The sequence below is a fragment of the Bacillus sp. IS1 genome, assembly GCF_032461585.1.
GTDB classification, from domain to species: domain Bacteria; phylum Bacillota; class Bacilli; order Bacillales; family Bacillaceae; genus Bacillus; species Bacillus velezensis.
In genome coordinates this window covers 1,195,748-1,252,523 of record NZ_JAWCWR010000001.1, presented here as the reverse complement: position 1 = coordinate 1,252,523, position 56,776 = coordinate 1,195,748, and the positions used below count along the sequence as shown (strand labels likewise).

The following is a 56,776-nucleotide window of genomic DNA, read 5'->3' as shown; positions in this document are numbered from 1 at the left end:
TCTTTTGCCTTATCGAGCTGGCTGCCGACTTGGCCCCAATCAATCTTGGCGTTTTTCATTTTATTAAACAATGAAACGAGCTGGTCTTTTTGAGCGTCAGTCAGTGTAATGTTAAGGTTTGAAGCCGCATCATCGACCTTTTTCTCGATTCCTTCTTTTGTATCGGGCACACCGTTTTTCGCGAAATCATCTTTAATGTTTGCGATGAGCGCGGAGGCGTTTTTATCGCCGATTTTATCCCCGAGATTTGAAGTGGTGACAAGCTCTTGGTTGGCAACCTGTTTTACATCTTCTGAAATCGCTTTGTCTGATGAGACTTCATATGCCTTGATGATTCCCGTTAATGCTGCGGTGCCTGATACCTCAAACGGCGCCGTCACGTATACTTTCGCATCTTTCACTCCTGCTGTCATCAGGGCGTTTAAGTACATTTCATCCGTGATGGAATCGATATTATGGGTCTTAACGTCAAGCCCGGACCCTTTCTTTGCCACCGTGATGGATGATGAAGAGATGGCTCTTGTGCCGATTTGGGCATTCGATATATATTTTCCCAGATATTCATGTTCTTCTTTATTCGTGACCGTCACTTTTGTCGCGTTATCAGGGACATTTAATTCGTCAAGCACTTTCTGACGGTTTTCGTTTGACAGATCCGCCCCCAGTGTGACGATGACATCTCCGACTGCGGCATCGGCCAGGCTGATTTTCGGTATTGTGCACAATACAACGGCCGCCGCCAGCAATCCAATCCACATTTTTTTCAAAGCGGTTAACCTCCTTCTTTTCACAAATGCCGTTTTGAAGCGGTTTGTGAGGGCCTGCGTGAAGCAGTTCCGATACATAGACGGCTGTGAAGCTGTTCTGGTTTCATTTTCTTTCTGCGGAAGCGGGGAGATTCGTTTTCCGGCTGAAGGTGTGGTATAATAGCCGCGAAAAGAAGAGCAGAGGCCTCTTCCTTCAAAAGAATATCAAAAAGAAAGCCGGCTTACAATTGAAATTCATATTGAAGAAGGCTTTGACAAAAAACAATACGGAAGTAGGAATGAGAATGAAAACTGGTTACATCGAAATGGAAAACGGCAGCAGAATCGAATTTGAACTTTATCCGAATGAAGCGCCTAATACAGTCGCTAACTTTGAAAACCTGGCGAATACGGGCTTTTATGACGGCGTTATTTTCCACCGCGTGATTCCGGGCTTTGTCAGCCAAGGCGGAGATCCGACTGGGACAGGCATGGGCGGAAGCGGAAAAACGATCAAATGTGAAACAGAAGGCAATCCGCATAAGCACGAAGCCGGTTCTTTATCAATGGCGCATGCCGGTAAAGACACGGGTTCAAGCCAATTCTTCATCGTACATGAGCCGCAGCCGCATTTAAATGGCGTTCATACTGTATTCGGAAAAGTGACAAGCGGTTTAGAGCATGCGAAAAACATGTCTAACGGAGACAAAATGAAAGAAATCCGTGTAGAAGGATAATGACGTAAAACCCGCCTTTTTCAGGCGGGTTTTTTTATGTATATGAAAATTCTCATGTGTAAATCATGAAAAAATACATATATGAACATCGGCGATCATTCTGGTATAGTGAAAAAGACCGATTACAACAATGAAAAGAGGTAGAAACGTTGGTTCAATTGGCAACCGTTTTATTTGTCATTATCATTCTCGCACTTATGATTTGGTTCAGGGTGAAAAAGGGAAACAGGCCGATTAAAGGCGGCGGCTTCGGCATCATTCTCCCGCTTTTGATTATCGCCGTCATTTTTACATTCAGCATCAGCCAGCTCATGAATATCCCAGGAAAGCCGTTTCATTTTCCCGCTCTTTGGGAGCTCGCCATCGCCGGACTGTTAGGCGCGGTATTCGGTGTCATCATGCTGTCGCAAACCGCCTATGAAATCCGGGAAGACGGCTTTGTCTACTCCAAGCGGAATAAAAACTTTAAATATGTCATTCTCGCGATTATTGCGATCCGCATCGTGCTCAGCCAATATTTCAAAAACATTGACGCGGCGGAATTCGCCGTTTTAACGATGGAACTTGCTTTTGTGTATTTGTGCATTTGGCGGATCGGAAGCTTTGTGAAATACCGTAAAATCAGCAGATCCGGCTTATAAAATGAAAAAATGGATGGGGTGCGGGGCTTATTTGCCCTCTGTACAGGGATTCATGGTAAAATAAAAACGACCATGGCTAATGGGAGGAAATCACTTGAAATCAGAAAAAGAAAAAACTTCTAAAAAAAGCGCCGTACTTGATTGGGCGAAAGCCATTATCATCGCTGTCGTTCTGGCACTGCTCATCCGAAACTTTTTATTTGCCCCTTATCTCGTTGATGGAAGATCAATGGATCCGACGCTGCATGACCGCGAGAGAATCTTTGTCAATATGACGGTCAAATACATAAGCGACTTCAAACGCGGCCAGATCGTCGTTCTGAACGGAGAAAATGAACACTATGTCAAACGGATTATCGGACTTCCCGGCGACACGGTGCAAATGAAAAACGATCAGCTGTATATCAACGGCAAAAAAGTGTCCGAACCGTATTTAGCGGCAAACAAGAAAAAAGCGAAGCAAGACGGCTATGACCGGCTGACGGAAGACTTCGGCCCGGTGAAAGTGCCGGACGACAAATATTTCGTCATGGGTGATAACCGCAGAGAATCTATGGACAGCCGCAACGGCCTCGGTCTTTTTACGAAAAAACAAATAGCGGGCACATCAAAATTCGTCTTCTTCCCGTTTAACGAAATTCGCAAGACGAAATAAACCGTACAGGCAGTTTTCTTATAAGAAAACTGCTTTTTTATATAAATTTATCTTTCCACCCTCAAAAACAGAACATAAATTCGTATATCTATTTAATAGATAGAAAGTTTTACAGATACATGAAACATCTTCCCTTTATGAAACGTTATATGAATAACTCACGCAGGGAAGAACGGTTTTCTATTCATGAAAAAAAGGAATATGACATTATAATGAATAGATTGATACGGGCTGGAGGTAGAAAAATGGGAAGAATTAAAACAAAAGCAGCCATTTTACTTGTACTGCTGCTGTTATTGGCGGGCGGTTATATGGTCATAAACGATATTGAACTGAAAGACGTGCCGACTGCAATCGGACAAACCCTGTCCCAGGAAAAAGAAGAATATACAGTCAAAACATATAAAATTACGAAAATCGAAGGAACTGAGTACCACGGTACGGCAGCAAACGGCACAAAAATTATTTTTAACGGCGACAAGCTGAAGCAGGATCTCTCCGATGTGAAAAAGGGAGATAAAATTAAAGCGTATTTCAGCAAATCAAACCGGATTGACGGCTTATTGAAGGTCGTCAAAGTGAACGAATAAATAAAGGCGCCTTTTATGGGAAAAGGGCGCTTTTTATTTTTCTGAATAATTAGGTGCAAATTCATTGCGCCTGCCGCAAAGGATGTTATAATAGCGGATAAGGACAAAAAAATATTGATTGTATCCTTCGGGGCTGGGTGAAAATCCCGACCGGCGGTAATAAGGCGCTTTGCGCTTTACAGCCCGTGACCCGTATGCATCTGTATACGGTGGATTCAGTGAAAAGCTGAAGCCGACAGTGAAAGTCTGGATGGGAGAAGGATGAGAGAAGCTATGCAAAAAATAAACTTACTGTATAGTCTTATTTCCTATGGATTAAAACTGGCAAAGCCCCGAACTGTGTAAACATTCGGGGCTTTTTTGACGCCAAATTGCGTGGAAGAAGGGAGGGATAACGATGGAAGAATATTATATGAATACGGCAATAGAACTTGCCAGACGCGGTGAAGGACAGACACAGTCCAATCCTCTTGTCGGCGCTGTCGTCGTCAAAAACGGACAGATCGTCGGAATGGGCGCCCATTTGCAATACGGAGAAGCGCATGCCGAGGTTCACGCGATTCATATGGCCGGCAGACACGCAAAAGGCGCCGATTTGTATGTGACGCTGGAGCCTTGCAGCCATTACGGAAAAACACCGCCATGCGCCGAACTGATAATAAAGTCGGGGATAAAAAGGGTGTTCATCGCTGTGAAAGATCCGAATCCGCTTGTAGCCGGAAAAGGCATCGGAATGCTGGAAGCAGCGGGCATCGAAGTGAAAACCGGACTTCTCAGGCAGCAGGCAGAAGAGCTGAATAAAATGTTTCTTCACTTCATGCGGACCGGACTTCCGTATGTCACCTTGAAAGCGGCCGCGAGCCTTGACGGGAAAACAGCGACTGAAACCGGTGACAGCAAATGGATTACATCAGAGGCGGCAAGGCTTGATGCCCAGCAATACAGGAAATCGCATCAAAGCATTCTTGTCGGAGCAGGCACAGTCAAAGCCGATAATCCGAGCCTGACCTGCAGGCTTCCTGATGCAGTGAAGCAGCCGGTCAGAGTGATTCTCGATACAAAGCTGACCATTCCTGAAACGGCAAATGTGCTCACTGACGGTGCTGCGCCGACATGGATATTTACGGCCAAAGATGCAGACGTGCAAAAGAAAGACCGGCTGACCGCACTCGGAATAAAAGTTATTCCGCTGGAAACAGACCGCATTCACGTCCCTGAGGTGCTCAGCATTCTCGCTGAAAACGGCATAATGTCCGTTTATGTGGAAGGCGGAGCATCCGTACACGGAAGTTTTGTCAAGGAAGGCTGTTTTCAAGAGCTTCATTTCTATTTCGCCCCTAAATTAATCGGAGGAACGCTTGCTCCCAGCTTGATCTCCGGTGAAGGTTTTCAATCAATGAAAGATGTCCCCCATTTACAATTCACACAAATCACCCAAATCGGGCCGGATATAAAACTGACGGCCATACCTAAAGATGGAAAGGATGGTGACGATGTTTACAGGAATCGTTGAAGAAACAGGCACGATCCAAGCAATCAAAAAGACAGGCCTTTCCATGGCATTAACCATCGCCGCTTCAAAAGTGACAAGTGATGTGAAGCTTGGCGACAGCATTGCGGTAAACGGCATCTGCCTGACCGTAACCGGATTTTCTGACAATCAATTTACGGTTGATGTCATGCCGGAAACAGTGAAAGCCACTTCGCTGAACGGCTTGTCAAAAGGCAGTAAAGTAAACCTGGAAAGAGCGATGTCCGCCAACGGACGGTTCGGCGGCCACTTTGTATCAGGGCATGTGGACGGAACGGCGGAAATTACGCGGATCGAGAAAAAAAGCAACGCGGTCTATTACGATTTAAAACTTTCGCCGGAATTGACAAAAACGCTCGTATTGAAAGGTTCAATTACGGTAGACGGCGTGAGTCTGACGATTTTCGGTCTATCAGACGAAAGCGTAACGGTATCCATCATTCCGCATACCATCTCAGAAACGATTTTTCAGACGAAAACAGTCGGATCGACCGTAAATATTGAGTGTGACATGATCGGCAAATACTTATACCGCTTTTTGCACAAAACAGAACAAACGAAAAGCAATCAAACTATCACGGAAGCCTTTTTAAGCGAGAACGGCTTTTAGAAAGGAAGATCGATATGTTTCATCCGATAGAAGAGGCGTTAGAGGCGCTGAAAAAAGGTGAAGTCATCATTGTTGTCGATGATGAAGACAGAGAAAACGAAGGAGATTTCGTAGCGCTGGCTGAGCATGCCACGCCGGAAGTGGTTAATTTTATGGCGACCCATGGGAGAGGCCTGATCTGCACGCCGCTGTCTGAAGACATCGCCGGCCGGCTGGATCTTCACCCGATGGTCGATCATAATACGGACTCACATGAGACCGCGTTTACGGTCAGTATTGACCACAGGCTGACAAAAACGGGCATCAGCGCGCAGGAACGATCCTTTACCATTCAGGCGCTGTTGAACGAAGAATCTGTGTCTGACGATTTTCAGCGTCCGGGCCACATTTTCCCCTTAATCGCAAAAAAAGGAGGCGTCCTGAAGCGGGCCGGCCATACGGAAGCAGCCGTTGACCTTGCAAAAGCCTGCGGATCTCAGGGAGCGGGCGTCATTTGTGAAATTATGAATGAAGACGGCACAATGGCCAGAGTGCCGGAGTTAGCCGAAATCGCCGAACGCCACCATCTGAAAATGATTACGATAAAAGACTTAATAGAGTACCGTTACAACATTACGACACTTGTGAACAGAGAAGTTGATATTACGCTGCCGACTGACTTCGGCACGTTTAGAGTTTACGGATATACAAACGAGGTTGACGGAAAAGAACATCTCGCCTTTGTCATGGGGGATGTCCCGTTTAACAGCGAACCCGTTCTTGTCAGAGTGCACTCAGAATGCCTGACGGGCGATGTGTTTGCATCCCATCGCTGTGATTGCGGACCTCAGCTTCATGCCGCGCTTGCGCAAATTGCTGAAGAAGGCCGCGGCGTTCTATTGTATTTGCGACAGGAAGGCAGAGGAATTGGTTTAATCAATAAGCTGAAGGCGTACCGATTGCAGGAACAAGGGTATGACACGGTTGAAGCGAACGAAGCGCTCGGCTTTCTGCCTGATCTGCGCAACTACGGCATCGGCGCCCAGATTCTCCGCGACTTAGGGGTTCAGCATATGAAACTTTTAACCAACAACCCCCGGAAAATCGCCGGCCTCGAAGGATACGGTCTCAGCATTTCAGAACGGGTGCCGCTTCAAATGGAAGCGAGTGAGCATAACAAGCAATATTTACAGACCAAAATGAAAAAACTTGGACATCTGCTTCATTTCTAAAAACAAATCTCACAAAAAAGGATGGATAACATATGAATATCATACAAGGAAACCTAGTAGGAACAGGACTTAAAATCGGAATCGTCGTCGGCAGATTTAATGAATTTATTACGAGCAAGCTGTTAAGCGGAGCGGAAGACACGTTGCTTCGCCACGGTGTAGAATCAAACGACATTGACGTCGCTTGGGTGCCGGGAGCGTTTGAAATCCCGTTTGCGGCAAAGAAAATGGCGGAAACGAAAAAATACGATGCCGTCATTACGCTCGGCACGGTTATCAGAGGAGCGACAACGCATTATGACTATGTCTGCAATGAAGCGGCAAAAGGCATTGCCCAGGCGGGAACGGCGACGGGCGTCCCGGTTATCTTCGGCATTGTGACGACTGAAACCATTGAGCAGGCCATCGAACGAGCCGGAACAAAAGCCGGAAATAAGGGAGCGGATTGCGCAGTATCTGCCATTGAAATGGCAAATTTAAACCGTTCATTTGAATAATTTGTTGAAAAGCGTTTAAAACAGCAGCGAAAATGATATAATGTGAGGAAACGGATCGCCTTTATGTATCCGTTTGATAGGACATGAATGGACATTTTGGATATAGAGGGGTTTTTATGTTAATTCGTTATAAAAAATCGTTTGAAAAGATTGCGATGGGTCTTCTGTCATTTATGCCGAATGAAAAAGATCTCAAGCAGCTTCAGCAGACAATAAAGGACTATGAAACGGATACTGGCCGCCAGCTCTTTCTTTGGAAAGAGGATGAAGATATCGTCGGAGCGATCGGAGTCGAAAAAAAGGACTCAGAAGTTGAAATCCGGCATATCAGCGTGAATCCTTCTCACCGCCATCAAGGGATCGGAAAGCAAATGATGGACGCCTTAAAACGTCTGTTCAAAACGGAGGCACTCGTTCCGAATGAATTAACGCAAAGCTTTTTTGAACGCTGTCAACATCAAAAAGATCAGGATATCTCATATAATAACTGACAAATGCTCCCGGAATCTTCACGGTTTCGGGAGCTGTTTTGATATAGAAAAAGCAGGGCTGACCGTCAGCCTCTGCTTTTTTTTCTTCTCTCAAATTCCCGTTCGCGTTCCTTAATGACATCCGTCCTGTCCCGCAGGCGGTGTTTATGAATAAGAAAGGTATCTGATACGCCGTCTTGCCCCCATGTATAGCCCTTTCGGCGGCATTCGGCAAGACATGCTTCTTTCAGGGCTTCATCTGTAATCGGCAGCATAACACTTCTGTAAGGCAGGCCCGCTTCTATATCGTCTGACAGCGTTTCTATCAGCTCAATCAGCTTCGGATGGCTGAGACCGAGAGAACAGACCGCCTGCTTTTCAGACCGGAGAATACGTAAGCTGTTGGCAATCAGCCGTTTCGCCCCGGCTTCATTTCCCCTGCGCTGGTGATACAGAGCGACGGCAAGCTGAATCAGGCCGACCCAATGAATGCTCCGCTTTTCAGCCGGGCTTTCTTTCCAATATTCCTCTAACAGTTCATGACACTCAAAATAATCTCTTGATGCGTGAAATTCGGCCAAAAAGCCGATATAAGCTTTAGGATACAAGCCGCTTCCTCCTTTTATGCTAAAACCAGTGTACCACAGCGTTATGAAAAGGAAAAAAGAGCGGCTTGGTGTCCGAAGCCTGAGGAACTAGCAGATGTAAGATGCTCCTACGACAACGAGCAAAATAAACAGAACGACAATTAATGCAAAACCCCCGCCGAAACAAGCTCCGCTCATGTGAAATCAGCCTCCCTTTGTTTCAAGTTTACACGGCTATCATATGTGCATCCGCCTTTAAAGGTATAGGCGTATATCTTCTTTTTCAGTATTTTCTAAATAACGGAGGACGTGTATAAAAGTATTGGACGAGAGCATTTCGGTGGATTATACTAAAGGGTAGCCAGTTTTTCCGGCAATGAGAGTGATATTGAAAATGGTGAGATAATGGTAGAATATCAAGTGAAAATTGATACGTTTGAAGGCCCATTGGACCTGCTGCTTCATCTGATTAACCGTCTTGAAATCGACATATACGACATACCCGTGGCAACCATTACTGAACAATATTTATTATATGTACATACAATGCAAGAGCTTGAACTTGATGTCGCCAGTGAATATCTGGTCATGGCGGCGACGCTTCTCAGCATTAAAAGCAGAATGCTGCTTCCGAAACAAGAAGAAGAGCTGTTTGAAGACGAAATGCTTGAAGAAGAAGACCCTCGGGACGAGCTGATTGAAAAGCTGATTGAGTATAGAAAGTATAAAACCGCTGCGAAGGATTTAAAAGAGCGGGAAGAAGAAAGACAAAAGTCATTTACAAAGCCGCCGAGTGATTTAAGTGAGTATGCAAAAGAAATCAAACAGACCGAGCATAAACTGTCGGTGACCGTTTATGACATGATCGGCGCGTTTCAAAAGGTGCTTCAGCGTAAAAAAATCACGCGGCCGAAAGAAACGACCATTACAAGACAGGAAATACCGATTGAAGACAGAATGAACGAAATCGTAAAAAGCTTAAAAACGGCGGGGAGAAGAATAAACTTCACGGAGCTTTTTCCTTCTCGGCAAAAGGACCATCTCGTCGTGACGTTTTTAGCAGTCCTGGAACTGATGAAAAATCAGCAGATTATCATTGAACAGGAAGAAAACTTTTCAGATATATACATTACGGGGAGTGAATCCATTCATGGCGCTTGATATCGTGAATTGGAAGGCGATTGTGGAAGCCCTGCTGTATGCGGCGGGTGATGAAGGGCTGACCAAAAAGCAATTGGTGACGGTGCTTGAAATAGAAGAAGCGGAACTGGCCGGAATCATGGAAGAAGTGGCCGCTCAGTACAAGGAAGACGACAGGGGCATCGAGCTTACCGAATATGCGGATACGTATATGCTTGGAACGAAAAAAGAATTCGTGCCTTATTTGAAAAAACTAATTGAAGTGCCGTCAAAAGGGCTGTCACAGGCTTCTTTGGAAGTGCTGGCGATCGTTTCGTACAAGCAGCCGATCACACGGGCGGAAATTGAAGATATCCGGGGCGTGAAGTCTGAGCGGATTCTGCACAGCCTCGTGTCAAAAGCGCTGCTGTGTGAGGTGGGCCGCGCCGACGGTCCCGGCCGGGCGATTTTATACGGCACGACACCGGTATTTCTTGAACAATTCGGCTTAAAAACATTGGAGGAGCTCCCGCCGCTTCCTGAAAATGCGGAGGAAGACGTTCTCCAGGAGGAAGCCGATTTATTCTTTGAAAACTTCAACCAAACTTTTGAGGATATTAAATAATAATCGTTTTTCATCATACGATAGTAGGGAAAGGCCATTGATGAATGACGCAAATGACGAAGTAAAAGAGAGGAAGGAAACGGACGGAAATGGGAAATTCGATTGTGAGGGCCCATACTGAAGAAACTGGTGAATTTTTAGCCGAGGTTGTCACGATGGTCAGCAGCTATTTAAATCATACAACATTGCCGGAGATGCGGGCTCAAGGAGAGGCGGATGAGGCATACTGCCGCGACGTGCTCAGTGTGCTGAGGAGGATGACCGTCTTTTGCGAAGGCGCCCAGGAAGCCTGCCGCCGGCTCTTAATGCAGGAGCCGTTTCATGAGGTGAGAGCGGAAAAAACGCTGTATAAAGTGTATCATCAGTGCGTGGAAGAATTTTTCATGCCGAAAAAGGATACATGGTACGAAAACAGCCGCGCCGCTTATACAGGCCAAAGCGCGATTGAATTCTACCAGCAAGTGCCGGATTCGCTGCGGAGCCTTCTGCTTTCGCTCAGCAGTGAATTTCTGCGCATGCGGGAAGAATTGGCGCAATATGAAGCATCAGGCTCAAATATGGCATCAGTCAGATAAAAACTCTTCCTTTTGGAAGAGTTTTTTTATGTGAAAGTGATGCAATTGGTATTCATAAGTCATGGACATGCGCATAAACTTGTACAAACCCACAACAAGGACGTGAGCATTCATGCGCTTTCTCAAAAAAGCTGCCGTATTTCTTTTGACTTTTGTTATTCTTTTTTCCATTACAGACGGCAATACGGCACATGCCCAAATACATGTCAGTGCAAAAAGCGCGATTATAATCGACGGAGCATCTGGCCGGGTGTTATTCGCCAAGGATGAACATCATAAGCGGCGGATTGCAAGCATTACGAAAATCATGACGGCGGTGCTGGCGATTGAATCAGGGAAGATGGAAGAGACCGTGACGGTTTCTCCGAATGCCGTAAAAACGGAAGGCTCAGCCATTTATCTTCAGCCGAGACAAAAAGTAAAGCTGAAAGATCTCGTATACGGGCTTATGCTGAGATCAGGAAATGACGCCGCTGCGGCAATAGCGGAATATGTCGGCGGAAGCCTTGACGGTTTTGTATTTATGATGAACAAAAAAGCCGAGCAAATCGGGATGGAAAATACAAAATTTCAAAATCCGCACGGGCTGGACGACCATGAAAATTTATATTCAACGGCGTATGACATGGCGCTTTTGACTAAATACGCGATGAAAATCAAGGAATACCGGACCGTTTCAGGCACAAAAGTGTATAAGGCGGAAACGATGGACCGGGTATGGAAAAATAAAAACAAGCTTCTGACTGGGCTCTACCGTTACAGCACAGGCGGAAAAACGGGTTACACAAAAATCGCGAAACGGACGCTCGTCTCGACGGCCTCAAAAGACGGTACGGATCTCATCGCGGTCACCATAAATGATCCGGATGACTGGGATGACCATATGAATATGTTTAATTATGTCTTTGATCACTATAAAACCTATGTCGTCGCTAAAAAAGGCGGCATTCCGAAGCTGAAAAAGACGTTTTACGGAAAGCGCGCTTTTATTGCCCGGGATGTCAAATATTTGTTAAAAGAGGATGAAATCGACGATGTAAAAATCAGCACAACCTTAATAAAACCGAAAAAAGCCTGGAAAAAGGACGCCTCTCTCATTCCTGATGTCGTCGGCCGGATGACTGTTATGCATGATGGGAAAGTGATCGCCAAGATCCCCGTCTATTATGAAAATGAGCGCCATAAAAAACCGAAAAAGCATTTCATTGAGACGTTTACGAGCCTGTTTATGAGCGCGGCGGGCGGTTCGTCATGGTCAATTTAATCTGGGTATGTCTGACGGTAATCGGACTTGTCTTTGCGATGTTTAACGGTACCTTGCAGGATGTGAATGAAGCCGTTTTTAAAGGAGCGAAAGAAGCGGTTACGATCTCGTTCGGATTAATGAGCGTTCTCGTGTTCTGGCTCGGCCTGATGAAAATAGCCGAGCAGTCCGGCCTTTTGGATATATTCAGCAGAATGTGCCGCCCGTTTATTTCTAAGCTGTTTCCCGATATTCCCCCTGATCATCCGGCGATGGGATACATCTTATCAAATCTCATGGCAAACTTTTTCGGACTGGGAAATGCGGCGACACCGCTCGGCATTAAAGCCATGGAGCAGATGAAAAAGCTGAATGGAGGTAAGTCTGAGGCCAGCCGTTCCATGATTACCTTTTTGGCGGTAAATACTTCGAGTATTACATTGATACCGACAACCGTCATTGCCGTGCGCATGGCTTACTCGGCGAAATCACCGACCGATATCGTCGGGCCGACCATCTTAGCGACTTTAATTTCGGGAATCGGCGCGATTTTCATTGACCGCTACTTCTGGTACCGCCGCAAAAGAAAAGGGAGGTAAGCGAATGGAAATGGTGAATTGGCTGTCTTTAGCCATGATTCCGATTATTATCGCCGGTATATTGATATACGGCACGATCAAAAAAGTGCCGACGTATGAATCATTCGTTGAAGGCGGAAAAGAAGGAATTGAGATTGCGTTTTCCATCATTCCGTATTTGGTCGGGATGCTGGTGGCGATTACCGTATTCCGGGCCTCAGGCGCGCTGGATTTTGTCATGGGGCTGTGCAAGCCTTTCTTTACAGCGATCGGCATTCCCGCAGAAGTCGTGCCGCTTGCTCTGATCCGCCCGATTTCGGGAACGGCGGCGCTCGGCATGACGACAGATCTGATCGCCGTGTACGGGCCTGATTCATTTATCGGCAGACTGGCCTCGGTCATGCAGGGATCGACTGACACGACGCTGTATGTCCTGACGGTGTATTTCGGGGCGGTCGGCATCAAAAAAATGGGGGATGCTTTAAAGGTTGGTCTTCTTGCTGATTTGATCGGGGTGGTTGCATCAATCATCATAGTTACGTTATTATTTGGAAGCGCCTGAAATCAGGCGCTTTTTATATATCAGAATAACTCTCCCTGAAAAAGCTTGTTTGTTCAAGGGGAAAAAAGTAAGATTATACATGAGGTGAACGACATGGAAAGACTGCAAAAAGTTATTGCTCATGCCGGCGTGGCATCACGCAGAAAGGCGGAAGAGCTGATAAAAGAAGGAAAAGTAAAGGTGAATGGAAAAGTAATAACAGAGCTCGGCGTAAAAGTGACCGGTTCTGATCAGATTGAAGTAAACGGATTAAAGGTGGAGCGGGAAGAACCCGTGTACTTTCTGCTTTATAAACCGAGAGGAGTGATCTCAGCAGCTGATGACGACAAAGGGCGGAAAGTGGTGACCGACTTTTTCAAAGAAGTGCCGCAGCGCATTTATCCGATCGGCAGGCTTGATTATGATACGAGCGGACTTTTATTGCTGACAAATGACGGCGAGTTTGCCAACAAACTCATGCATCCGAAATACGAAATTGATAAGACATACGTCGCCAAAGTGAAGGGGATTCCTTCCAAGGAACTTCTGAGAAAGCTTGAGCGCGGCATTCAGCTTGAAGAAGGCAAGACGGCGCCGGCCAGAGCGAAAATGCTTTCCCTGGACAAAAGAAAGCAGACGAGCATCATTCAGCTGACGATTCATGAAGGCCGGAACAGACAGGTCCGCCGCATGTTCGAGGCGATCGGTCATGACGTGCTGAAACTAAAACGTGAAGAATACGCATTTTTAGATTTAAGAGGCCTGCGCACAGGAGACGCAAGAGAATTGTCGCCGCATGAGGTGAAAAGGCTGCGGGCTTTAGCTGAACACGGTAAAAACGCTTTCTAATTTTCACATAACCTTCAAAAATTACAAAACGTGTTGATGATATAATTGAATGGATTTGCAGGCAGGGGAGGGGAGCAGTGTACAATGAACAAAAAACGGCGGCGTTTATTCATTCGGACCGGCATCCTTCTCATCTTACTCTGCGCGCTCGGATATACCATCTATAATGCCGTATACACAAACGGAGAGCGTATATCTGAGGGGTCCAAAGCCCCGAATTTCGCGCTGAAAGATACAGAGGGCAGACTCATAGAACTGAGTCAGTTAAAAGGAAAAGGTGTTTTTCTGAATTTCTGGGGAACGTGGTGCGAGCCGTGCAAGCAGGAATTTCCCTACATGGAGAATCAATACAAGCATTTTAAAGACCTCGGTGTCGAGGTGGTTGCGGTAAATGTCGGCGAATCAAAAATTGCAGTACATAATTTTATGAAAACATACGGCGTCAATTTCCCGGTTGCGCTCGATACTGACCGGCAAGTGCTGGACGCGTACGGCGTATCACCTATTCCGACGACATTTTTGATCAATCCCGACGGAAACGTCGTGAAAGTGGTGACCGGCACGATGACAGAACGCATGGTTCATGACTATATGAATTTAATTAAGCCGGAGGCGTCTTCATGAAAAAGGTCAAATGTGAATGCGGGCACGTGAATCCAGCCGGGACGGTTTTGTGCGAGTCGTGCGGGAAGCCGCTTGATGATCAAAAATCGCCGCTTGCCGATATGCGGTACGACGGCAGCGCAAGACGTTCGCAAACATATAACAAAACAATCGTAGATAAGGTATGGAACTTCTTTTCTTCCGTAAAAGTCGGAATATGGCTGATCGTCATTACTCTGGCGGCGTCTGCTTTCGGCACGGTTTTTCCGCAGGAAGCTTATCTGCCGCCGGGCGCCCAGCCGGATACATATTATGAACAGCAGTACGGCATAATCGGTCAACTGTATTATCTGCTGGGATTTCATCACCTGTACGGCTCATGGTGGTATATGCTCCTGATCGCATCCATTGGCATATCACTGGTCATCTGCAGCCTGGATCGGGTGATTCCTTTGTACAGAGCGCTGAAAAATCAAGGAGTACGGCGGAATCCGGTCTTTTTGAAGAGGCAGCGTCTATACAGCCGGACAGAAACCGAGCTGAGCGGGGATGCGGCTGATAGCCTCAGAACACGATTGAAAAAAAAGCATTATAGAGTGCGAGAACAAGAGGGTAGCATTCTGGCGGAAAAAGGCCGTTTTTCAAGGTGGGGGCCCTACGTCAATCATATCGGCCTGATCATTTTTCTGATCGGAGCCATGCTGAGATTTGTACCCGGTATGTATGTCGATGAAACGCTCTGGGTCCGTGAAGGCGAAACCGCCCAGATCCCCGGCACTGACGGCAAATATTACTTAAAAAACAACCGGTTTACGATGCAGACATATAACAAAGACACTGAGAAAAAAGTATTCGCCGACGCCATTGACAGAGCCGGAAACGGCAAAGTCGCCAAATCCTTCACAACGGACGCGGTTTTGTACAAAAGGGAAGGCGACATTGTATTCGGTGAAAAGCCGAAGCTTAAAAGAGTCAAAGAAAACAATATCCGCGTCAATGAACCGCTGCGCTTTGACTCCTATTCTGTGTATCAGGTTGACTATAAAGAAAACCAGCTCGATCAGATGGTATTTCAGCTGATCGACCAAAAAACAAAACAGTCATTCGGCAAACTGAAGATCAATCTTCTTGATCCCGACACGGACTATGATCTTGGTAACGGTTACAAAGTGCAGATCGCCAGTTATCTTCCTGATTTTTATTTTAACAAGGACGGAGAACCGAGCACGAAAACGAAGGTTCCTAACAATCCGGCTTTTGTCTTTAAAATCACGGCTCCTGACAAGCCGAAAGGGGAGAAAAGTTTTGTTGCGATTCAGCAGACTGTTGAAGGTTCCGAAAGTAACAAGTACAAATTAAAATTCGACCATGTGGAAACGAAAAACATTACAGGACTCACCGTCAGAAAAGACTTAACCTTATGGGTGCTTGCCGTCGGCGGCGCGATCTTTATGATCGGCGTCATTCAAGGAATGTACTGGCAGCACAGAAGGATCTGGATCAAAACAGGTGATCATGAAGTGCTTGTGGCGGGACATACGAACAAAAACTGGTTCGGTCTGAAAAAAGATATCGAATTTGTTCTTAGCGGGACCGGGATTCAAGAGCCGGCCGATCAAAAAGAATTGGCCAAAAATCAGGCCTAGTGAAAAAGGAGTGGTGTCATGGCGGAGCTGAGCGCAAATTTTCTTTATGCTGCCTTTTTGATTTATTTAATTGCCGTCCCGGTTTTCGGCGGCGCCATCCGGGGAACAAAAGGTGCTAAGGACGGTAAGGGCCGCTGGTCGGCTATCGGAATCACGTTAACCATTTTCGGATTTCTTTGTCATCTCGGCTACTTCATTGCGAGATGGTCGGCAAGCGGACATGCGCCTGTCAGCAATATGTTTGAATTTACGACGTCATTCGGCATGATGCTTGTTCTCGCTTTTATTATTATTTACTTTATTTACAGACTGCCTTCATTAGGCATGTTCACATTGTCTATCGCGCTTTTGCTTATCGCATATGCAAGCATGTTTCCGACAGACATCACGCCGCTTATTCCGTCACTGCAGAGCAATTGGCTGTACATTCACGTCACAACGGCGGCGCTCGGGCAGGCGATTCTTGCGATCAGTTTTGTAGCCGGCGTCATTTTCCTGTTAAAGCATGTCGACCAATCCAGACCGGGCAAAAAAACGTTCTGGCTTGAAGTCATCATGTTTATACTCGTGACGACCGTGGCATTTATCGCCGTCACGTCGGCATTCCGGCTGGCGGACTACAAAGCTGAATTTAATTGGGTGGATAAAAAAGAGGCCAAAAGCGTCATGATATATGATATGCCTGCGCTTGTCGGCCCGCATGACGGAGAACTGCTTACGGAAGGCGCAATGAAGCCGCTTATTGAGCTTCCGGCCATTTTTTCAGGCAGAAAGGTCAATACGGTGATCTGGTCGTTTGGCGCAGGTCTCGTTTTATACGGTGCGCTCAGGCTGATATTCAGAAAGAGAATCAGCGCTCTTATCAGCCCGCTCGTCAAAAATGTGAATCTGGACTTGGTCGATGAAGTCGGCTACCGCGCTGTTTCTATCGGTTTTCCGGTATTCACACTCGGCGCGCTTGTGTTTGCGATGATTTGGGCGCAGCTTGCATGGACGCGTTTTTGGGGCTGGGACCCGAAAGAAGTATGGGCGCTGATCACCTTTTTATTTTACGCAGCGTATTTGCACTTGCGGCTGTCAAGAGGCTGGCATGGCGAAAAGTCCGCGTGGCTTGCCGTCATCGGCTTCGCCATTATTATGTTTAACTTAATTTTTGTGAATCTCGTGCTTGCCGGACTTCATTCGTACGCATAGATGCAAAAAGCCGATACAGTTCTCAAGCTGCCTCACAGTTTGTTAAAATGAAAGTAACAGAAGGAAAGCAGGGGGAAAACGATGGATCAAACAAATGAAACTAAAATATTAGTAGTAGATGATGAAGCCAGAATTCGACGCCTTTTAAGAATGTACCTTGAACGGGAAAACTATGTGATTGAAGAAGCGGAAAACGGCGACGAGGCCATTAAAATGGGGCTGGCATCAGATTATGATCTGGTGCTCTTGGATTTAATGATGCCGGGAACGGACGGAATAGAAGTATGCCGGCAGCTCAGAGAAAAAAAAGCGACGCCGATTATCATGCTGACGGCAAAAGGGGAAGAAGCCAACCGCGTCCAGGGGTTTGAAGCGGGTACGGACGATTATATCGTCAAGCCTTTCAGCCCGAGAGAAGTGGTGCTTCGGGTAAAGGCGCTTTTAAGAAGGGCTTCCCAAACATCTTATCTGACAGCCAATACCCCGACAAAAAATGTGCTCGTCTTTTCGCATCTATCCATTGATCACGATGCTCACAGGGTGACTGCGGACGGCACAGAGGTGAGCCTGACGCCGAAGGAATATGAACTGCTGTACTTCCTTGCGAAAACACCGGACAAAGTGTACGACAGGGAAAAGCTTTTAAAAGAAGTGTGGCAGTATGAATTTTTCGGAGACCTCAGAACGGTGGACACCCATGTCAAACGGCTCCGTGAAAAATTAAATAAAGTGTCCCCGGGAGCGGCGAAAAAAATCGTCACTGTATGGGGAGTCGGATACAAATTTGAGGTAGGCGCTGAATGAAGTTTTGGAAAAGCGTAGTAGGTAAGCTTTGGTTTACCATTCTTTCACTCGTGTTAATTGTTTTATTTATTTTAACGGTGCTGCTTCTGGAATTTATAGAAAATTACCACGTTGAAGAAGCGGAAAAAGATTTAACGCAGCTTGCCGATAAAATTGCGGTCATAATAGAAAATCATGAAGACCAGCCGCTTGCCAGATCCATCACGTGGGAACTGGCGGACAATTTAACGAGCATCGCGATCATTCAGGATGATAAGCATGTCTGGTATTCGCCCAATGACGATAATCATTTATCCTCTATTACATTAGAGCAGATCAAACATGACCGGGATCTGCACAAGGCGCTGACAGACCGCAAAAAAGTAAGCAAACGTGCGGTGCCCAACAATGCCGGTTCGGATAACGAACGGCTGATCGTCGGAGTGCCGTATGAAAAAGACGGCAAAAAAGGCATGGTCTTTTTATCCCAATCGCTGCTTGCCGTCAAAGATACGACGAAACATACAACCCGCTATATTTTTCTTGCGGCGGGCATTGCCATCGTCTTGACAACGTTTTTCGCGTTCTTTTTATCCAGCAGGGTGACATATCCCCTTCGGAAAATGCGGGAAGGCGCCCAAGACTTGGCGAAAGGAAAGTTTGATACAAAAATTCCGATTCTGACCCAAGATGAAATCGGGGAACTGGCCATTGCCTTTAATCAGATGGGACGGCAGCTCAATTTCCATATTAACGCGCTGAATCAGGAAAAAGAACAGCTGTCCAATATTTTAAGCAGTATGGCAGACGGGGTCATCACCATTAATATCGACGGCACCATTTTGGTGACCAACCCGCCGGCCGAACGTTTTCTGCAGGCATGGTATTATGAGCAGAACATGAACATTAAAGAAGGAGACAACCTTCCCCCTGAAGCAAAAGAGCTATTTCAAAATGCAGTGAACACGGAAAAAGAGCAAATGATTGAAATGACGCTTCAAGGAAGGTCATGGGTTTTATTGATGTCGCCTCTTTATGCGGAATCACACGTCCGCGGCGCCGTGGCCGTGCTCCGTGATATGACTGAAGAGCGCAGGCTGGATAAATTGCGTGAAGACTTCATTGCCAATGTCAGTCATGAGCTCAGAACCCCGATTTCTATGCTGCAGGGATACAGCGAAGCAATAGTGGACGACATTGCAAGCACTGAAGAGGAGAAAAAAGAAATCGCGCAGATCATTTATGATGAATCTCTTCGCATGGGCCGGCTCGTCAATGATTTGCTGGATTTGGCCAGAATGGAATCCGGACATACGGGCCTGCACTATGAAACGGTAAACCTGCATGAATTTCTGGAGAAGATCTCCCGCAAATTTTCCGGGGTAGCGAAGGAAAAAGGCGTTTCGCTCACAGAAGACATCTCGGTGTCTCAGCCGGAGTGTGTCTTTGACGAAGATAAAATGGAACAGGTGTTTACCAACCTTATAGATAATGCGCTGCGCCACACGGAGTCAGGCGGAAGCGTTCATATCGCGGCTCAGACCGTAAAAGACGGACTGAAAATCGATATCAAAGATTCCGGCTCGGGAATACCGGAAGAGGACCTGCCTTTTATTTTTGAACGTTTTTATAAAGCGGACAAAGCAAGAACAAGAGGCAGGGCGGGAACCGGACTCGGACTCGCCATCGTAAAAAATATCGTGGAAGCCCACGGCGGTTCAATTGCGGTTCACAGCAGCATCGATAAAGGGACGACGTTTACATTTTATATTCCGACAAAAGTGCAGGATGACGTCTGAAATTGACGAACAATCTTGTTCCATACGAAACACCCGCATGTTCTGCGGGTGTTTTTTATTTGTTTCTCCTTTAAAAATTTAAGAATATGTTAATATAAATTCCCTTCCAAATTCCAGTTTCTCGTAATATAGTTGTAATGTAACTTTTCAACGCATTTTTACGACAAAAAAGTGAACGGAGGGGTTTCCCATGGAAGAAACCTTTCAGATATTATATGATGCATACCATCAAGATTTATATCAATTTTTATTTTATATGGTAAAAGATAAGTCGCAGGCTGAAGATTTGGCGCAGGAAGTGTATATCCGCGTCTTGAATTCCTATCATACATTTGAAGGAAGAAGCAGTGAAAAAACATGGCTGTTGTCCATCGCACGCCATGTGGCGATTGACTGGTTCCGCAAGCAGCAGACGATCAGACAGCGTATTATGGGTACGTTTGATTGGGATACACAAGATGTCAGAGATCAGCATTTGCTTCCGGACGAACTCGCCGTACAGCATGAAAACGTCCGGGAAATTTATACCGCGCTTGATCATTGCACCATTGATCAAAGAGCTGTTATTATCTTGAGATTTATTCAGGGATATTCCATTCAGGAAACAGCCGCCGCTCTCCGCTTCTCGGAAAGCAAAGTCAAAACGACCCAACACAGAGGGCTCAAAATACTTCGGAAACAGATGGAGCTTTTGAGGGAGGAGCTAATGGATGATGAAGTCATATTGGAACGAAGAAAGAGTAGAGGAGTTGTTAAGACAACTTCCGGCGGTTAGAGATCATCGTTCACCCGAGGCCATTTACCGGAATATTGAAACAGGTAAACCGTACAGGAAAAAGCCGGCCCGAAGCTGGATCGGCCCCGCCGCAGCCGGCGTCTGCGCATTGTGCATCGCTCTGATTATATCTCCTCACCTGATGACAAACAAATCTTCCGGTGATCTGACCGCTGACAGCCGCCAGACTGAAAAAGCCAGTCAGTCAGCTTCTGTTAAGCCGCCGGATCAGAAGACGTTCGTCGTCTCAAACCAAAACAAAAACAATTACATTACTTTGGCATTTGCCGATTCAGAAACATCCGCCGTCATTCCGGTCAGTTTTGAAAAAAAGAAGCCGGATGAATCGGTTTCAGAGGCTTTATCCGAAGCGGAAAACCTAGAAGTGCCCGAATCCTTCCTGTCTGTGCCGAACCTTTTGGACGGTGTGCAGGTAACGGCGGATAAGAAGGATTTGCTTGTGCAGGTAAACGGACGGCTTTCTATCGAATCAGTTGCCGATGCTGACTTATTGAAAAAGATGCTGAAAGAGACTTTGACATGGAGTCCTTACGAGCGGATTAAATTGAAAAAGGTTCAAAACGGAGCCGGACAGGATTTTTATAAATCTTATGGCATTTCCGCTGAGATGTCCGTACATAAACAGACAAACCGGGCGTATTTTTCTTACAGCGACAGTCTGGGACAAGAGTATCTCATCCCGTCTGAACAAACCTATTATTCAGTATATCAGGCTATTGACGGGATGAAGACAACAGACGGAGGCTCACAGACCGCGAGCATTATAGAAGCAGATGCGATTGCATCGGTATCGGAAAGGGAAGACGGCGAGCAGCTGCGGATTCAATTGTCCGAAAAACATAAGGTTGAAGATTCGCTGGAAGGGATTTTAATGATCGAAGGGCTTCTGTTAACTGCGAAGGAATTCGGTTATTCTGAGGTGCTGTTCACACATGCGCATACAAAGAAAATCGGTAATTATGATGTGACAAAACCTATCGCTGTGCCTGCCGCGCCTAATCCTCTTCCAAGCCATTAAACGTAAAAAAACCCAAAACATATGAATGTTTTGGGTTTTTTGTTGGTTACGGAAGGTCAATCAGTTTAACGGAAACAATATCCTGAACTGAAGTCAGCTCATTGACGACTTTATCATCTAAATGTTTATCAAAAGAAAGCATCATAATGGCTTCTCCGCCTTTTTCTTTACGGCCTACCTGCATGGTAGCGATATTGATATCGTTATCGCCGAGGATGCGTCCGACGCGTCCGATTACACCAGTCGTATCCTGGTGCTGGATATAAACGAGGTGGCCGGCAGGATTTAAGTCAATATTAAAGCCGTTCAGTTCAACGATTCGTTCACCGAAGTGAGGGATATACGTAGCCGTTAACGTAAATGTGCTCCGGTCTCCGGTCACTTTTACGCTGATGCAGTTATCATATCCTGATTCATTGGAGGAAATCTTCTCGCTGAAGCTGATTCCGCGTTCTTTTGCTACACCGCCGGCGTTCACTTCATTGACCGTTGAGTCTACACGCGGTTTTAAGAAACCGGACAGCAGGCTTTTTGTAATAAATGATGTTTCAAGTTTGGCGATGGTGCCTTCATATTGAATCGCAACATCTTTGACGGGTTCCTTCATACATTGTGACACGAGACTTCCGATTTTATCGGCAATTTGGTGATAAGGCTGGATTTTTTTGAATTCATCTTTCGTCATCGCAGGCAGATTGATCGCTGACATGACAGGCAGACCTTTTGCAAACTGCAGCACTTCTTCAGAAACCTGTGCCGCGACATTCAGCTGTGCTTCTTTCGTTGAAGCGCCTAAGTGAGGTGTGGCGATCACCAGCGGATGGTCGGGAAGCTTTGATTCAACTGGCGGTTCCACTTCAAACACGTCAAGGGCAGCGCCTGCGACATGGCCGCTTTCCAGCGCTTCCAAAAGCGCAGCTTCATCAATAATTCCGCCTCTTGCGCAGTTGATAAGGCGGACGCCTTTTTTTGTTTTGGCAATGGTTTCTCTGTTAAGCAGTCCTTTTGTTTCCTTTGTTAAAGGCGTGTGGACGGTAATGATATCCGCGCTTTCAAGCACTTCTTCGAATGTCCGGCTGTTTACGCCGATTTTGCCGGCTCTCTCTTCGGTTAAGAAAGGATCGAATACATGAACCGTCATACCGAACGCTCTGGCGCGCTGGGCAATCTCGCTTCCGATCCGGCCCAGACCGACAATGCCTAAAGTCTTTCCGTAGAGCTCCGCCCCGACAAAAGCCGTCCGGTTCCATTCTCTTGATTTTACTGAGATATTGGCTTGCGGAATGTGTCTCATTAATGAAGAAATCATCGCGAATGTATGCTCTGCCGTTGAAATGGTGTTTCCATTCGGCGCGTTTATCACGATAACTCCATGTTTTGTGGCCTCATCGATGTCGATGTTGTCTACGCCGACACCGGCTCTGCCGACGATTTTTAAAGAAGTCATTTTTTTAAACAAATCTTCGGTTACTTTCGTGGCACTGCGGACTAACAGGGCATCAAAGGTATGTAATTCATCTTCTGCATCCGCGACGTTTTTTTGAACAATTTCTATAAAGTCTGATTCCATCAGCGGCTTTAAGCCGTCATTGCTCATCTTATCTGAGACCAAAACTCGAAACATTGTTAGATTTCCTCCTAGTTTAGCTGACTAAATATCTGATAATTTATCATATTCTCAATAGAGTGTCAATGTGTATTGACGCAGTAAAGGAGAAAAGGAAACCGCGGAATCAGCTGAAAATGGGGCTTCCCCAATATTTTATTTAAATTTGAGCAGTTCTCTATACAATTGCAATTTGATCATATATAATGTGAATAAATTCATAAGATCAATCTTCGGGGCAGGGTGAAATTCCCTACCGGCGGTGATGAGCATCACGCTCTAAGCCCGCGAGCTGCTTCGGCGGCAGGATCCGGTGAGATTCCGGAGCCGACAGTATAGTCTGGATGGGAGAAGATGGAGGTTCAGCAGACGTTTTGATGCTTATATCAAACGTTTCTTTGCCAAGCCTTAGTAAGCTCCCGCTTTTTAACAAAAGCGGTTTTTTTATTGGGGCGCAAAAGAACCTTTCCTCTTTTCGAGAGATTTGATCGAAAAGGAGAGAGCATTGTGAAAGTAAAAAAATTAGTTGTCATCAGTATGCTTAGCAGTATTGCTTTTGTGCTTATGCTGTTAAATTTCCCGTTTCCGGGTCTGCCGGATTACTTGAAAATTGATTTCAGTGACGTTCCTGCAATTATCGCCATTTTGGTTTACGGGCCTGCGGCGGGGATTGTGGTTGAAGCGATTAAAAATATTCTGCAGTATATCATTCAAGGAAGCATGGCCGGCGTGCCTGTCGGGCAGGCAGCCAATTTTATCGCGGGAACGCTGTTTATTCTGCCGACAGCGTTTATGTTTAAAAAGCTCAATTCTGCAAAAGGTCTTGCGGTGAGCCTTCTGGCCGGAACCGCGGCGATGACCGTGCTGATGAGTATTTTGAACTATATTCTTATCCTGCCCGCGTATACTTGGTTTTTACATTCACCGGCACTGTCAAACAACCAGTTAAAAACGGCGGTTGTCGCAGGAATTCTGCCGTTTAACATTGTAAAAGGCATTATCATCACCATCGTCTTTACGTTCATCTTTACGAAGCTGAAACCTTGGATTGAACAAAAACGCAGCATCCAAACACAATAAAGACTGAAAGCGTCCGCTCTGTGAAAACAGCCGGACGCTTTTTTGTTTGTGCTGATCGCAAAAAATAAGACTCCGGCCGATAACAGCCGGAGTCTTATTCAGGACGAAAAAGCTCCTCTCACGGGGAGGGCTTTTTTATTCGTATTTCAGCGGGTCGCCTTCGAACGGTTCATCCGCAACTTTGATTGAATCAGTAGGGCATCCTTCAAATGCGTCAATCATATCTTCTTCCAGAACTTCCGGAACTTCGACGACGCCTTTATTTTCGTCAAGCGTAACGAACGCAATGCCTTCATCATCATAATCATAAATGTCTGGTGCCGCAGCTCCGCAGGCGCCGCATGCAATACACGTATCTTTATCTACGATTGTGTACTTTGCCATGAATAAAACCTCCCAGATTGTTCGTGTTGGAACAAATGGTTTACCTTATATATTTTTAAATATAACACCTATTCCTCTTACTTATTGTAATGATGTTAGTGTCAAATTTCAACAGAAAAATGATTGAGAATGCTTATCACATAAGGGATTCTCTTTAGCACTTCCCCCTAAAAGATGACTTTAAACGTCAAATTTATATGAAAATCTGTTAAAATAAAAAGAACCAAAAAACGAAACTTGTCACAGAAGAAATGTAGGTGTGTTTAGATTGGCGATAAACTACTTTGATACCGTGGTTCTCGACTGTCTGGACAAAATAGACGGCGAACGGACTCCGAGTGCTGTGTTTCATTTATTAAAAGGAAAAAAGTCGTCTCAAACCATTCAGGATGCCGGCTTATTTCAGATCGCTAAATATTTCGGCATGGCTTCACATTGTGAACGCGGCGATATTGCGGCTTCTTTGCATAAACTCACCGAGAACTCATACATTACAGCCGGAAAAGAAGAGGGAACGTGGAAAGTGACTGTGCGCGGCGTTCAAAGGCTTGAACGGGCGTTTGCCGAGCGGCCTTGGCCGAAGCACTGCCACGGCGCGAATTATCAAACGCCTGCTGGCACCCTGTGGAGGCGGCTTTCCCTGCTCATTCAAGTCCTGTCAAACAAAGAGCATCAATGCAGTCAATATATCCCGGTTACCAACGATGTGCAGACGCTGAGATGGGTCAAACGGTTCATACGGAAAAACAGAGATGCTAAAGAGCTTTCCGTCCAAATGCATGACGCGCTGTTTCAGCTTCTGCAAGGCGTAAGTGAACAGCAGGCGCTTATTTTTGTCTATTCTTTAACTTCATTCAACAGAATCGGCAAAACGAATAAGCAGCTCGCTCTCCAGCTGAACGAAGATGAATGGTATGTGTCCGTCCAGTTTTGGGGAGCGGTACATTATGTTATTCAATCGCTTCCGCAATGTGCATATCCCGCTCTGCGCGAGCTGCTGTCCGATCTGCAGGCGGAAAGCGCGCTGACACAGTCTGCCAGAAAAACCTTTGAGCTGTTGGAAAAAGGGTTTCCGATTGAACGGATCGCCGCGGTCAGAAATTTAAAAACCGCCACAATCGAAGATCATATCGTAGAAATATCATTGCACCAGCCTGCATTTTTTATAGAACAGTATCTTTCTGAAGAGGAACAGTGTATGATAACGGCATTTGCAAAACAGCATCAAACGAATAAAATTAAACGGATTCGCGAAGGAATGCAGATGCGCTTCAGCTATTTTCAGATCAGGCTGGCGCTGGCAAAGACGGTGAATCAGCATGACTGAGCTGCATAAAGCTTTATCCAGGTATTTTGGTTTGCATTCCTTTAAAAAAGGGCAGGAAGAGATTATGACTAGCGTGCTCCAAAAAAAAGATACGATCGCCATGCTTCCGACCGGCGGGGGAAAATCATTATGCTATCAGCTCCCGGGTTACATGATGGACGGGCTGGTGCTGATTATTTCACCGCTTCTTTCATTAATGGAAGATCAGGTGCAGCAGCTGAAAGCGAAAGGGGAAAAGCGGGTTGCGGCATTAAACAGCATGCTGAATTCCGCAGAGCGGCATTTTATCCTCAGCAACATCAGCCGGTATAAATTTCTCTATATGTCTCCCGAAGCCCTTTCTTCACCTTATGTGCTGAACCGTTTGAAAAATGTCCCGGTCAGTTTATTTGTTATTGATGAGGCTCATTGCATATCAGAATGGGGACATGATTTCAGGCCTGATTATTCGAAGCTCGGACCTTTCAGGCAGGCACTCGGAAAGCCGCCTGTATTGGCGCTGACCGCAACAGCGACAAAAGAAACGCTCAGAGACGTGACGGATGTGCTCGGACTTGAGCATGCGGTGCGTCATCTTTATTCAGTCAACCGGCCGAATATTCTCCTGGCGGCAGAACATTTGGCGGATAATGCCGAGAAAATAAGCAGGCTCACGGAGCTTGCCGAAAAGCTTGAAGGTCCGGGTATCATATATTGTCCGACCAGAAAATGGGCGGAAGAGCTTGCGGCTGAGCTGAATGAAAAAACGGGAAAGCGGACGGATTATTATCACGGCGGAATGGATACAGGGGACAGAATCTTGATCCAGCAGCAATTTATCCATAACCAGCTTGATTGCATCTGCTGTACCAATGCGTTCGGCATGGGTGTGGATAAGTCAGACATCCGCTTTGTCATTCACTTTTATCCTCCCCAAACGGCCGAGGCCTTTATGCAGGAAATCGGCAGAGCGGGGCGCGACGGCAGCCCGAGTGTCAGTATTTTGCTGAGGGCGCCCGGTGATACCGAGCTTCAGCAGCAGATTATTCAGACGGAAAGCCTGTCTGATTATGACCTGGAAGCCATTCTGGCCGTCATACGGGATGCCGGTACGGGTGATGAGCGAAAGCTTCGGGACGTTCTGATCAATAAGGGCGTCCAGGAAACACAGGCGCGAACGGCCGTCCATCTGTATCTGCAAGGAAAAACCACAAAAGAGCAGCTGCAGGAAGAACTGACATACCGCGTGGAAAAGAAGCTGCGTAAAATGAATCGTTTTTCGGCGTTATTAGAGCGGAAAGAATGTATAAGAGAAGCGCTGCTGTCTTATTTTGATGAACCGTATGAGCCTGTAGGTCAAACCGGACAATGCTGCAGCAGCTGCGGACTTGATCTGGCTCCGTACGAGCAAAAAGGAGAACGTAAAAACATGGAACGGTTTGAAGATTGGAAGCTGGAATTAGGCCGGATTTTCGGTTCAGAGTCTGCGGGTGAGTTCAGCTGAGACGGCAAAGCGAATTGATCCGGCAGCTCTCAGACCGGGAGATTGTGATGCAGCTGTATGCCACCCAATTGCTCATATTGGCGGTTTCAGCTGTTATTGGCTTTTTCTTTTTCACCGACATTCACGATTTTTTAAAGCTGTGGCATATACGTGACGATAATATCATATGGTACGGTGTAACTCTTGCCGTCCTTGTCATTTTTGCCGATCTTGCGGTGATGAAATGGTGTCCTTCGCATTTATATGATGACGGCGGCATTAATGTATTGCTTTTTAAGAACAGGCCGGTTTTGCACATTTTGTTTTTGACGCTTCTCATTTCGTTCAGCGAAGAGATTTTGTTCAGAGGCGTTCTGCAGACACATATCGGCTTATGGGCCGCCAGCTTCATTTTTACCGTGCTTCATTTCAGATACTTGGCGAAGTGGCTTCTGTTTATGATGGTTGCGGGCATCAGTCTTTTGCTGGGGCTTATCTATGAATGGACCGGCAATTTATTCGTTCCGGTTACAGCGCATTTTATTATTGATGCGGTATTTGCCTGTCAGATCCGTTTTCAATATGTTAGGAGGGGTTTGCATGACGGAAATGTCAAGAGTTGAAAGAAGAAAAGCTCAGCTGCGTGCCGAGCAGCAGGTTGCCGCGGCCGCGGATGAACAAATTGAATATCTTGAAGACAGCCTCCCGACAAGACAATCTGTAAAAGAGGAGCGTAAAAAAAAGGAAGAGCAGGTAAAGGAAAAAACCAAAACAAAAACGCCGCTGTTCACTTTTCTGACCGTCCTGTTCATTATCGTAACAATCGGTGTCTTTTTCGGTCTTCTTTATATGACGAACAGCAGCAGATTTGACCCGAAGGACTATGAAGATGTCTTCATAGACCACAGTGAAAGCGCGCCTGCCGTTATTCCGAAAGGCGCTCAGAAAGAAACGTCAGAAACCGCTCTTTTAGAACAACAGAAAAAAAAGTCTGACGACAAAGATAAGAAAGAAGCGGCTGCATCTGAAAAAACGAAAGAAAAACCAAGTGAAAAAACACCTGAAAAAACGGAAACGCCCTCAGAAAAACAAGTAAAGCCGACAGACACCGATTACGCGGAGACAAAACAGCAGTCTCCGCCGGCTGTCCGTGAAAAAGCGGCTCCGGCTGCCGCGAGTGATCAAGCCGGGACTGTCCCGAAAAAAGTGCGGACCGTACAGCATACTGTACAGCCGAAAGAAACGCTTTACCGCATTTCAATGAAATATTATAAAAGCCGGGCGGGCGAAGAAAAAATCCGCAGCTACAACGGATTAAACGGAAACGACGTGTACACCGGCCAGGTTCTGAACATTCCGCTGTCTGATTAAAATAAATGCATGTTTTCACCGCGTTTTTCATATAGTGTACCAATGAAAACGGACAAGGTGTGAAGCGCATGGATTCTTTATGGAAGCAATTAGACCGATTTGCTGACGGACCGACGAAACAAATGCTTCAGGCGCTGGTGAAACGGAAATTAAAATACGAAAATTATGCCGCACAATGCCGAAGATGGCAGTGGGCGTCCCTCGTTTGTTTTTCCCTGATGTGCATACTGCTGATGTTTAAAAGCTTTAATGCTCCCCAAGCCTCTCCGCAGCTGATTCTGCAGGAAATATTAGGCCATACGGTTTATTTGTGCTGGATTATGGCTTCCGCTTTTGCGTATTGCACTTCTTATTATTTTAAAAAAAAGGAAGAAAAAGCTGAGGGTGAATTTCATAAACTGAGATGTGAAATTATCCAAAAAAGCACGGATTTATGGCCCCAGCCTGAAAAATGGAGGGCGAGAGAATCTGTTTTTCACTTGATGAAACATCGGTATGATATCAATCTTTATTTTGAAAGTAAATAAAATGAGGCGTTTTCCGGAAAGGATAGAAACGTCTTTTTTTGTTTGTCCGTCTAATGTAAGACAATGACAGAATGGAGAGTGCGTTTATGAAGCTTACAGCGGGAATTCTCGGCTCATTGGCGGGAGCAGCTGCGGTTATGGCGGCCGTTATGTACAAAACGGCAAACGGCAGCCATCTGAAAACACATACATTTACGCTTGATAAAATGAAGGGGATGAAGCCGCTCACCATCTTCTTTATATCTGACGTGCACCGCCGTTTAATTGATGAAAAGCTTCTCCGCGAAGCGGCAGGTTATAAGCCGGATGCCGTTTTGCTCGGCGGTGATTTGGCGGAGGGCGGAGTTCCTTACGCCAGAATTGAAGAAAACATCAAACGTCTGACGGCTCTCGCGCCTGTCATGTATGTGTGGGGGAATAACGATTACGAGGTCAGCCAGCAAAAACTGCTCTCTCTTTTACGGGCATATAAAGTGATCCCGCTGAGAAATGAATCGGTTCAGTTTGCTTATAAAGGGGAAACCGTTACGATCTGCGGGGTGGATGATATCAGGATGATGATGGATGATTACGAATCTGCAATCAGATATACGGATGCTGACAAAGTAAACCTCCTGCTTTGCCATAACCCGGACATCCATGAGCAGATGAGGGAGTCAGACGGGATTGACGCTGTGTTCAGCGGCCATACACATGGCGGCCAAATCCGTTTCGGCCGGTTCGGGCCGTACGAATTGGGCGGGACGGGAACGGTAAAAAAAGCGCATTACCTGATCAGCAACGGCTACGGGACGACAAAAGTTCCGCTGAGGCTCGGGGCGAAGCCGGAGACGCATATGATTACGCTGTGCGGACCGGATGAGCCGTTTTCATGAAACTAATCCGGCCGCGGTGATAAAAAACGGCGTTCTGCTTGTCTTCCCGCTGTACACGGTGTAAACTGATAACAAATTAAGAACCTATGACTCATTTATTCATATACTGTGTTATATGATTTGTGTGCAAGAAGAGGCAGGAGGGAACATTATGCGGCTTGAGCGTCTGAACTATAATAAGATTAAAATCTTTTTAACCCTCGACGATCTGACTGATCGGGGACTGACAAAAGAAGACCTCTGGAAGGACTCGTTTAAAGTCCACCAGTTATTTAAAGATATGATGAATGAAGCAAATACAGAGCTCGGCTTTGAAGCGAATGGTCCGATCGCGGTGGAAGTATATTCTCTTCAGGCACAAGGCATGGTTGTGATTGTAACGAAAAATCATGACGCGGACGCAGAAGATGACGAATATGACGATGATTATATCGAGATGCAGGTCAAACTTGACGAAAGCCCGGATATTATTTATCAGTTCCATTCGTTTGAAGATATCATTCAGCTTGCCGGAAGCCTTCACCGAATCGGGATTACCGGCGGCACCGTCTACCACTATGAGAACCAATACTATGTAAGCCTTGAAGACCTCGGCTCCCGTTCCGCCGAAGGCGTCATCGCGGTGCTGGCTGAATACGGACACCCGGCGACAATTACGATTTACAGGCTCCATGAGTACGGAAAACTCATCATGGACGGCAATGCTGTGGAGACAATACAGAAACATTTTTCATAAAAAAGATTTGAAACGGCAGCTGTTTTCAGCGGCCGTCTTTTTTTAAGCGAAATAATGGAAAAATCATTGTCTTTCTTCTATGCACGGAGATATTGAAGGTGTATACTAGTCACTGAAAGGGAGCATGAGAGAAACAGAAGATTTTAGGAGGTTAACTCAAATGGCAGCCGATCGATTCACCGGTCATAATGAAGAAGACAAACATGATGTATTAAAATCAACCCAAACCGTAATACATAAAGCTCTGGAAAAATTGGGGTATCCAGAAGAAGTGTATGAACTGCTGAAAGAGCCGCTCAGATTATTAACGGTTAAAATTCCTGTTCGGATGGATGACGGGTCTGTGAAAATATTTACAGGCTATCGTGCGCAGCACAATGATTCCGTAGGTCCGACAAAAGGCGGCATTCGTTTTCACCCGAATGTAACTGAAAAAGAGGTGAAAGCACTTTCCATCTGGATGAGTTTAAAATGCGGAATTATTGATCTTCCTTATGGCGGTGGTAAAGGCGGAATTGTTTGTGATCCGAGAAATATGTCATTCAGAGAGCTTGAAAGGCTGAGCAGGGGATATGTCAGAGCAATCAGTCAGATTGTCGGACCGACTAAAGACGTCCCGGCACCTGACGTATTTACAAACTCGCAGATTATGGCTTGGATGATGGATGAATATTCAAGAATTGATGAATTTAACTCACCCGGCTTTATTACGGGAAAACCGCTTGTACTCGGCGGGTCCCACGGCAGGGAATCAGCTACGGCAAAAGGCGTCACCATCTGCATAAAAGAAGCGGCCAAGAAAAAAGGTCTCGATATTCAGAACGCGCGCGTCGTTGTACAAGGTTTCGGAAATGCGGGCAGCTACCTGGCCAAGTTTATGCATGACGCCGGCGCGAAAGTTGTCGGAATTTCTGACGCGTACGGAGGCCTTTACGATCCGGACGGTCTTGATATTGATTATCTGCTTGACCGCAGAGACAGCTTCGGAACGGTGACGAAGCTGTTCAATGACACCATTACGAATCAGGAGCTGCTTGAGCTGGACTGTGATATACTTGTCCCGGCGGCGATCGAAAACCAAATTACAGAAGAAAACGCTGACCGCATCAAAGCGAAAATCGTTGTAGAAGCGGCAAACGGACCGACGACACTGGAAGGAACGAAAATCCTGACAGACAAAGGAACGCTGCTGGTTCCCGATGTTCTGGCGAGCGCCGGCGGTGTAACGGTTTCTTATTTCGAATGGGTTCAAAACAACCAAGGCTTCTACTGGAGTGAAGAAGAAGTCGAGGAAAAACTGGAAAATATGATGATAAAATCGTTTAATAATATTTATGAAATGTCCCAAAACCGCCGGATTGACATGAGGCTTGCGGCTTACATGGTCGGCGTGCGGAAAATGGCTGAGGCTTCGCGTTTCAGAGGCTGGATATAAACCAATCGTTTGCATAAACAAAAAAAATCTCCTATGATAATATAGGAGATTTTTTATATGAGTGGAAACTTATGATGGAAATGCCAATCGCAGGAGTTGAAGGACATGACAGAAGAAAAGGCAATTATAATAGGCGGAGGTCCTTGCGGATTATCGGCGGCTATACATCTGAAGCAAATTGGCGTGAACGCGCTTGTGATCGAAAAAGGGAATGTCGTAAACAGCATTTATAACTATCCGACCCACCAAACTTTTTTCAGTTCAAGTGAAAAATTGGAGATCGGCGATGTCGCCTTTATTACGGAAAACAGAAAACCGGTCCGAATACAGGCTCTTTCTTACTACAGAGAGGTTGTCAGAAGAAAAGAGCTGCGCGTAAACGCCTTTGAAACAGTGGAGCGCGTAACGAAACAGGAAGACGGCCGTTTTCTTGTAGAAACATCAAAAGACCGCTACCTCACTCCGTTTTGTATCATTGCGACAGGATATTATGATCATCCGAATTATATGAACATACCGGGTGAAGGGCTTCCTAAGGTATTTCATTACTTTAAAGAAGGCCATCCTTATTTTGATAAAGATGTTGCTGTGATCGGCGGGAAAAACTCAAGTGTTGACGCGGCTTTGGAACTCGTGAAGTCCGGTGCGCGCGTCACTGTGCTCTACAGAGGACATGAGTACTCCCCGAGCATCAAGCCGTGGATTCTGCCTGAGTTTGAGGCCCTTGTCAGAAACGGCACAATCCGGATGGAATTCGGCGCTTGTCTTGAAGAAGTGACGGAAGATGAAATCATTTTCCGCTCCGGCCGAAATGAGACGGTCCGGCTGAAAAACGATTTCGTATTTGCCATGACGGGATACCATCCCGATCACGGTTTCCTCGAAAAAATCGGTGTGCGGATTGATGCTGAATCAGGCCGGCCGTTTTTCCGGGAAGAAACGATGGAAACAAATGTTGACGGTGTTTTTATCGCCGGAGTCATTGCGGCTGGAAATAACGCCAATGAAATTTTTATCGAAAACGGCCGTTTTCACGGAGGCTTGATCGCAAACGAAATATCAAAACGGCTGGGTAGAGAGAGCATATGATCATTCATATGCTCTTTTTTAAAAAAATTGAAAGATGTAAAAATATGAACAACATGGTACCATAGATATAGGAATATAAAGGAAAGAGGTTGCCTGATGTTTGCAATCATCTCTGCAGGAATTGCTCCCGGCATTGCGCTGTTAAGCTATTTTTATTTAAAAGATCAGTATGACAATGAACCCGTACATATGGTGCTGAGGTCTTTTTTTCTCGGGGTTGTCCTTGTGTTTCCGACCATGTTTATCCAATATGTTCTTGAAAAAGAGCATGTGGGGGGAGGAAGCTTTTTCGTTTCGTTTTTGTCTTCGGGATTTCTGGAAGAATCGGTGAAATGGTTCGTTCTGATGATCAGTGTGTATCCGCATGCTCATTTTGATGAGCATTATGACGGAATCGTTTACGGGGCCAGTGTGTCTTTAGGATTTGCCACGCTTGAAAATATTCTGTATCTATTCGGCCACGGCGTTGAGCATGCTTTCATCAGGGCGCTTCTGCCGGTCTCCTGCCATGCGCTGATCGGAGTGATTATGGGATTTTATCTCGGAAAAGCCCGCTTTTCGCAGAAAAAAGCCCGTGTCAAATGGCTTGTGATTTCGCTGGCCGTGCCTTCATGTCTGCACGGTTCTTACGATTTTATTCTTACCGCCCTCAATCATTGGGTATATTATATGCTGCCGTTTATGCTGTTTTTATGGTGGTTCGGGCTGCGAAAGGCAAAAAAAGCACGCTCCGTCAATATGATCCAAGTGTGAAGAAACCGCGCGTCGCGTGCGGTTTCTTTTTTATGCCTTGACAGGGGATAAGAAGGAAACGTGCATAAAAATAACCTCGTGACAGACAATACGGGTACACTTTAAATTTTGCAGTAGGAGGCTTGAAGAGATGAAGTGCAAAGGAGCCTTTATGGCATGTCTCATTCTATTTTCTTTCGCCGCCGCTTTCTTCGATCATCATGAAACGGTTCATGCGTTTTCAAATCAAGTGATTCAAAGAGGCGCGACGGGTGATGATGTTATAGAATTGCAGGCCCGTCTTCAATATAACGGATTTTATAACGGGAAAATCGATGGAGTTTACGGCTGGACCACATACTGGGCCGTGAGAAATTTTCAGGAGAAATTCGGCATGAAGCCGGTTGACGGCCTCGTCGGCGCGAAAACCAAACAGGTGCTGATTTCTAAATCAAAATATTACCGTGAATATGTAATGGAGCAGATCCAAAAAGGGAATACGTTCACTCATTATGGCAACGTCCCATTGGAAAACCAAACAAAACCGAGAGCCGGAACGCAGAAGCCGGCGGGAACGAATAAGCCTGCTCAAAAACCGCAAAACAATACAGGCGGCCAGTCAAATCAAAAGCAAAATATGACAGCGGCCAATATGCCTGGCGGTTTCTCAAACAACGACATCAATCTTCTGGCACAGGCTGTGTACGGGGAAGCGCGCGGTGAGCCGTTTGAAGGGCAGGTTGCCATCGCCGCGGTTATTTTAAACCGTATTAAAAGCCCGTTATTTCCGAATACGGTGGCCGGCGTCATTTTCGAACCGCTCGCGTTTACCGCTGTTGCCGACGGCCAAATATATATGCAGCCGAATGAAAGAGCAAAAGAAGCGGTTCTTGATGCGATCAACGGCTGGGACCCTTCTGAAAACGCGATTTATTATTTCAATCCTGATACGGCGACAAGCAAATGGATTTGGGGACGTCCGCAGATAAAAAGAATCGGAAAACACATTTTCTGTGAGTAAAAGTACGCAAAATGAGGTGTTAACATGATTAGAGGAATCATTATCGCTGTTCTCGGTGTCGCGATCGCCGCAACCGGATATTGGGGATATAAAGAACATCAGGAAAAAGATGCGGTCCTTCTGCATGCGGAAAATAATTATCAGAGGGCTTTTCATGAATTGACGTACCATGTAGATCAGCTTCACGACAAAATCGGGACGACGCTTGCGATGAACAGTAAAAAATCTCTGTCTCCGGCGCTCATTGATGTATGGAGAATAACATCTGAAGCTCATAACAATGTGAGCCAGCTGCCGCTGACTCTCATGCCTTTTAATAAGACGGAGGAGTTTTTATCAAACATAGGAGATTTCAGCTATAAAACATCCGTCCGGGATTTAGATCAAAAACCGCTTGATAAGAAAGAATATACAACACTGAACAGCCTGTACAAACAGGCGGAGAACATTCAAAACCAGCTCCGCAGCGTTCAGCATCTCGTCATGAGCAAAAATTTACGGTGGATGGATGTTGAGATGGCGCTCGCCTCTGACAAAAAACAAAGCGATAATACGATCGTCGACAGCTTTAAAACAGTCGAAAAAAATGTAGGCGCTTTTTCTGAAGACAGCATCAGCCCCACATTTACGGGAGCAAATACAGAACGAAAAGGTTTTACGCATCTGAAAGGAAAACAAATTACAGAAAAAGAAGCGGTCAAAATCGCGCAACGGTTTGCGCCTGATCATAATTATTCAATTAAAGTGGTCAAAAGCGGCAGGAAGACGAATCGGGACGTATACAGCATCCGCATGAAAGACGCCGACAACAAGTCTTTTATCTATATGGATATTACCCAAAAAGGCGGACATCCGGTCTATTTGATTCAAAAACGGGCCGTGAAGAAACAAAAGATCAGCCTCAATGAAGCATCTAACCGGGCCGTCGCGTTTTTAAAGAAAAATGGATATGAAACAAAAGGCCTCGAAATTGATGAAAGCGCGCAATATAATAACATCGGCGTCTTTTCTTTTATCCCAGTAGAGAAAAATGTCCGCATTTATCCGGAAGCCATCCGAATGAAAGTGGCGCTGGATGATGGTGAAGTCGTCGGTTTTTCCGCGCGTGATTACCTGGCGGCGCACCGCACGAGAACGATTCCGGCTCCCGCTTTGTCAGCTGATGAAGCGAAAGCGAAGCTGAATAAAAATGTTGAAGTGCGGGAGACCCGGCAGGCGCTGATCACGAATGAACTCGGTCAGGAAGTGCTTTGCTACGAAATGCTCGGGACGATCGGAAAAGACACGTATCAAATGTTCATTAATGCGGACGATGGAAAAGAGGAAAAAATAGAAAAGTTAAAAAGTGCAGAACCTATATATAAAGACCTATAAAAATAAAGGAGGAAAGGACTAAAAGTCTTTTCCTTTTTTTCGTTACATGCTTTAATAAAAGCATAAAAAATGAAAGAGTGAAGGCCCATGATAGCTGTCGGAGATTATATTTGGATTGAATACATAGAGAACAATGAGCCCAAAAAAGCGAGGAGCAAAGCAGTAAGCGTTGAAAACGGCGAACTGCACATCTCATATCCCGTCGATCTGGATTCGGGACGGACGGTCTTTTTGCATAAAGGATTGGAAATAACAGCGGAATTTATGGGGAATGGCCAAGTGCCGTATCAATTTAAAAGCATAATCAAAGGAAAGAAAAAAGACCCCATCCCGATGATCGGATTGGACATCCCCCCTCAGGAGGAAATGAAGCGGATTCAAAGACGCCGCTACGTCCGTGCAGACGCAGTATTGGATGTATCCGTCAAAATGGAAGCGAAAAAAACCGCTTTCCAAACGGTTTCCTCTAATATCAGCGCCGGCGGAATCGCTGTTGTGATGCCTGAGCATATTTCCGCGGAACCAGGTGAAAAGCTGTATGTCTCATTTTCTCTTCCCGGCAAGGGAAATACGGCGGATATTACGGCCGAGGCTGTTATCCAGCGGATTTTTTATGATGAAAAGGCGGATAAACAAAAAATGACGCTTGAATTTGCAGAAATCGCTCCCGCTTCACAGCAGCTTTTACTCCAATATTGTATGCGCGCACAGCTGCAGCAGAGAAGAAACAGTCTGTCGGAATAAACGGCAGCGCACTTTTCCATACTAATCCTAATGGAGGTGCGCGTGTATGAAAACGTTTGAACGTCTGCTGGTCAAATTGGTCTGCATTCAGCTTATCATTTTGGGCGCGGTGCAGTTTTTGCTTCATTATCAGCCTATTGAACCTTATATTTCGAAAGCTGTGAAATATGAGGGAGTTGATAAAATGGAGAAAAAAGAATGGATTGAAACGGTAAAGCGGTAAATCAGCTCAATTTTTTCGCCCCTTTTCCGGCAGTTCATGATACAATCCATAGAGGAGTAAAGAGCAAGGAGAGAGATTATGGACAAGAAATTATCAATTGCGATCGACGGGCCGGCCGCTGCCGGAAAAAGCACCGTTGCTAAAATAGTGGCTGAGAAAAAATCATATGTGTACATTGATACAGGAGCGATGTATCGTGCCATTACATATACGGCGCTCAAGCAGAATGCCGATTTAACTGATGAAGCCGCGCTTACAGAGCTGCTGAAGCGTACGGAAATTGAGCTTGTATCCGCTCCGGAAGGACAAATCGTTCTGGTAAACGGAGAAGATGTGACAGAAGAAATCCGAAAAGACGAAGTCAGCAACCAAGTATCAATCGCCGCCAAGCATAAAGGCGTCAGAGAAGAAATGGTCAAAAGACAGCAGCAGCTCGGAGAAAAAGGCGGTGTCGTCATGGACGGCCGTGATATCGGTACTCACGTGCTGCCTGATGCCGAAGTGAAAATTTTTCTGCTCGCGTCCGTAGAGGAAAGAGCGAAGCGCCGATATGAAGAGAATAAGAAAAAAGGCTATGACGTGAATTACGAGACGCTCATTGAAGAAATTGCCAGACGCGACAAACTCGATTCAGAGAGGGAAGTTTCCCCGCTGCGCAAAGCGGAAGACGCGATTGAAATCGATACGACGTCACTAAGCATTGCCGAAGTCGCAGGAAAAATTCTGGAGATCGTTGAACAGAAATCACGTTAAGCCCGGGCGGAGCGCTTTATAATTTTTTTCGAAAGACAAGATGTTATTGCTTGACAAACCAGTCCATTTATTAGAAGTTAATACTAATAAAACTTTTTATTGATCATTCAAAATCTTTTTTGGATGATTCTTTAATACATATTCGGCTGAAAAGCGGACATTCACATGTTCAGCTTTCAAACCGTATTAATTAAGCTGTGTAGGTTTGGACCAAGGAGGTTATTCAAATGACAGAGGAAATGAATCAAATTGATGTTCAAGTGCCAGAGGTTGGAGATGTAGTAAAAGGGATTGTGACAAAGGTAGAGGACAAGCATGTAGATGTCGAAATTGTCAATGTCAAACAGTCCGGAATCATTCCAATCAGTGAATTATCAAGTCTTCATGTAGAGAAAGCATCGGATGTCGTAAAAGTTGACGACGAGCTTGACCTGAAAGTAACAAAAGTGGAAGACGATGCTTTGATTTTATCTAAACGTGCCGTTGATGCTGACCGCGCTTGGGAAGACCTTGAAAAAAAATTCGACACAAAAGAAGTGTTTGAAGCTGAAGTGAAAGATGTGGTGAAAGGCGGTCTCGTCGTTGATATCGGCGTTCGCGGCTTCATTCCCGCATCACTTGTCGAAGCTCATTTCGTCGAGGATTTCACTGACTATAAAGGGAAAATCCTCTCTCTTATCGTCGTTGAACTCGACCGTGATAAAAACCGGGTGATTCTGTCACACCGGGCTGTAGTGGAAAAAGAACAGACAGCCAAAAAGCATGATTTTCTCCAAACGCTTGAGGTTGGAAGCGTGCTTGAAGGAAAAGTGCAGCGTCTGACTGATTTCGGCGCATTTGTCGACATCGGCGGAATTGACGGGCTTGTTCATATTTCGCAGCTGTCTCATTCACACGTCGAAAAACCGTCTGACGTGGTGGAAGAAGGTCAGGACGTAAAAGTGAAAGTACTGTCCGTAGACCGCGATAACGAGCGTATTTCTTTATCTATTAAAGAAACGCTGCCGGGACCTTGGAGCCAGATCGGCGAAAAGGTAAAACAGGGAGATGTGCTTGAAGGAAAAGTGCAGCGCCTTGTAAGCTTCGGCGCCTTCGTTGAAATTCTTCCGGGCGTGGAAGGACTTGTGCACATTTCGCAAATTTCCAATAAACATATCGGAACGCCGCATGAAGTGCTTGAAGAAGGACAGACTGTTAAAGTGAAAGTGCTTGACGTGAACGAAAGCGAAGAGCGCATTTCCTTAAGCATGCGTGAGCTTGAAGAAGCGCCGAAAGCCGATCAGGAGGACTTCCGCCAATACCAGGCGAAAGAAGAGCCGAGCACCGGCTTCCAGCTTGGCGATTTAATCGGAGACAAGCTTAATAAATTAAAATAAATTGGTGATAAAACGTGACACGAGCAGAACGAAAAAGAGAACATATAAATCATGCGCTGTCTACCGGCCAAAACCGGGAAACGGGGCTTGATGATATTACGTTTGTTCATGTCAGCCTACCGAACCTAGCATTGGAAAAAGTGGATATATCAACGAAAATCGGCGGACTCACAAGCAGTTCGCCGATTTTTATCAATGCGATGACAGGCGGCGGCGGACAGCTTACATACGAAATTAACAGATCGCTGGCAAGAGCCGCGCGCAAAGCCGGCATGCCGCTGGCTGTCGGTTCGCAAATGTCAGCTTTAAAAGATCCCTCCGAACGGTATTCTTACGAGATCGTCAGAAAAGAGAATCCGGACGGGCTGATATTTGCCAATTTAGGCAGCGAGGCGGATGCCGAGCAGGCGAAAAGAGCAGTTGATATGATTCAAGCAGATGCCCTCCAGATTCATTTAAATGTGATTCAGGAGATCGTCATGCCAGAGGGTGACAGAAGCTTTACTGGCGCTCTCGGCCGTATTGAGCGGATTGCGGCGGAAGCGGGAGTGCCCGTTTTTGTCAAAGAAGTCGGCTTCGGAATGAGCAGGGAATCGGCACGGCAGTTATTTGATGCCGGCGCAGCAGCAGTTGATGCCGGCGGATACGGCGGTACAAATTTCTCTAAGATCGAAAACATGCGCAGAGAGAAGGCGCTTCAATTTTTTAATACGTGGGGAATTTCCACTGCCGCAAGCTTAGCGGAAATCCACTCGCTCTCCGCTGATCAATCAATTATCGCATCCGGCGGGCTGCAAAGTGCCCTGGATGTCGCCAAATCGATTGCCCTCGGCGCTTCCAGCGCGGGAATGGCGGGCACTTTCCTGAAAGCTCTCACTTCTAAAGGAGAAGAGGGCCTGTTTGACGAGATGACGGCGCTTTTACAAGAGCTGAAAATGATTATGACCGCCCTCGGATGCCAATCGGTTGCCCAATTGCAAAAGGCGCCTTTGGTCATAAAAGGTGACACACATCACTGGCTTTCTGAACGGGGAATTGACACATCACGTTTCAGCAGACGTTAAAAGGCATGCGGACCCGCATGCCTTTTTCTGTTTTTTACGATTTTCTTTTTCGGAATTCCCCGTTTTGCTCAAGGCTTGTCGCTCCTTTATGGTGAATCGAATCATCGCGATCAGATTCCACTCGTCGGGAGGCTTTCAGTTTTTTCTCCTGTCTGTCTTTTCCCATCCTTATCCGCTCCTTTCAGGCATAATTGGTTTAAAAAATGCGTTCCCGCTCCATACTGATCAGAGGAGGAGCGATTATGGAACCGTTTTATTATTACTGGTCAATGTGGTTTTTATGGATACTTGCGACTTTTATTTTTGCCAAAACGAAAAGCCGTTTTTACGTATCAGTCTTTATTTTGACTAATATGATGGCAAGCATACATCAGATTACGGCTTATTTTACGCTGAATGCGGCATATGTCTTGTTTTTTACTGCGGCATTTGTTTATGCGGGAAGCCTCGGCATGCATAAACGGCTCCGTAATATTGTGATTCATCTGACGGCGTCTGCGGCGTACGGCTTTATTTTTCTTTTTGCATTATATGATCCTGTTTGGTTTATCATAAAACCTGAATGGGCGGCGGTTATACTGCTTACCGTTATTACGCTTTCCGTTGAGGGGCGGTTCCCTGAGAGGCTTTGTCTTTTTGTTCTCGGCATGTGCCAGGGGGAGCTATTGTATGCTGCGGTCATCCGCAATATTGCGGGTGCGGCAGCCGTCGGTGATTATAAATGGCTTTCAGGCTGTTCGGCGGGAGTGATTCTGCTCGTCGGGCTGACTACATATGAACAGCTTGCGGCGCGCATCAGCCAAAAAAGCAAAAAGCAGGGCAAAGGAGCGACAAAAATGTCTTGAAAACAGACGAAGACTGTTACATGAATGCGAAACATTTTGAAGAATACATTGTGATCTCAGTGAAAACTGATATAATAAATGAGTTAAGCCCTTCTGTTTGAAGGGTTCTTTTCATAGCGAAGATGATTTTTAATAACCGGTTGAACAATTTTTTGTGAAAATGTAAGCGGCTGGATTGAAAGGAAGGGTACTATGGGTAAACCTGTCGTAGCCATTGTCGGAAGACCGAATGTGGGAAAATCCACAATCTTTAACCGGATTGCGGGTGAAAGAATTTCAATAGTAGAAGATACCCCCGGAGTGACGCGGGACCGGATATACAGTTCGGCGGAATGGCTGAATTATGATTTTAACCTGATTGATACGGGCGGAATTGATATCGGAGACGAACCGTTTCTGACACAGATCCGCCAGCAGGCTGAAATCGCCATGGACGAGGCTGATGTGATCATCTTTATGGTGAACGGCCGCGAAGGTGTGACGTCTGCTGATGAAGAAGTGGCAAAAATACTGTACCGGACAAAAAAACCGGTCGTATTAGCCGTTAATAAATTAGATAATACCGAAATGAGAGCGAACATCTATGACTTTTATGCGCTCGGCTTTGGAGAACCGTATCCGATTTCGGGCACACACGGTTTAGGATTGGGAGATTTGCTCGATGCTTGTGCCGAGCATTTTAAAAACATTCCGGAGACGAAGTACAGTGATGATGTCGTTCAATTCTGCCTGATCGGCCGCCCGAATGTCGGAAAATCATCCCTTGTCAATGCGATGCTCGGCGAAGAGCGGGTTATCGTGAGCAACGTAGCCGGAACGACTAGAGACGCTGTGGATACGGCGTTCACCTACAATCAGCAGGAATTTGTAATCGTTGACACGGCGGGAATGAGAAAAAAGGGTAAAGTATATGAAACAACAGAAAAATACAGTGTGCTTCGGGCGTTAAAAGCCATTGACCGCTCAGCCGTCGTCGGGGTTGTGCTGAATGCAGAAGAAGGCATCCTTGAGCAGGACAAGCGGATCGCCGGATACGCCCATGAAGCCGGGAAAGCCGTCGTCATTATCGTAAACAAATGGGATGCCGTTGATAAAGACGAGCGCACGATGAAAGAATTTGAACAAAATATTCGGGAACATTTCCAATTTCTTGATTATGCGCCGGTGCTGTTTATGTCGGCACTGACGACAAAGCGGATTCATACACTCATGCCTGCGATTATTAAAGCGAGTGAAAACCACTCTCTCCGCGTGCAGACAAATGTCTTAAATGATGTCATCATGGATGCGGTCGCCATGAATCCGACTCCGACGCACAACGGCTCCCGTCTGAAAATTTATTATGCGACTCAAGTCGCTGTTAAGCCGCCGAGCTTCGTTGTTTTTGTCAACGATCCGGAACTGATGCATTTTTCTTATGAACGCTTTTTAGAAAACCGAATCCGGGACGCTTTCGGATTTGAAGGTACGCCAATTAAAATATTTGCAAGAGCAAGAAAATAAAAAGGTGTGATACAGAGATGAAAAAAGTGGCAATGCTTGGAGCGGGAAGCTGGGGCACTGCACTTTCTTTAGTGCTGGCTGATAACGGACATCAAGTTATGATGTGGGGACACCGTGCCGAATTGATCGATCAAATCAACGAACTGCATGAAAACAAAGATTACCTGCCGGGGGTGGAGCTATCAAGTTCTATCATCGGGACAGCTGATTTAAGCGAGGCTTTAAAAGGAGCGGACTTCATCATTGTGGCAGTTCCGACAAAAGCCATTCGGGAAGTGCTGAAAAAGGCTCTGCCGTACATCCCGAAACAATCGATTTTTGTTCATGTCAGCAAGGGAATTGAGCCGGATTCGCTTCTCCGTATTTCAGAATTAATGGAAGAGGAGCTGCCTGAGGAGTACAGAAAAGACATCGTCGTGCTTTCAGGGCCGAGCCACGCTGAGGAAGTCGGATTAAGACACCCGACGACTGTTACATCATCTTCAAAAAATATCAAGGCTGCAGAAGCGGTTCAGGATTTATTCATGAACCAGCATTTCCGCGTCTATACCAATCCGGATATGATCGGTGTTGAAATAGGGGGAGCGTTAAAGAATATCATCGCTCTTGCAGCGGGGATTACAGACGGATTGGGATACGGAGATAATGCAAAAGCGGCCTTAATCACCCGAGGTCTTGCTGAAATCGCCAGACTCGGCACAAAGATGGGCGGAAATCCGCTCACCTTTTCCGGCCTGACCGGCGTAGGCGATTTAATCGTGACGTGTACAAGCGTTCATTCCCGAAACTGGCGCGCCGGCAACCTGCTCGGCAAAGGATATAAGCTGGAAGCTGTCCTGGATAAGATGGGGATGGTTGTTGAAGGCGTGCGGACGACGAAAGCTGCGTATCAGCTGTCTCAAAAATACCAAGTGAAAATGCCGATCACAGAGGCGCTTCACCAAGTATTATTTAACGGGCAGAAGGTAGAAACGGCCGTAGAATCCTTAATGGCCAGAGTGAAAACCCATGAGATGGAAGACTTGGTCAACACATTCGAAAACCGGGTGAAGTGACAATAACATGCCGTCAGCATATTCTGAAGTGACGAAAGTCCAAAACGCAGAACTCTCCGGCTGAAATCGCTTAAAACATTTGCTGATTTAGGCAGAAGAGGATGCAGACGTACGCATCTACGCATACTATAGCATCGAAGTCCAAGAGAGTGTATCTCAGACGTACAGGTGAATATAGTCAACTTGACTGAAGCAAAGTCCCCCTCTTTGCTTCAGTTTTTTTGTTTTTTCAATAGATGGAAAACCTGTTGATCTTTTCAACATTTGTATATTAAAATGAAATATAACGCTTACAATGATGGGACGGGGGGCACGAACGTGAGTGTGGCATTGATGAAAATGTGGTTTGCGCTTGGTGCTATGGGATTAATGTTTGTTGCGGTGGCCTCTATTTATGTCAGCAGGTACAAAGTGAAAAACAAACTGATAAAAGCAGCGGTTTCTTCACTCGCTTATGCCTGCATGGTCATCTCGGGATTGATCGTGTTAATGGTCGTTTTCAGCGGGCCTGTCAATGAATAAAGCCGAAAGGGGGCGCGGAATGCATAAGTTAAAAATGGCCGTCATAACGGCAATGGCGGTGCTTCTGCTGTCCGGCTGTCTGTACCCTGAAGCGAAAAAAACTGAAAATAAAGTATCTTACAAACATCAGCTTCAGCAGGTGCAAGCGGCAGTGGATGAATTTAAAAAGGCGAACGGCGGACTTCTGCCGATTCAGACAAAAGATATGAAAACACCGCTCTATCAAAAATATCCGATAGATTTTAAGCGGCTCGCGCCCAGATACATAGAGGAGCCGCCGGCCTCAGCTTATGAAAGCGGAGGAATGTACCAATACGTGCTTGTCGATGTGGAAAATAAGCCGACCGTCAAGCTGGTCGATCTTCAAATGGCGGAAGCAATCCGCGACATGAAGCTGCGTGTCAAAATGTATCAGGAAAAGCATACATATCCTCCCTATGAGGACGCCGTTTCAAAAGGGCTGTTCACTTTAAATAAAAAAAAGCTCGGCATGAAAGACTCTCCTTCAGTCAAAAGTCCGGTTTCAGGCACGTCTCTGCCGCTTTTAATCGGCGCTGACGGAGAAATCTATGCCGACTATCGCGTCGATCTAGCCCGCTGCCTGAAGGAAAACAAAAAGAAAATCAAACCGGGCGCGGAAATTCAGGATATTTTATGGAAAGAGACTCCTTTCGTCCCGGCCTTTTCAGTCACATACACCGTAAATGAAAAACAGGAACCCGTTTTTTTAGAAAGTCAAACGAAACAGGAATGAACCTTTTTCCCGCGCATACAAATAGGGAGAAAGGTTTTTTTGATTTTGATAGAAAAGACTGCCTGAAAATTTTCTAAAGATGTCATATTGAAATAGGACAACGTCATACACATATAGTGTCCTGTATTTGATTGGAGAATGGTGAATGAAAAATGATAAGGATAGGAAGTCCGGGAGGGGATCACTTGGAAAAGGTCGATATTTTCAAGGATATCGCTGAACGAACAGGGGGCGATATATACTTAGGAGTCGTTGGCGCTGTCCGTACAGGGAAATCTACATTCATTAAAAAATTTATGGAGCTCGTGGTGCTCCCGAATATCAGCAATGAGGCCGATCGAGCGCGGGCGCAGGATGAGCTTCCGCAAAGCGCAGCAGGAAAAACGATAATGACCACAGAACCAAAATTTGTCCCGAATCAAGCCATGTCCGTTCATGTCGCAGAAGGACTTGATGTCAACATCCGTCTTGTGGATTGTGTGGGATATACGGTTCCCGGGGCGAAGGGATATGAGGATGAAAACGGCCCGAGAATGATCAATACACCTTGGTACGAAGAACCGATTCCCTTTCATGAGGCAGCGGAAATCGGTACGAGAAAAGTCATCCAGGAACACTCCACAATCGGGGTCGTCATTACGACAGACGGCTCAATCGGCGATATTGCGCGGGGCGATTACGTGGAAGCGGAAGAAAGAGTCATCGACGAGCTGAAGGAAGTCGGCAAACCGTTTATTATGGTCATCAACTCGGTAAAACCGTACCACCCGGAAACAGAAGCGCTCAGAGCTGAATTAAGCGCGAAATATGATATTCCCGTCCTCGCCATGAGTGTTGAAAGCATGCGGGAAACAGATGTGTTAAGCGTCCTCAGAGAAGCGCTTTACGAGTTCCCTGTGCTGGAAGTCAATGTCAACCTTCCGAGCTGGGTCATGGTGCTGAAGGAAAATCACTGGCTCAGAGAGAGCTACCAGGAATCAGTGAAAGAAACCGTAAAAGATATTAAACGCCTGCGCGATGTCGACCGGGTTGTCGGCCACTTCAGTGAATTTGAGTTTATTGAAAGCGCCGGTCTGGCCGGAATCGAACTTGGCCAGGGTGTCGCAGAAATTGATTTGTATGCGCCGGATCATTTATATGACCAGATTTTAAAAGAAGTGGTCGGCGTTGAAATCCGCGGGAAAGACCACCTGCTTGAATTAATGCAGGACTTCGCCCACGCGAAAAAAGAATATGATCAGGTATCAGATGCGCTGAAAATGGTGAAACAGACCGGCTACGGCATTGCCGCCCCGGCCTTAACCGATATGAGCCTTGATGAACCGGAAATCATCAGGCAGGGATCAAGGTTCGGAGTAAGGCTCAAAGCGGTCGCTCCGTCCATTCATATGATCAAAGTGGATGTGGAAAGTGAATTCGCGCCGATCATCGGGACGGAAAAACAAAGTGAAGAACTTGTCCGCTACTTAATGCAGGACTTTGAAGATGATCCGCTTTCTATCTGGAACTCCGATATTTTCGGCAGATCATTGAGCTCTATCGTAAGAGAAGGAATCTCCGCAAAACTGTCACTCATGCCGGAAAATGCGAGATATAAACTGAAAGAAACGCTGGAGAGAATTATTAACGAAGGCTCAGGCGGCCTGATCGCCATTATTTTGTAAGCTGAAGGACCTCTTCCTGAAACGGGGGGTCTTTTTTTATTCTTTTTAGATACTGGAAATCAATCAAGGATTAGGAGGAAAAAAGCAAAAAAAGGAATATTTGTTCGGTAAAACACGTGAAAACCTTGACGAGCAAGGGATTGAGGCTTTAAAATGCTTGATATGGCTTTTTATATGTGTTACTCTACATACAGAAAATCTTCACTTTGTTGGACAAACATTCCTCAAAGTGTCTGTTTTCTTATGAAAAGCCGTTTACTTGTCTGTTCTTCCCTGCTTTGATTTTTTATCAGACAGGTTTAGAATCAGGCTGAACTGTGAAGAAATGATAATAAACTGCTGATTTGATACCCTTTTGGGAGGAGGTGAAAGGCATGAACAAGACAGAACTAATCAATGCGGTTGCTGAAGCAAGCGAATTGTCTAAAAAAGACGCTACAAAAGCAGTTGATTCTGTTTTTGATACGATTTTAGATGCACTTAAAAACGGTGATAAAATCCAACTGATCGGTTTCGGTAACTTTGAGGTGCGCGAGCGCTCTGCACGTAAAGGACGTAACCCGCAAACAGGTGAAGAAATCGAAATCCCTGCAAGCAAGGTACCTGCTTTCAAACCAGGTAAAGCTCTTAAAGACGCTGTTGCAGGAAAATAATTGTGAATATAGATCGTGTATGCATCTGATACATACACTTTGTTTCTTCACAGAAAAGCCCCTTGATAAAGGGGCTTTTCATATTTAAGCAGCCTCGGTCACCGGGCAGGACTTTCGTTTTGCTTTTGGCGCGGCAAATGTGCTAGAATCGAAATTAAATGTATTCAATGGTGGAGGACACAGACAATGAAAGAAGTTAATAAAGAACAGATTGAACAGGCGGTTCGCCAGATTTTAGAGGCGATTGGAGAAGACCCGGACCGGGAAGGGCTTTTAGATACGCCGAAACGCGTGGCAAAAATGTACGCGGAAGTATTCTCGGGATTAAATGAAGACCCGAAAGAACACTTTAAAACCGTTTTCGGAGAAGACCATGAGGAGCTTGTTCTTGTAAAAGATATCGCGTTTCATTCCATGTGTGAACATCACCTTGTTCCTTTTTACGGAAAAGCGCATATTGCCTACATTCCGCGCGGCGGCAAAGTGACGGGCCTGAGTAAATTGGCGCGGGCGGTGGAAGCCGTCTCAAAACGCCCGCAGCTGCAGGAGCGCATCACTTCAACGATTGCCGAAAGCATCGTAGAGACCTTAGATCCCCACGGCGTCATGGTTGTCGTCGAAGCTGAACATATGTGCATGACGATGAGGGGCGTAAGAAAGCCGGGTGCAAAAACAGTGACTTCCGCTGTAAGAGGTATTTTTAAAGATGACGCAGCGGCGCGTTCCGAAGTGTTAGAACATATTAAACGTGCGGATTAATAATGATAGAGGGTGCAGATATGAATTCAAAGCATTCAAGTGATTTTGTCGTCATTAAAGCGGTCGAGGACGGCGTGAACGTCATCGGTTTAACGAGAGGAACGGATACGAAATTTCACCATTCCGAAAAACTGGACAAAGGCGAAGTGATTATCGCTCAGTTTACTGAGCATACCTCTGCCATCAAAGTGAGAGGCAACGCCCTCATCCAGACCGCTTACGGAGAAATGAACAGCGAAAAAAAATAAGCCGGCTGTTTCCCGCTTTTGCCAAATGCCCGCAAACGGCGGGAGAATACAGCCAATTTCTTTTTTTTATGCTATAATGATACCTGCGTATAATAATGACGAGTAAATCTCATACATATTAGAATAAATGTGAATTTGGGGACAAGGGTGATATTTTTGCAAGACATCTACGGAACTTTAGCGAATCTAAATACGAAATTAAAACAAAAGCTGTCTCATCCTTATTTAGCGAAACATATTTCTGCGCCTAAAATCGATGAGGATAAGCTTCTTCTTTTTCACGCTTTGTTTGAAGAGGCGGACATTAAGAACAACGACAGAGAAAATTACATAGTAACTGCGATGCTTGTCCAAAGCGCCCTTGATACCCACGATGAAGTGACAACAGCCAGAGCGTTAAAGCGAGACGAAAATAAAAACCGGCAGCTCACCGTGCTTGCCGGCGACTATTTCAGCGGACTGTATTATTCGCTTTTATCTGAAATGAAGGATATCTATATGATTCGGACGCTCGCTACGGCAATTAAAGAAATCAATGAGCATAAAATCCGTCTGTACGATCGGTCTGTCAATGACTTGAATCAATTGATCGAAAGCATGGCGATTGTGGAAGCAGCCCTGTTTCACAGAGTGTCAGACCACTTTAATCTTCCGCGCTGGAAAGAGCTGGCGAGTGATTTTTTTGTATATAAGCGGCTGATGAACGGCAATGCTATATTTCTCGATGTCATCGGCAATATTGTAAAGTCAGGGAAATCAAAGGCTGACATAATGGAAGATAGCTTCCGAAAGGCAAAGCAAAGCATTGAAACGCTGCTGCCGCTTAATTCACCAATCCAAAACCTAATGCTGAATCGGCTTAAGGCGATCAGCCAGGACAAAACATATCATCAGAAAGTGGAAGAAGGGTAATCAACATGCAGGAGTCAAAAGAACAGCGCGTACACGGCGTGTTTGAAAAAATCTATAAAAATTATGACCAAATGAACTCTGTTATCAGTTTTCAGCAGCATAAAAAGTGGCGCGATAAAACGATGCAGATCATGAATGTAAAAGAAGGCGCAAAAGCGCTTGATGTCTGCTGCGGAACGGCTGACTGGACGATTGCCCTCGCAGAAGCGGCCGGAAAAAGCGGCGAAATCAAAGGACTGGATTTCAGCAAAAATATGCTGAGCATCGGTGAGAAAAAAGTGAAAGAGGGCGGTTACAGCCAAATTGAGCTTTTGCACGGCAATGCGATGGAGCTTCCTTTCGCTGATGATTCTTTTGATTTTGTCACCATCGGCTTCGGGCTGCGAAACGTTCCCGACTATCTGACCGTGCTGAAAGAAATGCGGCGGGTCGTCAAACCGGGCGGGCAGGTCGTATGTCTGGAAACATCCCAGCCGGAAATGTTCGGATTCAGACAGGCATATTTTCTTTATTTTAAATACATCATGCCTTTCTTCGGAAAAATGTTTGCGAAGAGCTATAAAGAATATTCTTGGCTTCAAGAATCGGCAAGAGAATTTCCCGGTATGAAAGAACTTGCGCGTCTGTTTGAAGAAGCGGGCCTGACGAATGTCAAATACCATTCGTTTACCGGCGGAGTGGCCGCTACGCATATCGGTTGGAAATGATGAATATACAGATGTTTGGGTGAATGATATGAAATTTAAAATGGCCTATTCTTTTTTAAATGACGATATTGATGTGATCGAAAGGGAGCTTGAGCAGACGGTGCGGTCAGACTATCCCTTGCTGAGTGAAGCCGGGCTCCATCTGCTCCAGGCGGGAGGCAAGAGGATCCGCCCCGTTTTCGTATTGCTTTCCGGCATGTTCGGCGACTATGACATTAATAAAATAAAATATGTTGCGGTGACGCTGGAAATGATTCATATGGCGTCCCTCGTGCATGACGACGTCATTGATGACGCCGAGCTGCGGAGGGGAAAACCGACCATCAAAGCCAAGTGGGACAACCGCATCGCCATGTATACCGGTGATTATATGCTTGCGGGCTCACTTGAGATGATGACGAGATTGGATGAGCCGAAAGCCCACCGGATCCTGTCCAAAACCATCGTAGAAGTATGCCTCGGAGAAATTGAACAGATCAGAGATAAATACAATATGGAGCAAAACCTCAGAACCTATTTGCGCCGCATCAAACGGAAAACGGCTCTTCTCATTGCCGTCAGCTGCCAGCTCGGCGCCATCGCTTCGGGAGCTGATGAGAAGATTCATAAAGCATTATATTGGTTCGGTTATTACGTGGGCATGTCCTATCAGATTATTGACGATATTCTTGATTTCACTTCAACGGAAGAGGAACTGGGAAAACCGGTCGGAGGGGATCTGCTGCAAGGAAATGTCACTCTGCCCGTTTTGTACGCGCTCCGTCAGCCTGAATTGAAAAATCAGCTGAAATTAATTAACAGTGAAACAACACAGGAGCAGCTCGCCCCCATTATTGAAAATATTAAACGCACAGACGCGATTGAAAAATCAATGGCCGTCAGTGACAGGTACTTAAAAAAAGCGTTTGAAAAACTGAATACACTGCCGAGAGGACGGGCGCGCTCATCATTGGCCGCCATCGCCAAATATATCGGCAAACGGAAATTTTAAATTCCTTTTACGAACAAGATGTGAACATTCTCCGCCCTGGATTGATTAATTGTCAGAAAGATGTTACGATTTCGGTGTGCAACTTGAAAGCCTATACATAATGATGGGGTGGAGAATCTTATGGAAAAAACTTTTATCATGGTAAAACCGGACGGCGTACAGCGCCAGCTGATCGGAGAGATTTTATCCAGATTTGAGCGTAAGGGCTTACAATTGGCAGGAGCCAAGCTAATGCAAGTTTCAGAACAGATGGCTGAAAACCATTATGCTGAACATAAAGGGAAGCCGTTTTTCGGCGAGCTTGTGGAATTCATTACATCAGGACCCGTATTTGCAATGGTATGGGAAGGGGAAAATGTAGTAGAGATCACAAGACAGCTGATCGGAAAAACGAACCCGAAAGATGCACTGCCGGGCACGATCCGCGGTGACTACGGCATGTTTGTCGGCAAAAATATCATTCACGGTTCAGACTCCTTAGAAAGCGCTGAGCGGGAAATTCACATTTTCTTTAAACAGGAAGAGCTTGTACCGTATCAAAAATTAATGGCCGACTGGGTGTACTAAGCCGTCAGCCTTTCTTTTTCTCGTATTATGAAAAGGTTTACATCATTTATGAAAGACAGAGGCTGCGCCGCCCTGTCTTTTCGTTTCTCACAAATCAGCCCGCGGGCTGATTTTTTTATTGAAATCGTACAATTTCGACAGAAAACAGGCTATACTAGGACAAAAGACAGCGAGATTGGGAGAGAAGCAATGGAGCCTTACGACATTTTTATCACCAAGTGGAAACAAATAACCGGTGTTGATTTATCTTTATACAAAGAAGCACAGATGAAAAGGCGGCTTACGTCCCTTTATGAAAAGAAGGGGTTCAGAGATTTTCAGGAATTTGCCGCCGCTTTGGAAAAGGACAAGCTTTTATTAAACGAAACATTGGACAGAATGACGATCAATGTTTCTGAATTTTACCGAAATTATAAACGGTGGGAAGTTCTTGAAACCTCAATTCTTCCGTTAATAAAGCATAACAAACCGTTAAAAATATGGAGTGCGGCCTGTTCAACGGGAGAGGAACCCTATACTTTGGCTATGATTCTCAATCAGCAGACGGAATTGGCCGGATTTGATATATTGGCGACAGATATTGATGAAAAGGCGCTCAGCAAAGCCAAGCGGGGCATCTATCAGGAACGCTCGCTGCAAGAGGTGCCGGCTTCCGTGAAAAGCCGTTATTTCACCAAGCAGGCTGACAGCAGCTATCAAGTAAAACAAGAGATTCAGAAAAACATCCGGTTTAAGCGGCACAACCTGCTTGCCGACAGCTATGAACAGGATTTTGACCTGATCGTCTGCCGCAACGTCTTTATTTATTTTACTGAAAAAGCAAAAGAAGAGCTGTATGTGAAAATGGCGGGCAGTCTGAAAAAGAACGGAATTCTGTTTGTCGGCAGTACAGAACAAATTTTCAGCCCGGAAAAATTCGGCCTTGAGAGCACTGATACATTTTTTTATCAAAAAAGATAGAAGACATTTAATGAAAACTTGTGTTATAGTTTTACTTAAAAGCGTTAATGCGATGAAGGGAGAAAAAAGAAATGAGATACTTAACAGCCGGAGAATCACACGGTCCGCAGCTGACGACAATTATAGAAGGTGTGCCTGCGGGGCTTTATATAACTGAAGAAGACATTAATTTTGAGCTTGCCAGACGTCAAAAAGGGCACGGCCGCGGACGCCGCATGCAGATTGAAACGGACAGAGCGAAGATCACGAGCGGCGTGCGGCATGCCCGGACACTCGGTTCACCCATCGCGCTCGTTGTAGAGAATAAAGATTGGACCCACTGGACAAAAATTATGGGCGCCGCACCGATTACAGAAGAAGAAGAAAGTGAAATGAAACGCCAGATTTCAAGACCGAGACCGGGACACGCAGATTTGAACGGTGCTATTAAGTATAATCACCGCGATATGAGAAATGTGTTAGAACGATCTTCCGCGCGTGAGACAACGGTTCGCGTGGCTGCCGGAGCCGTCGCTAAAAAGATTTTAGCGGAGCTTGGCATTAAAGTCGCCGGGCATGTCCTGCAAATCGGCAGCGTAAAAGCAGAGAAAACCGATTACACATCCATTGAGGATCTCAAACGGGTAACGGAAGAATCACCGGTCAGATGCTACGATGAAGAAGCTGGCCGTCAAATGATGGCAGCCATTGATGAAGCGAAGGCAAACGGCGACTCGATCGGCGGAATCGTTGAAGTGATCGTCGAAGGTATGCCGGTCGGTGTCGGAAGCTATGTCCACTATGACCGTAAGCTGGACAGCAAGCTTGCTGCTGCCGTTCTGTCGATTAACGCGTTTAAAGGCGTAGAATTCGGCATCGGTTTTGAAGCGGCCGGCAAAAACGGCAGTGAAGTTCATGATGAAATCGTATGGGATGAAGAGAAAGGCTATACACGCGCCACAAACAGGCTCGGAGGATTAGAAGGCGGTATGACGACGGGAATGCCGATTGTCGTCCGCGGCGTTATGAAACCGATCCCTACTTTGTACAAGCCGCTGAAAAGCGTCGACATTGAAACGAAAGAACCGTTTACAGCGAGCATTGAACGTTCAGACAGCTGCGCGGTTCCGGCAGCAAGCGTAGTGGCTGAAGCAGCAGTGGCCTGGGAAATCGCAAATGCCGTCGTAGAACAATTCGGGCTTGACCAGATCGACCGCATTAAAGAAAATGTTGAAAACATGAAAAAACTATCGAGGGAATTCTGATGAAAGAGCTTGAGGTTCGGACAGCTTCCTCCGCATATCCCGTGTATATCGGTGAAGGCATAAGGAAACAGGCCGCTGCCCTTTTGTCTTCACTGAACAGGCCGCTGACAAAGATCCTTCTCATCATCGATGCTGAAGTTGACCGGCTTTACGGTGATGAGATGTTCCGGCTTTTAAACGAAACATGGCCTGTGAAAAAAGTGATCGTTCCAAGCGGAGAAGAAGCGAAGTCTCTAAAAGAGTATGAACGGATTCAAACGGAAGCGATCGCTTTCCATATGGACCGCTCCTCATGTATGATCGCCTTCGGAGGCGGCGTGACGGGTGATTTGGCCGGCTTTTGCGCAGCAACTTTTATGCGCGGAATTGATTTCATTCAAATGCCGACGACACTGCTTGCCCATGACAGCGCGGTCGGCGGCAAGGTGGCCGTCAACCATAAACTCGGAAAGAACTTAATCGGCGCGTTTTATCAGCCGAAAGCGGTGATTTACGATACGGAGCTACTGAAAACCCTGCCGGAACAAGAGCTGAGATCGGGTATGGCTGAAGTGATTAAACATGCGTTTATCGCCGATCATGCTTTTTTAGAAAAACTTCTCACGTTTGACACGTTGCAAGGACTGACAAGCGCTGAGCTGAATGAAATGATTTATAAAGGAATTTCAATCAAATCGGCCGTCGTGCGTGAGGACGAAAAGGAAGAGGGGATAAGAGCTTTTCTGAATTTCGGCCATACGCTCGGCCATGCCGTTGAGGCGGAATACGGCTACGGCCGGATTACACATGGAGATGCGGTCGCCCTCGGCATGCAGTTTGCCCTTTACGTGAGTGAACAGGTTGCGGGATGCAAGATGAACAGAAAAGAACTCACGCAATGGCTGATTGGGCTCGGCTACCCGGGAAGCATCAGACAAGATATTGAAACGCCGGTTCTCTCCGCCCGGATGATGAATGATAAAAAAACGCGCGGAGGCATGACACAGTTCATCGTGTTAAAGGAATTAGGCGAAGCGCAGGACTGCATGCTTTCAAAAGATGAGCTCGAAAATTTGCTGAACAAATGGCGAATGGAGGAAACAGCATGATGATACGCGGCATTCGCGGAGCAACAACGGTGGAACAAGACACCGAACAAGAAATTTTAGAAAAAACACAGCAGCTGCTTGAAAAAATCATTGAACAAAATGGATGCAAGCCGGAAGACGTTGTGCAGATCCTGTTATCCGCCACGCCTGATATCCATTCCGTATTTCCGGCAAAAGCGGTCCGCCGCCTTTCCGGGTGGCAGTACGTCCCGGTGACGTGCATGCAGGAAATGGATGTCACCGGTGCTCTGCAAAAGTGTATCCGTGTCCTGATGACGGTTCAGACGGATGCGCCTCAGGATGAAATCAAGCATGTCTATTTAGAAAAAGCCGTTGTGTTAAGGCCGGATTTATCATTGACAAAAAATACTGACATGTAATACGATAAACAAAGCTTAGAAATACACAAGAGTGTGTATAGAGCTGGTAAGTAAGATATTGAACAGTTGAGTTTAGAATAGGGTAGCAGAGAATGAGTTTAGCTGAGCTGAGATAAACACGTTTTTATTCTGCCCAAAAGAATCCTTTCTTTTGGGTTTATTTCTTATACGCAAGACTCCTCTCACTCTTCATCTCATTCTCCTTACCGTAAGGAGGAGAATCATGAATTTACAATCGGATGTTTCTTTATTTTTAAAGGACAGTCTGACACACCGCACCATTCCAATCGCAGAGACTTTTACGGTCGACACGATCACACCCATTCAGATGGTTGAAAAACTGGACAGAAACATTACGTATCTTTTAGAAAGCAAGGATGAGTCGTCAAGCTGGTCGAGATACTCTTTTATCGGCCTCGATCCTTTTATCACCATTAAAGAAAGTCATAACACATTCACTGCCGCTGATCCAAATGGGCATACGCTGTTTGAAGGCGGAGAATTAAAAGCCGTGCTTGACTGGATGAATGAGAGCTTCCGCATTAAAACACCCGAGCTTGATATCCCATTTTCGGGAGGGGCGGTCGGTTATCTGAGCTATGACATGATTCCTTTGATTGAGCCTTCCGTGCCAAGCCACGCGAAAGAAACAGATTTCGAAAAATGCATGCTGTTTGTCTGCCGGAAAATCATCGCGTACGACCACGAAACGAAACAAGTGCATTTCATTCAATATGCGGAGCTTAACGGCCGGGAGACGGAGGAAGAAAAGCGGGCCGTTTTTAAAGAAAATTGCGCGGAGCTTCGTAAGCTTATCGGTATTTTGACAGAATCGAAAGATATGAAAGAGCCGTTTTTTTCTAAAGAAACGTTTGACACGCCAAGTTTTGCCGATGTGACATCCAATTATACGAAAGAAGAGTTTATGGCCGGCGTCAATAAACTGAAAGAATATATAAAAGCGGGAGACATTTTTCAAGGGGTGCTTTCGCAAAAGTTTGACATTCCGGTATCCAGACATTCATTTGAGCTGTACAGGGTGCTCCGCATCATCAATCCTTCACCCTATATGTACTATATCAAACTGCCTGACAGAGACAT

65 protein-coding genes and 2 riboswitches (2 of these 67 cut by a window edge) are annotated in these 56,776 nt (G+C 45.9%); of the genes, 59 read left to right on the top strand and 6 right to left on the bottom strand.

Annotation, left to right across the window (positions count from 1 at the left end; genetic code table 11):
* Positions 1 to 767, bottom strand: partial view of a DUF1002 domain-containing protein gene (locus RUW00_RS06090; RefSeq protein ID WP_280145287.1) — the 5' portion only. The gene continues 133 nt to the left of window position 1, outside the view; only the first 767 of its 900 coding nucleotides appear in the window; its start codon is at positions 765 to 767; its stop codon lies beyond the left edge, outside the window.
* A gap of 284 nt (positions 768 to 1,051) precedes the next feature.
* Between RUW00_RS06090 and RUW00_RS06085 the strand changes: the two genes are divergently transcribed.
* From RUW00_RS06085 to ribT, 9 genes are all read left to right on the top strand, one after another.
* Entirely contained in the window at positions 1,052 to 1,483 is a 432-nt protein-coding gene (locus tag RUW00_RS06085; protein ID WP_003153363.1) for a peptidylprolyl isomerase, read from the top strand.
* Positions 1,484 to 1,632: 149 nt separating this feature from the next.
* Complete coding sequence (locus tag RUW00_RS06080) at positions 1,633 to 2,124, top strand: CcdC protein domain-containing protein (protein WP_222893353.1); 492 nt, start codon at positions 1,633 to 1,635, stop codon at positions 2,122 to 2,124.
* A gap of 79 nt (positions 2,125 to 2,203) precedes the next feature.
* Positions 2,204 to 2,779, top strand: a complete 576-nt coding sequence (gene lepB / locus RUW00_RS06075; protein ID WP_014721447.1) for a signal peptidase I — start codon at positions 2,204 to 2,206, stop codon at positions 2,777 to 2,779.
* A gap of 245 nt (positions 2,780 to 3,024) precedes the next feature.
* Complete coding sequence (locus RUW00_RS06070) at positions 3,025 to 3,369, top strand: hypothetical protein (RefSeq protein ID WP_003153366.1); 345 nt, start codon at positions 3,025 to 3,027, stop codon at positions 3,367 to 3,369.
* Positions 3,370 to 3,488: 119 nt separating this feature from the next.
* Positions 3,489 to 3,635: riboswitch (FMN riboswitch) on the top strand.
* 131 nt (positions 3,636 to 3,766) lie between these two features.
* On the top strand, positions 3,767 to 4,882 hold the full coding sequence (ribD, locus tag RUW00_RS06065) for a bifunctional diaminohydroxyphosphoribosylaminopyrimidine deaminase/5-amino-6-(5-phosphoribosylamino)uracil reductase RibD (RefSeq protein ID WP_061862348.1): 1,116 nt from the start codon (positions 3,767 to 3,769) through the stop codon (positions 4,880 to 4,882).
* On the top strand, positions 4,863 to 5,510 hold the full coding sequence (ribE, locus tag RUW00_RS06060; RefSeq protein ID WP_007409425.1) for a riboflavin synthase: 648 nt from the start codon (positions 4,863 to 4,865) through the stop codon (positions 5,508 to 5,510). Before ribD ends, ribE begins: the two co-directional genes overlap by 20 nt.
* Positions 5,511 to 5,524: 14 nt before the next feature.
* Positions 5,525 to 6,721: a bifunctional 3,4-dihydroxy-2-butanone-4-phosphate synthase/GTP cyclohydrolase II gene (locus RUW00_RS06055; RefSeq protein WP_061862347.1), complete on the top strand. Its 1,197-nt coding sequence runs from the start codon at positions 5,525 to 5,527 to the stop codon at positions 6,719 to 6,721.
* A gap of 32 nt (positions 6,722 to 6,753) precedes the next feature.
* Entirely contained in the window at positions 6,754 to 7,218 is a 465-nt protein-coding gene (ribH, locus tag RUW00_RS06050; protein ID WP_003153372.1) for a 6,7-dimethyl-8-ribityllumazine synthase, read from the top strand.
* 116 nt (positions 7,219 to 7,334) lie between these two features.
* Positions 7,335 to 7,709, top strand: a complete 375-nt coding sequence (gene ribT, locus RUW00_RS06045; protein WP_003153373.1) for a GNAT family N-acetyltransferase RibT — start codon at positions 7,335 to 7,337, stop codon at positions 7,707 to 7,709.
* 65 nt (positions 7,710 to 7,774) lie between these two features.
* On the opposite strand, the gene RUW00_RS06040 is transcribed toward ribT, so the two are convergent.
* Positions 7,775 to 8,296, bottom strand: a complete 522-nt coding sequence (locus RUW00_RS06040; RefSeq protein WP_061862346.1) for a DUF309 domain-containing protein — start codon at positions 8,294 to 8,296, stop codon at positions 7,775 to 7,777.
* 87 nt (positions 8,297 to 8,383) lie between these two features.
* Complete coding sequence (locus tag RUW00_RS06035) at positions 8,384 to 8,473, bottom strand: YjcZ family sporulation protein (RefSeq protein ID WP_003153376.1); 90 nt, start codon at positions 8,471 to 8,473, stop codon at positions 8,384 to 8,386.
* A gap of 207 nt (positions 8,474 to 8,680) precedes the next feature.
* Here RUW00_RS06035 and RUW00_RS06030 point away from each other — a divergent pair, with 207 nt between their 5' ends.
* The 14 genes from RUW00_RS06030 to RUW00_RS05965 all read left to right on the top strand — a co-directional run bounded on the left by RUW00_RS06030 (position 8,681) and on the right by RUW00_RS05965 (position 21,644).
* Positions 8,681 to 9,436: a segregation/condensation protein A gene (locus RUW00_RS06030; RefSeq protein WP_061862345.1), complete on the top strand. Its 756-nt coding sequence runs from the start codon at positions 8,681 to 8,683 to the stop codon at positions 9,434 to 9,436.
* On the top strand, positions 9,426 to 10,019 hold the full coding sequence (gene scpB / locus RUW00_RS06025) for an SMC-Scp complex subunit ScpB (protein ID WP_007409428.1): 594 nt from the start codon (positions 9,426 to 9,428) through the stop codon (positions 10,017 to 10,019). The genes RUW00_RS06030 and scpB overlap by 11 nt, the downstream gene beginning before the upstream one ends.
* An 89-nt stretch (positions 10,020 to 10,108) precedes the next feature.
* A complete protein-coding gene (locus tag RUW00_RS06020; protein ID WP_003153380.1) occupies positions 10,109 to 10,594 on the top strand; it encodes a DUF3907 family protein in 486 nt (161 codons plus the stop codon).
* Between the two features lie 112 nt (positions 10,595 to 10,706).
* A complete protein-coding gene (locus RUW00_RS06015) occupies positions 10,707 to 11,858 on the top strand; it encodes a D-alanyl-D-alanine carboxypeptidase family protein (protein ID WP_280145286.1) in 1,152 nt (383 codons plus the stop codon).
* Positions 11,846 to 12,436 (top strand): nucleoside recognition domain-containing protein, encoded by a 591-nt coding sequence (locus RUW00_RS06010; protein ID WP_003153385.1) that lies wholly within the window; start codon positions 11,846 to 11,848, stop codon positions 12,434 to 12,436. Before RUW00_RS06015 ends, RUW00_RS06010 begins: the two co-directional genes overlap by 13 nt.
* 4 nt (positions 12,437 to 12,440) lie before the next feature.
* Positions 12,441 to 12,977 (top strand): spore maturation protein SpmB, encoded by a 537-nt coding sequence (gene spmB / locus RUW00_RS06005; protein ID WP_015240119.1) that lies wholly within the window; start codon positions 12,441 to 12,443, stop codon positions 12,975 to 12,977.
* Between the two features lie 93 nt (positions 12,978 to 13,070).
* A complete protein-coding gene (rluB, locus tag RUW00_RS06000) occupies positions 13,071 to 13,805 on the top strand; it encodes a 23S rRNA pseudouridine(2605) synthase RluB (RefSeq protein ID WP_007612296.1) in 735 nt (244 codons plus the stop codon).
* 84 nt (positions 13,806 to 13,889) lie between these two features.
* Positions 13,890 to 14,429 carry a thiol-disulfide oxidoreductase ResA gene (resA, locus tag RUW00_RS05995; protein WP_014418277.1) on the top strand — a complete coding sequence of 180 codons (540 nt, stop codon included), beginning with the start codon at positions 13,890 to 13,892 and terminating at the stop codon, positions 14,427 to 14,429.
* Positions 14,426 to 16,054, top strand: coding sequence for a cytochrome c biogenesis protein ResB (resB, locus tag RUW00_RS05990; protein ID WP_003153393.1), 1,629 nt, complete (start codon positions 14,426 to 14,428; stop codon positions 16,052 to 16,054). Before resA ends, resB begins: the two co-directional genes overlap by 4 nt.
* A gap of 18 nt (positions 16,055 to 16,072) precedes the next feature.
* Positions 16,073 to 17,248, top strand: coding sequence for a c-type cytochrome biogenesis protein CcsB (gene ccsB, locus RUW00_RS05985; protein ID WP_003153395.1), 1,176 nt, complete (start codon positions 16,073 to 16,075; stop codon positions 17,246 to 17,248).
* 81 nt (positions 17,249 to 17,329) lie between these two features.
* The gene (gene resD, locus RUW00_RS05980) at positions 17,330 to 18,052 is read left to right on the top strand and encodes a DNA-binding response regulator ResD (protein WP_003153397.1); all 723 of its coding nucleotides are present in this window, start codon (positions 17,330 to 17,332) and stop codon (positions 18,050 to 18,052) included.
* The gene (locus RUW00_RS05975; RefSeq protein WP_007409435.1) at positions 18,049 to 19,830 is read left to right on the top strand and encodes an ATP-binding protein; all 1,782 of its coding nucleotides are present in this window, start codon (positions 18,049 to 18,051) and stop codon (positions 19,828 to 19,830) included. Before resD ends, RUW00_RS05975 begins: the two co-directional genes overlap by 4 nt.
* Before the next feature lie 190 nt (positions 19,831 to 20,020).
* Positions 20,021 to 20,605 (top strand): RNA polymerase sigma factor SigX, encoded by a 585-nt coding sequence (sigX, locus tag RUW00_RS05970; protein WP_014418276.1) that lies wholly within the window; start codon positions 20,021 to 20,023, stop codon positions 20,603 to 20,605.
* Positions 20,541 to 21,644, top strand: a complete 1,104-nt coding sequence (locus RUW00_RS05965) for a hypothetical protein (RefSeq protein WP_014418275.1) — start codon at positions 20,541 to 20,543, stop codon at positions 21,642 to 21,644. Before sigX ends, RUW00_RS05965 begins: the two co-directional genes overlap by 65 nt.
* A 46-nt stretch (positions 21,645 to 21,690) precedes the next feature.
* Here RUW00_RS05965 and serA read toward each other — a convergent pair whose 3' ends face one another.
* Positions 21,691 to 23,268, bottom strand: coding sequence for a phosphoglycerate dehydrogenase (serA, locus tag RUW00_RS05960; RefSeq protein ID WP_017418054.1), 1,578 nt, complete (start codon positions 23,266 to 23,268; stop codon positions 21,691 to 21,693).
* Positions 23,269 to 23,475: 207 nt separating this feature from the next.
* Positions 23,476 to 23,610, top strand: a riboswitch (FMN riboswitch).
* 147 nt (positions 23,611 to 23,757) lie between these two features.
* On the opposite strand from serA, the gene fmnP reads away from it, so the two are divergent.
* The gene (gene fmnP / locus RUW00_RS05955) at positions 23,758 to 24,330 is read left to right on the top strand and encodes a riboflavin transporter FmnP (protein WP_280145285.1); all 573 of its coding nucleotides are present in this window, start codon (positions 23,758 to 23,760) and stop codon (positions 24,328 to 24,330) included.
* A 135-nt stretch (positions 24,331 to 24,465) separates the two neighbouring features.
* On the opposite strand, the gene RUW00_RS05950 is transcribed toward fmnP, so the two are convergent.
* A complete protein-coding gene (locus RUW00_RS05950) occupies positions 24,466 to 24,714 on the bottom strand; it encodes a ferredoxin (protein WP_003153403.1) in 249 nt (82 codons plus the stop codon).
* 268 nt (positions 24,715 to 24,982) lie between these two features.
* On the opposite strand from RUW00_RS05950, the gene RUW00_RS05945 reads away from it, so the two are divergent.
* The 17 genes from RUW00_RS05945 to fni all read left to right on the top strand — a co-directional run bounded on the left by RUW00_RS05945 (position 24,983) and on the right by fni (position 40,823).
* A complete protein-coding gene (locus tag RUW00_RS05945; RefSeq protein WP_280145284.1) occupies positions 24,983 to 26,041 on the top strand; it encodes a YpbB family protein in 1,059 nt (352 codons plus the stop codon).
* Entirely contained in the window at positions 26,034 to 27,524 is a 1,491-nt protein-coding gene (locus RUW00_RS05940) for a RecQ family ATP-dependent DNA helicase (RefSeq protein ID WP_061862340.1), read from the top strand. The genes RUW00_RS05945 and RUW00_RS05940 overlap by 8 nt, the downstream gene beginning before the upstream one ends.
* 14 nt (positions 27,525 to 27,538) lie before the next feature.
* The gene (locus RUW00_RS05935; protein ID WP_007409441.1) at positions 27,539 to 28,126 is read left to right on the top strand and encodes a CPBP family intramembrane glutamic endopeptidase; all 588 of its coding nucleotides are present in this window, start codon (positions 27,539 to 27,541) and stop codon (positions 28,124 to 28,126) included.
* Positions 28,104 to 28,874 (top strand): LysM peptidoglycan-binding domain-containing protein, encoded by a 771-nt coding sequence (locus tag RUW00_RS05930; RefSeq protein WP_061862339.1) that lies wholly within the window; start codon positions 28,104 to 28,106, stop codon positions 28,872 to 28,874. Before RUW00_RS05935 ends, RUW00_RS05930 begins: the two co-directional genes overlap by 23 nt.
* 68 nt (positions 28,875 to 28,942) lie before the next feature.
* Entirely contained in the window at positions 28,943 to 29,401 is a 459-nt protein-coding gene (locus RUW00_RS05925; RefSeq protein WP_007409443.1) for a YpbF family protein, read from the top strand.
* An 86-nt stretch (positions 29,402 to 29,487) separates the two neighbouring features.
* Complete coding sequence (locus RUW00_RS05920) at positions 29,488 to 30,276, top strand: metallophosphoesterase (protein WP_029973639.1); 789 nt, start codon at positions 29,488 to 29,490, stop codon at positions 30,274 to 30,276.
* 151 nt (positions 30,277 to 30,427) lie between these two features.
* On the top strand, positions 30,428 to 31,012 hold the full coding sequence (locus tag RUW00_RS05915) for a genetic competence negative regulator (RefSeq protein ID WP_003153412.1): 585 nt from the start codon (positions 30,428 to 30,430) through the stop codon (positions 31,010 to 31,012).
* Positions 31,013 to 31,172: 160 nt separating this feature from the next.
* A complete protein-coding gene (gene gudB, locus RUW00_RS05910; RefSeq protein ID WP_003153413.1) occupies positions 31,173 to 32,447 on the top strand; it encodes an NAD-specific glutamate dehydrogenase in 1,275 nt (424 codons plus the stop codon).
* A 105-nt stretch (positions 32,448 to 32,552) separates the two neighbouring features.
* Positions 32,553 to 33,536 (top strand): YpdA family putative bacillithiol disulfide reductase, encoded by a 984-nt coding sequence (locus RUW00_RS05905; RefSeq protein ID WP_014418270.1) that lies wholly within the window; start codon positions 32,553 to 32,555, stop codon positions 33,534 to 33,536.
* Between the two features lie 96 nt (positions 33,537 to 33,632).
* Entirely contained in the window at positions 33,633 to 34,289 is a 657-nt protein-coding gene (prsW, locus tag RUW00_RS05900; RefSeq protein WP_003153415.1) for a glutamic-type intramembrane protease PrsW, read from the top strand.
* A gap of 130 nt (positions 34,290 to 34,419) precedes the next feature.
* A complete protein-coding gene (gene sleB / locus RUW00_RS05895; RefSeq protein ID WP_280145283.1) occupies positions 34,420 to 35,289 on the top strand; it encodes a spore cortex-lytic enzyme in 870 nt (289 codons plus the stop codon).
* 24 nt (positions 35,290 to 35,313) lie between these two features.
* Positions 35,314 to 36,663, top strand: a complete 1,350-nt coding sequence (gene ypeB, locus RUW00_RS05890; RefSeq protein WP_007409448.1) for a germination protein YpeB — start codon at positions 35,314 to 35,316, stop codon at positions 36,661 to 36,663.
* A gap of 87 nt (positions 36,664 to 36,750) precedes the next feature.
* Complete coding sequence (locus RUW00_RS05885; RefSeq protein WP_022553026.1) at positions 36,751 to 37,407, top strand: flagellar brake protein; 657 nt, start codon at positions 36,751 to 36,753, stop codon at positions 37,405 to 37,407.
* 46 nt (positions 37,408 to 37,453) lie between these two features.
* Positions 37,454 to 37,630, top strand: a complete 177-nt coding sequence (locus tag RUW00_RS05880) for a YpfB family protein (protein ID WP_003153420.1) — start codon at positions 37,454 to 37,456, stop codon at positions 37,628 to 37,630.
* Between the two features lie 78 nt (positions 37,631 to 37,708).
* Positions 37,709 to 38,383 (top strand): (d)CMP kinase, encoded by a 675-nt coding sequence (gene cmk / locus RUW00_RS05875; RefSeq protein WP_061862337.1) that lies wholly within the window; start codon positions 37,709 to 37,711, stop codon positions 38,381 to 38,383.
* Between the two features lie 227 nt (positions 38,384 to 38,610).
* Positions 38,611 to 39,759: a 30S ribosomal protein S1 gene (gene rpsA / locus RUW00_RS05870; RefSeq protein WP_315956545.1), complete on the top strand. Its 1,149-nt coding sequence runs from the start codon at positions 38,611 to 38,613 to the stop codon at positions 39,757 to 39,759.
* Between the two features lie 14 nt (positions 39,760 to 39,773).
* Entirely contained in the window at positions 39,774 to 40,823 is a 1,050-nt protein-coding gene (gene fni, locus RUW00_RS05865) for a type 2 isopentenyl-diphosphate Delta-isomerase (protein WP_022553027.1), read from the top strand.
* A gap of 34 nt (positions 40,824 to 40,857) precedes the next feature.
* Here fni and RUW00_RS05860 read toward each other — a convergent pair whose 3' ends face one another.
* Positions 40,858 to 40,989, bottom strand: a complete 132-nt coding sequence (locus tag RUW00_RS05860) for a YpzI family protein (RefSeq protein WP_003153429.1) — start codon at positions 40,987 to 40,989, stop codon at positions 40,858 to 40,860.
* A gap of 76 nt (positions 40,990 to 41,065) precedes the next feature.
* On the opposite strand from RUW00_RS05860, the gene RUW00_RS05855 reads away from it, so the two are divergent.
* The 18 genes from RUW00_RS05855 to trpE all read left to right on the top strand — a co-directional run.
* Complete coding sequence (locus RUW00_RS05855; RefSeq protein WP_123117299.1) at positions 41,066 to 41,668, top strand: YphA family membrane protein; 603 nt, start codon at positions 41,066 to 41,068, stop codon at positions 41,666 to 41,668.
* Positions 41,669 to 41,860: 192 nt separating this feature from the next.
* Positions 41,861 to 43,171: a ribosome biogenesis GTPase Der gene (der, locus tag RUW00_RS05850; RefSeq protein ID WP_280145282.1), complete on the top strand. Its 1,311-nt coding sequence runs from the start codon at positions 41,861 to 41,863 to the stop codon at positions 43,169 to 43,171.
* A gap of 17 nt (positions 43,172 to 43,188) precedes the next feature.
* Positions 43,189 to 44,226 (top strand): NAD(P)H-dependent glycerol-3-phosphate dehydrogenase, encoded by a 1,038-nt coding sequence (locus tag RUW00_RS05845; protein WP_003153434.1) that lies wholly within the window; start codon positions 43,189 to 43,191, stop codon positions 44,224 to 44,226.
* A 318-nt stretch (positions 44,227 to 44,544) separates the two neighbouring features.
* Positions 44,545 to 44,748 (top strand): DUF2768 domain-containing protein, encoded by a 204-nt coding sequence (locus RUW00_RS05840; RefSeq protein ID WP_003153435.1) that lies wholly within the window; start codon positions 44,545 to 44,547, stop codon positions 44,746 to 44,748.
* Between the two features lie 19 nt (positions 44,749 to 44,767).
* Complete coding sequence (locus tag RUW00_RS05835) at positions 44,768 to 45,502, top strand: hypothetical protein (RefSeq protein ID WP_003153436.1); 735 nt, start codon at positions 44,768 to 44,770, stop codon at positions 45,500 to 45,502.
* Positions 45,503 to 45,687: 185 nt separating this feature from the next.
* Positions 45,688 to 47,166 (top strand): stage IV sporulation protein A, encoded by a 1,479-nt coding sequence (gene spoIVA / locus RUW00_RS05830; protein ID WP_003153438.1) that lies wholly within the window; start codon positions 45,688 to 45,690, stop codon positions 47,164 to 47,166.
* A 374-nt stretch (positions 47,167 to 47,540) separates the two neighbouring features.
* Complete coding sequence (gene hbs, locus RUW00_RS05825; protein WP_003153447.1) at positions 47,541 to 47,819, top strand: non-specific DNA-binding protein Hbs; 279 nt, start codon at positions 47,541 to 47,543, stop codon at positions 47,817 to 47,819.
* Between the two features lie 186 nt (positions 47,820 to 48,005).
* Positions 48,006 to 48,578, top strand: coding sequence for a GTP cyclohydrolase I FolE (folE, locus tag RUW00_RS05820; protein WP_003153448.1), 573 nt, complete (start codon positions 48,006 to 48,008; stop codon positions 48,576 to 48,578).
* A 20-nt stretch (positions 48,579 to 48,598) separates the two neighbouring features.
* Positions 48,599 to 48,826 carry a trp RNA-binding attenuation protein MtrB gene (gene mtrB, locus RUW00_RS05815; RefSeq protein WP_003153449.1) on the top strand — a complete coding sequence of 76 codons (228 nt, stop codon included), beginning with the start codon at positions 48,599 to 48,601 and terminating at the stop codon, positions 48,824 to 48,826.
* 156 nt (positions 48,827 to 48,982) lie between these two features.
* Positions 48,983 to 49,738, top strand: coding sequence for a heptaprenyl diphosphate synthase component 1 (hepS, locus tag RUW00_RS05810; protein WP_007409455.1), 756 nt, complete (start codon positions 48,983 to 48,985; stop codon positions 49,736 to 49,738).
* A 5-nt stretch (positions 49,739 to 49,743) separates the two neighbouring features.
* Entirely contained in the window at positions 49,744 to 50,445 is a 702-nt protein-coding gene (menG, locus tag RUW00_RS05805; RefSeq protein WP_003153453.1) for a demethylmenaquinone methyltransferase, read from the top strand.
* 28 nt (positions 50,446 to 50,473) lie between these two features.
* Positions 50,474 to 51,436, top strand: coding sequence for a heptaprenyl diphosphate synthase component II (gene hepT, locus RUW00_RS05800; protein WP_003153454.1), 963 nt, complete (start codon positions 50,474 to 50,476; stop codon positions 51,434 to 51,436).
* A gap of 120 nt (positions 51,437 to 51,556) precedes the next feature.
* Positions 51,557 to 52,003, top strand: coding sequence for a nucleoside-diphosphate kinase (ndk, locus tag RUW00_RS05795; RefSeq protein WP_007409456.1), 447 nt, complete (start codon positions 51,557 to 51,559; stop codon positions 52,001 to 52,003).
* Between the two features lie 189 nt (positions 52,004 to 52,192).
* Positions 52,193 to 52,963, top strand: a complete 771-nt coding sequence (locus RUW00_RS05790; RefSeq protein ID WP_280145281.1) for a protein-glutamate O-methyltransferase — start codon at positions 52,193 to 52,195, stop codon at positions 52,961 to 52,963.
* A 71-nt stretch (positions 52,964 to 53,034) separates the two neighbouring features.
* Positions 53,035 to 54,207 carry a chorismate synthase gene (aroC, locus tag RUW00_RS05785; protein ID WP_003153459.1) on the top strand — a complete coding sequence of 391 codons (1,173 nt, stop codon included), beginning with the start codon at positions 53,035 to 53,037 and terminating at the stop codon, positions 54,205 to 54,207.
* On the top strand, positions 54,207 to 55,295 hold the full coding sequence (aroB, locus tag RUW00_RS05780) for a 3-dehydroquinate synthase (RefSeq protein ID WP_280145280.1): 1,089 nt from the start codon (positions 54,207 to 54,209) through the stop codon (positions 55,293 to 55,295). Before aroC ends, aroB begins: the two co-directional genes overlap by 1 nt.
* On the top strand, positions 55,292 to 55,675 hold the full coding sequence (aroH, locus tag RUW00_RS05775; protein WP_061862332.1) for a chorismate mutase: 384 nt from the start codon (positions 55,292 to 55,294) through the stop codon (positions 55,673 to 55,675). The genes aroB and aroH overlap by 4 nt, the downstream gene beginning before the upstream one ends.
* A 223-nt stretch (positions 55,676 to 55,898) precedes the next feature.
* Positions 55,899 to 56,776: the 5' portion of an anthranilate synthase component I gene (trpE, locus tag RUW00_RS05770; RefSeq protein ID WP_095272877.1), read on the top strand. Its footprint extends 670 nt past the window's final position; only the first 878 of its 1,548 coding nucleotides appear in the window; its start codon is at positions 55,899 to 55,901; its stop codon lies off the right edge, out of view.

Coding starts and splice junctions, on each gene's coding strand:
- RUW00_RS06085 (WP_003153363.1), top strand. CDS start 1,052: ATGAAAACTGGTTACATCGAAATGGAAAACGGCAGCAGAATCGAATTT.
- lepB (WP_014721447.1), top strand. CDS start 2,204: ATGGGAGGAAATCACTTGAAATCAGAAAAAGAAAAAACTTCTAAAAAA.
- RUW00_RS06070 (WP_003153366.1), top strand. CDS start 3,025: ATGGGAAGAATTAAAACAAAAGCAGCCATTTTACTTGTACTGCTGCTG.
- ribD (WP_061862348.1), top strand. CDS start 3,767: ATGGAAGAATATTATATGAATACGGCAATAGAACTTGCCAGACGCGGT.
- ribE (WP_007409425.1), top strand. CDS start 4,863: ATGTTTACAGGAATCGTTGAAGAAACAGGCACGATCCAAGCAATCAAA.
- RUW00_RS06055 (WP_061862347.1), top strand. CDS start 5,525: ATGTTTCATCCGATAGAAGAGGCGTTAGAGGCGCTGAAAAAAGGTGAA.
- ribH (WP_003153372.1), top strand. CDS start 6,754: ATGAATATCATACAAGGAAACCTAGTAGGAACAGGACTTAAAATCGGA.
- ribT (WP_003153373.1), top strand. CDS start 7,335: ATGTTAATTCGTTATAAAAAATCGTTTGAAAAGATTGCGATGGGTCTT.
- RUW00_RS06035 (WP_003153376.1), bottom strand. CDS start 8,473: ATGAGCGGAGCTTGTTTCGGCGGGGGTTTTGCATTAATTGTCGTTCTG.
- RUW00_RS06030 (WP_061862345.1), top strand. CDS start 8,681: ATGGTAGAATATCAAGTGAAAATTGATACGTTTGAAGGCCCATTGGAC.
- scpB (WP_007409428.1), top strand. CDS start 9,426: ATGGCGCTTGATATCGTGAATTGGAAGGCGATTGTGGAAGCCCTGCTG.
- RUW00_RS06020 (WP_003153380.1), top strand. CDS start 10,109: ATGGGAAATTCGATTGTGAGGGCCCATACTGAAGAAACTGGTGAATTT.
- RUW00_RS06015 (WP_280145286.1), top strand. CDS start 10,707: ATGCGCTTTCTCAAAAAAGCTGCCGTATTTCTTTTGACTTTTGTTATT.
- RUW00_RS06010 (WP_003153385.1), top strand. CDS start 11,846: ATGGTCAATTTAATCTGGGTATGTCTGACGGTAATCGGACTTGTCTTT.
- spmB (WP_015240119.1), top strand. CDS start 12,441: ATGGAAATGGTGAATTGGCTGTCTTTAGCCATGATTCCGATTATTATC.
- rluB (WP_007612296.1), top strand. CDS start 13,071: ATGGAAAGACTGCAAAAAGTTATTGCTCATGCCGGCGTGGCATCACGC.
- resA (WP_014418277.1), top strand. CDS start 13,890: ATGAACAAAAAACGGCGGCGTTTATTCATTCGGACCGGCATCCTTCTC.
- resB (WP_003153393.1), top strand. CDS start 14,426: ATGAAAAAGGTCAAATGTGAATGCGGGCACGTGAATCCAGCCGGGACG.
- ccsB (WP_003153395.1), top strand. CDS start 16,073: ATGGCGGAGCTGAGCGCAAATTTTCTTTATGCTGCCTTTTTGATTTAT.
- resD (WP_003153397.1), top strand. CDS start 17,330: ATGGATCAAACAAATGAAACTAAAATATTAGTAGTAGATGATGAAGCC.
- RUW00_RS05975 (WP_007409435.1), top strand. CDS start 18,049: ATGAAGTTTTGGAAAAGCGTAGTAGGTAAGCTTTGGTTTACCATTCTT.
- sigX (WP_014418276.1), top strand. CDS start 20,021: ATGGAAGAAACCTTTCAGATATTATATGATGCATACCATCAAGATTTA.
- RUW00_RS05965 (WP_014418275.1), top strand. CDS start 20,541: ATGATGAAGTCATATTGGAACGAAGAAAGAGTAGAGGAGTTGTTAAGA.
- serA (WP_017418054.1), bottom strand. CDS start 23,268: ATGTTTCGAGTTTTGGTCTCAGATAAGATGAGCAATGACGGCTTAAAG.
- RUW00_RS05950 (WP_003153403.1), bottom strand. CDS start 24,714: ATGGCAAAGTACACAATCGTAGATAAAGATACGTGTATTGCATGCGGC.
- RUW00_RS05940 (WP_061862340.1), top strand. CDS start 26,034: ATGACTGAGCTGCATAAAGCTTTATCCAGGTATTTTGGTTTGCATTCC.
- RUW00_RS05930 (WP_061862339.1), top strand. CDS start 28,104: ATGACGGAAATGTCAAGAGTTGAAAGAAGAAAAGCTCAGCTGCGTGCC.
- RUW00_RS05925 (WP_007409443.1), top strand. CDS start 28,943: ATGGATTCTTTATGGAAGCAATTAGACCGATTTGCTGACGGACCGACG.
- RUW00_RS05920 (WP_029973639.1), top strand. CDS start 29,488: ATGAAGCTTACAGCGGGAATTCTCGGCTCATTGGCGGGAGCAGCTGCG.
- RUW00_RS05915 (WP_003153412.1), top strand. CDS start 30,428: ATGCGGCTTGAGCGTCTGAACTATAATAAGATTAAAATCTTTTTAACC.
- gudB (WP_003153413.1), top strand. CDS start 31,173: ATGGCAGCCGATCGATTCACCGGTCATAATGAAGAAGACAAACATGAT.
- RUW00_RS05905 (WP_014418270.1), top strand. CDS start 32,553: ATGACAGAAGAAAAGGCAATTATAATAGGCGGAGGTCCTTGCGGATTA.
- prsW (WP_003153415.1), top strand. CDS start 33,633: ATGTTTGCAATCATCTCTGCAGGAATTGCTCCCGGCATTGCGCTGTTA.
- sleB (WP_280145283.1), top strand. CDS start 34,420: ATGAAGTGCAAAGGAGCCTTTATGGCATGTCTCATTCTATTTTCTTTC.
- ypeB (WP_007409448.1), top strand. CDS start 35,314: ATGATTAGAGGAATCATTATCGCTGTTCTCGGTGTCGCGATCGCCGCA.
- RUW00_RS05885 (WP_022553026.1), top strand. CDS start 36,751: ATGATAGCTGTCGGAGATTATATTTGGATTGAATACATAGAGAACAAT.
- RUW00_RS05880 (WP_003153420.1), top strand. CDS start 37,454: ATGAAAACGTTTGAACGTCTGCTGGTCAAATTGGTCTGCATTCAGCTT.
- cmk (WP_061862337.1), top strand. CDS start 37,709: ATGGACAAGAAATTATCAATTGCGATCGACGGGCCGGCCGCTGCCGGA.
- rpsA (WP_315956545.1), top strand. CDS start 38,611: ATGACAGAGGAAATGAATCAAATTGATGTTCAAGTGCCAGAGGTTGGA.
- RUW00_RS05860 (WP_003153429.1), bottom strand. CDS start 40,989: ATGGGAAAAGACAGACAGGAGAAAAAACTGAAAGCCTCCCGACGAGTG.
- RUW00_RS05855 (WP_123117299.1), top strand. CDS start 41,066: ATGGAACCGTTTTATTATTACTGGTCAATGTGGTTTTTATGGATACTT.
- der (WP_280145282.1), top strand. CDS start 41,861: ATGGGTAAACCTGTCGTAGCCATTGTCGGAAGACCGAATGTGGGAAAA.
- RUW00_RS05845 (WP_003153434.1), top strand. CDS start 43,189: ATGAAAAAAGTGGCAATGCTTGGAGCGGGAAGCTGGGGCACTGCACTT.
- RUW00_RS05835 (WP_003153436.1), top strand. CDS start 44,768: ATGCATAAGTTAAAAATGGCCGTCATAACGGCAATGGCGGTGCTTCTG.
- hbs (WP_003153447.1), top strand. CDS start 47,541: ATGAACAAGACAGAACTAATCAATGCGGTTGCTGAAGCAAGCGAATTG.
- folE (WP_003153448.1), top strand. CDS start 48,006: ATGAAAGAAGTTAATAAAGAACAGATTGAACAGGCGGTTCGCCAGATT.
- mtrB (WP_003153449.1), top strand. CDS start 48,599: ATGAATTCAAAGCATTCAAGTGATTTTGTCGTCATTAAAGCGGTCGAG.
- menG (WP_003153453.1), top strand. CDS start 49,744: ATGCAGGAGTCAAAAGAACAGCGCGTACACGGCGTGTTTGAAAAAATC.
- hepT (WP_003153454.1), top strand. CDS start 50,474: ATGAAATTTAAAATGGCCTATTCTTTTTTAAATGACGATATTGATGTG.
- ndk (WP_007409456.1), top strand. CDS start 51,557: ATGGAAAAAACTTTTATCATGGTAAAACCGGACGGCGTACAGCGCCAG.
- RUW00_RS05790 (WP_280145281.1), top strand. CDS start 52,193: ATGGAGCCTTACGACATTTTTATCACCAAGTGGAAACAAATAACCGGT.
- aroC (WP_003153459.1), top strand. CDS start 53,035: ATGAGATACTTAACAGCCGGAGAATCACACGGTCCGCAGCTGACGACA.
- aroB (WP_280145280.1), top strand. CDS start 54,207: ATGAAAGAGCTTGAGGTTCGGACAGCTTCCTCCGCATATCCCGTGTAT.
- aroH (WP_061862332.1), top strand. CDS start 55,292: ATGATGATACGCGGCATTCGCGGAGCAACAACGGTGGAACAAGACACC.